We start from the raw sequence: 42015 nt of genomic DNA on the forward strand, positions 1-42015 counted from the left end.
TCATAGATGTATTGTTCTGTCGGCTAATGTATTATGGAATAAAAAGAACAAAAATAATCATGAGGATGGTTGGCATGCTAATCCAAAAAATTGATGATGAAGTGCAATTGAGAATGTTTTATGAAGATGATGCAGAAGAATTTTTCAACTTAATTATGGAATCCAAGTCTTATTTAAAAAAATGGCTTGGTTGGGTTGATCATACTAAAACTGTTGAAGATACTACCCAATTTATTAAATCTGGGCATACTGAACTAATAGAAAATGGAGGATATCCAACGTCATTTGCCATTATCTATAAAGGGAAGATCGCCGGTACGATTGGTTTTAATGAAATCGATAAGACAAACAAAAAAGGATTCATCGGCTATTGGTTGGGTGAAAAATTCCAAGGAAAAGGTATCATGTCTCGAGCATTTAAAAGTGTCGTTGATTATGGATTTAAAGAACTTAAGTTAAATAGGATTCAAGTGAATGTTGCCGTCGACAATCACAAGAGTCGCGCCATTCCTGAACGTTTTGGATTTAAGAAAGAAGGGATGATTAGACAAGCGGAATGGTTATACGACCATTATGTCGATCACATTATTTACGGTCTTTTAGCTAGGGAGTGGAAGTCATTTTAGTACTTCTTAATCAACAAACAGGGCTTTCAAGAAAGAGCTGAAACATGCAAGCAGTTCCAGAGGGTATCCTGAATATTTTTTGGTTACTGTAATTAAACATAATTGATACTCATGATCAGAAGTTAACAATTCTTCCAAACAGAGGCAGAAGGTTCAAACCATGATACCTTTTAAACATGAAGAAATGTGATTCATAAAATTGAGAGATTACTTGATCTTATTTGAATGAAAAGATACTATTGGCAATTTTTTCTTTAAGCAGGGCTAGTGCACGGACAGCCTCTTTTTTTAACCAGAAGGGTACTTATATTTCAGACTGTTAAATTCAAATTCTTCCCGGTCAACTATTTTCTAACTTTTGTTCCTTTTTATAAATTAAATTATTTATTCTAAATAAGCGAGTGAAAAGCACTTTGCCTGTAAAGTCAGCTCGAATACTTGTCTGTTAAAATATTTTCAGGAAAGTGTGCGTAATTAAAGGGGTTATAAATATGATCAAAATAATAAAAATCACAGGTATTTCAGATACGTATCCTGAAGAAATCGAAGGAACCTACGAATGGTACGCCGCAAAGGAACCAGGGCATGATTTTTGTGATTTATATGAAGCCGAATATATTTATGAAAAAACGGGATTCTTTAAAGGCTTGAATTATCACTTAATTCATTACCCGGATGGTGAAGTCCATTCCCCATTTCAGCTGCAAGAAAATGTTTATGTGGACAAGCCCGTCTGGAATGATGGAGTGTTAAATTTTCTAGTTGTTGATTTTCGTGCCCAACTCATTAAAATCACAGCATACACACCGATCATGAGAAAATTAGAAACGATTGCTGAGTTAGCTTTATCAGAAGTTGAAGATTGTTATAACCTTATGCTCGAGACGACCCCACTTACTCTCGGCAGAAGTGGTCATGACGGTTTTTACGAAATCGTTTGGCCGGAAAAAAAGAAAATTGCCATTGGCAAGAATGAGACCATATTATTTCGGGATGGCGATCGTCTCTATTTCTCCGAATGGTATGAAGATCCGGACTATCATGAAACTGTAGTCGTTCGAGATATTCATACAGGGAAAATTATAGAAAAAAGTAAAGGTTATTTACGGAGACTGCCTAATAATGTGTATTGGAAAACTTGATTAATAACGGATATACTATATTTAGAAAATTTACCGATTTTCAAAACATCATCTGGAGCGGATGAATAGAAAGGGAAAACAAGGGGGTATTCGTCTCGTGCGAACTGCAGTTAAAGTGGGATTATCAATCGCGCTCTGTTTATATCTGTTCGTTCTCTCAAAACTACTTTTATTCAAGTACTTTACCATTCAACAGATTATGAATCATTTAACATTTAATTTTGAAAGCTATCCCTGGCTAGGTAATCACAATTTTATCCCGTTTAAGACGATTGCATATTATTTGTTCCTGGCCAATGATATCAATTTCATTATTCGCCTTGAAAATTTGCTGGGAAATATAATCGCGTTCATCCCGTTTGGCTTTTTCCTTCCACTGTTGTCCAAAAAGTTTCATAGTTTCAAAATGGTTGCACTCGCAACATTTTGTTTAAGTTTGACGTTTGAACTGATACAACTCATTTTCCGATTTGGAAGTTTTGATGTGGATGATTTGATTTTAAATACCGTTGGCGGAATGATCGGTTACATACCCGTTAAAGTTGTAAGCAGATACGTTAGACGTAGACGTGAAGAGCAAAAGCGTACGCTGGGTTAATTTTGACAGTTTGTGTGAATTTTACTGCTATCGTTAGATGAATGACATAAGTTCCTTTAAAAGGATGAAAAGAAATGCTTATTTAAAATTTGTTTTCAAAAAATCCTTTGTAAAAGAGTGAAAGAAGTTTATCCTGAAGATTTGCTCGAAAAAGTAGTGAAAATGCTAAATGAAAAGTCAAAATCCAAATTATTAGACATCACACAAGACAGCCCATCTATCAACATTTAGTAGGTGGGCTGTTTCCTTTTATTTATATGTTCTTACTTGTGGTGGCGTAAAATTCGCAATGAATTCTTCGATCTCTGTAAAAGAATCGGTAAATAACATGGCCTTTTTATCGGCTTCAGCCATAAATCCGTTTTTTACCATTCCATCATAAAATTCTCTTAATTTATCGTAGTAACCGTCTATGTTAAATAATATACATGGATTTTGATGCTGTCCAATTCGTGCCCATGAAATCGCTTCTGAAATTTCCTCCAATGTCCCCGGACCACCTGGCAAGGCAATATAACAATCTCCTAATTCAATCATTTTATTTTTGCGTTCTGACATCGAATTCACGATTTCCAAACGCGTTAAATTGGGATGACTGAGCTCTCGATCTACTAAAAACGTCGGAATGATGCCGATGACTTTTCCGTTGTGTAGTAACACTTCATCCGCAAGAACGCCCATTAATCCGGCCTTTCCTCCACCGTAAACTAACGTATGCCCATTCCTGGCAATCCACCGGCCAAGGGATTTTGCGGCCACGATAAATCCGTCGTTATGTCCTAAACTTGCACCACAATATACTACAATGTTCATATTCTCCCACCCTTAATGAAATGCTATTATCATTATAGAGGATGAGGGGGTGGGTTGCAATGAATATTTTTGACTATCAAAAGTGGATTACCGATTTTTATAAACAGCGTGGCTGGTACGAATTCAGTCCGTTTATCCGTGTCAATTTTCTAATGGAGGAAGTTGGTGAAGTATCAAAAGCTATTCGTACCATTGAAATTGGCCGTGATCGTCCAGATGAAGTGCCATTAACAAGGGAACAACAAATTGAAAACTTAAAAGAAGAACTTGGTGATGTGTTAGATAATGTATTCATTTTAGCTGATAAGTACAATATTAATCTGACAGAAATTATGGAAAGCCATAAAGAAAAACTGACAAATCGCTATAAGTAATGCGGAAGCATGCATTCATTTGCACGGAGTTTGCTAAAAAGCTGGAAAGGAAAAATCCTCCATGGCAAAATTGCTACCCGGGAGGATTTTCAACATTGATTTATGTGATTATATCTTCATTGTTTGTCGAAAATTAATTTTTAACTGGTCTTAGCCCGCTTATATAGACTATATAAACCAATGTCAGAGGAATTACACTCATATTTTTTAAAAAGTATATGCAAGCATTATACAGAGCATTGGAATCGGTTGATTGTATGCCTATTAATCCAGCGTTCGAACTGAAAATCCAGCTGAGTAGCATGATGAATAAATTCCCTACTCCATATAATAAGACGAGGAAGACAATGATTTGCGCCAAAAAACCGTAGGGCCAATTTTTTTGAAATTGGATAGAGGCTGAATGTCCAAGTTTATCCCAAAAGTTTTTATCTCTAAGGTCATTTATTTTACTCTTGGTCATCATGATAATAATCAATACGAAGAGAAAACATCTTGTGATGAATACAATCCCCTCTAACCAAAATGGTGCAGAGGGATTCAACATTTGAATTGCGCGAATCACCGAAGGGATGAGAGAAACGCATAGTAGGGATATATGACTGTAAAAAAATTTAATACTCGTTAGGAGAGTTTCCATTCCAATTTTGCTATAGCGCAAGACTTCAGAACGCTTCATAAAATCTTGTCCTTTCTATTCAAATGTAGTAATTTCTAAAATACACGAATCGTTTTTCGGTTATATAAAATGTGATAAGGTATATTGTATTAAAAACCAAACTGGAAGGAGATTTCGTATACTGAGACGAACGATCGTTTTGATTCAACAAATGATGAAAAACTCCGAGAAGTCGTTGTAGGTGAGCTTAAGCCCCACAATGTCCAGATCACACTTCTAGATTATGATCCGAAATGGCCCGAGTTATTCGAGCGCGAGGCAAAAAGAATTTACTCCATCCTGGGTGATAAAGTACTCCAATTAGAACATGTTGGCTCAACTTCTGTACCAGGTCTATGTGCAAAGCCAATTATTGATATGCTGCTCGTCGTGAAAGACTCTACCGATGAAAGTGCCTATGTACCTGATTTGGAGAATTCCAGGTACGTTTTGCGTATTCGGGAGACGAATTGGTATGAACACCGGCTTTTTAAAGGTCCGGATACAGATATCAATTTACACGTATTTAGTAGAGGTTGTCCAGAAATTGAACGGATGCTGCGATTTCGCGATTGGTTAAAGAACAATCGTGATGATCGTGATAAATATGCCAGGGTGAAACGTGATCTGGCAAAACAGCAATGGAAATACGTTCAGGACTATGCGGATGCCAAAAGTGCAATTGTACAGGAAATCATGGAGAGAGCGAACACTTTTTATGAAAACAAAGAGTAAACGGTACTGATTTTTGTTTTAATAGTGCTGTGGGATGATTTCAACCAGGTGATCCTAAAATATTGATAAATCTAATAATACAATTTTCTCTTCGACGAATCTATGATTAACATGAGGTGACATGATGCTATTCCTAACATTCTTTTTACTTTTCATTGTTGTGGGTTATCCAATCTGGGATTATTTTTACATGAAAAAGATTAATAGCAATCAATTTGTTAGATGGAGATTATACAGTGAAATCATGTTTGTGCAATGGGGATTGGTCATTATATTATTGATCTTTTGGTCTTCGACTGATCGAAAAATTCATGATTTATTTATCTATACAGAACCCTTTTTAAAATTCGATACTGAAACGCTTGTTTCTGCCGCTATAGGAGTAATAGTTAGTATCCTGATTATCGCTTTAATCTTTCGCTTTTCAAAATCAGCGAAAGAAAAGGTATCCGAGGCACATCAAGATGAAAGTATTCAATTTTTAATACCTAAAACACCCGTGGAACGTTTTTTGTTTTTTTGGGTCTCCGTTACGGCAGGTGTCTGTGAGGAGATCATTTTTCGCGGATTAATGTTGTATTATTTTAGCCATCTTCCCTTTGATCTTTCCATTTTTGCTATTGGTTTAATTTCCAGTCTGTTATTTGGTATTGTCCATTTATATCAAGGCTGGAAAGGTGTTTTACAAACCGCCTACTTGGGAGCGATTTTATTTTTCCTATATGTGGGAACAGGAACGTTATGGGTACCTATTGTCCTTCACTTCTTAATTGATGTGAAGTTTGTTTTTTTACCGAATAAGGAGTCTGTATAAAATTAGAATGCTTGAAGCAAGATTATTTCACGTGTTTCACTAGAGATGGTGATTTTATTAACCAATCTTAACAAACAAATTGAATCACTTTCTGTATAAGTAAGTTTGTCCAGATTTTCTCCTTCGTTATGAATCTTTTTTGTTTTTTTGAAAAAACATACGTTGTAAAATGTTGTTGGAAAATTTCAAAAGTAACTTTAAAATAACCTTAACTAGTATTGTATGGAGGTGTTGTTTAACGTTTAAAAGTTTTTGTTTTGTGACCAGAATTTTTCTTTGTATGAACAGGACGTTTGTTTGCTTCTACTTTCAGCAATTCATCACAGATCCAACAGGACAATAATTGATAGAAAAAATAGCTGAAAAAGTATGGGTATTAAAAGGACGCGGATGGTATATTTGTTTCATGTTGTTGATGTAATAAGAGAATTATTGTCATTTTAAGGAGAGCTTTTATGAGAAAGATCGGGTTTATTATTCACTCCATAGGCTTGGTTGCCTTAGCAATTATGTGTGGTATAGCAATGTTAATTATGCATGTGGATTCACTAAATGGTGAATATAATACGAATTGGATCACGTATGTTGAGTATGAATTATTATTAATAGCTTTTGTAATGATACTGGGGATATTTTTGGGGTTTACAAATAAAAAAAGATAAACTATAAAGAATTTTCAACGCAGTTCCATAACGTTATCATGTCAACAAGTCAAGTGGGGTACCATTTGACTTTTTTAGATTTCATTGATGCTACCTTTCAACTATCAACGAAGCTCTCTGCAAAAGGTAAAAGTTCGCCAAAATTGTATATCGAGATTAAAAAGTCATGAATACAAATCGATACAAAAACAACGACATTTATCAATTTTAGAAAAGGGAAATCTTATCAACAGAGAATTTCCTGTCTAATCTTTAATGAAAAATGACTTCGACTCCCTATATCTTCTAATGAAAAAAAGATGGATAATTCCATCTTGCAAAAGAATAAAACTTCATTCTTCTAATTTATTTATTAATTGATCGGTTGTCAGGATGGTCGCAAATTCTTCGTGTAAAGTTGCTAGCGATACATGATGGATTGTTTCCGGATCATAATACTTGCCGTTTTGATCTTTTAAGCCGAAAGCTGCCGTCGCATCCGAAATAAGGTAAGTTTTAAAGCCGAGATTTCCACTCATTCTCGTTGTCGTCGAAACACAATGAGGTGTCGTTAATCCAGTTATGACAACAGTTCCGATTTCATGATCTCTTAAGTAATTTTCTAAATTGGTCCCAATAAAGCAGCTATTGACTTTCTTAGTGATGAACACTTCTCCTGACAGGGGCCTAACAATATCCTTAATTGCAAAGCCTTTATTCATTGGATGAAATAAAGAATTAGGATTGTCTGATTTATGTTGAATAAATATCACTGGCCACTTCATTTTCCTCCATTTTTTTAAAATCCGGCTAATATTTTCTTCTGCGTTTACATTATTACGCTTTCCCCATTTCTCATTATCAAAGGCCTTTTGCACATCAACAATGATTAAGGCACTGTTCTGAAATTCCACATTTTCACTCCTTTAATAAAACCGATTAAATCACCCCTATTGTACACTAAATTCATAATTTTTAGAATCGAGAAAACCTACGTATCCTATTGGAATAATTTCTTTGTTCAATTTGGTTTATTGTACAGCCGATTTTAATTCATTAGCCATGCACAAAACGATAATCACTTATTCATAAGCAAGAATCTTATTAGAATTATAAAATTCATCCCTTGACACGTTTTTTATCCTCCTTTCTCATTTATTGTTTTCTAACAACCCGGACGTATTGTTCGGGCGTTTTTCTTTAAATTTTTTTATGCAAAAAATTGAATGGTAATAAAAAAGTAATTTTTCCATACCGGATTTCGTGAAAGAATGAACTTTTGAATTCCGGTTTTTTATATAAGTTGTTCTGCTTGCAGGGAGGTAGATATACAATGAAAATTGGACTTTTTATTTGAAGCATTTAGATTTAAAATTTGAAAATAATGATGTTACATTGGTAATAGCTGTAATGATCAATGAGGTGAAGTTATGAAAAATAGTGAAAAGCAAGGTATTGTGATGATGCCGGTCATTGATGCCCATATTCACTTTGACCAATATAAAAAAGAAGAACAAAATCTCATACTGGATGAACTTGAAAAATATCAGGTAAAAGCATTACTATCGGTTTCTACTGACTTAAACTCTGCTCAAAAAAATCTGGCACTTGCCCGGATGGATTCAAGAGTTAAACCTGCTTTTGGTTTCTATCCCGAGCAACCTTTACCTGGTGAAGAGGAACTGCAAAAACTGCTAAACTTTATCGATACACATCATCAAGATATGATCGCCGTTGGGGAAATCGGACTTCCCTATTATTTAAAGTTAGAAGCTGTAACGATGCAAAGAGATGCGTATATCGAGTTACTGGAAGAGCTGATTAAAGTAGCTGTTAAGTATAATAAACCTGTAGCACTGCATGCGATTTACGAAGATGCCCCGATTGTGATTGATTTACTGGAAAAATACTCCGTTCAAAAAGCGCATTTTCATTGGTTTAAAGGCGATAAAACGACATTGCAGCATACGGAAAATAATGGGTACTTTATTTCTTTCACTCCAGATGTCGTTTATGAAGAAGAAATACAGATGATTGTTCAAAACTACCCGCTTTCACAACTCATGGTCGAAACGGATGGACCGTGGCCTTTTGAAGGTCCTTTTCAAGACCAAATGACACACCCAAAAATGATGCATGAGGCCGTCCGTGTATTAGCGAAATTAAAGAAAATCGACCTTAAAGAAGTCTATCAACAATTACATTGGAATACGGAAAGTTTTTATTCGATCGCGAAATCATAAAACTAGGTGAAAGCAATTTTTAAATGATCATTAAAGTTGTTTAAGAATAGATGAAATATAAATGAACGAAAAAAATCCATAAAATTAGCTATATAAGGGATTAATTTACAACAACGGAATAAAGAATCTTTAATTCGAAATAAAATGCTTGACTATTGATATAGATATCGTTAATATAGTTACATAAAGTAACTTGTGTCATCATTAGTCATTCATGAATTGCTATTTTAAAATTAAATAAGTTACATTTTGCGAGTATTTTTTACCCGTATATCTCGAAATAGTAATATTTGAATTGATTGCAATTCGCTTTTAAAAATACTTTAAGGGGTGATGTCCAAACAAATCAAGGATATAATTTCACGGTTCGATCGATTTTGGCATTCATTGCTTATTTAACACAGAAACTTTTTTAAAGGATGCAATACATCCAAATGGCTTGTTTAAAGTATTAAATGTAATAAATTTTACGAGAGAAATGTATACTTGAATACAAGTTGGTTCTATCAATCTATAAATCAATTGATTAAGGAAGGTTTTACAAGTGGGAATTTTAGATAAATTATTTAATGGCAGTAGCATTGCATTAAATTAATTTTTAAAAGGCAAGCCTTTTTATAAAAAATATTTCCTGATTTTGTAAAATCTTTGTCCATGGGCAATAAAAAAACTCCTTATAATTAGGTTAGGTAGTCCTTGTCCTAAGCCTAATTAAAAGGAGAATTTACTCATGGACAAGGATAACATAAAATTCACGATTAAGGAACTACTTGATGTAATTAATGAAGAAAAGTTCTATGATTTAATCAAAATCTCCGATATCGATAAGTACATCAAGAAATTTACGGCCTACAAATTCTTTCAATTAATGATTGTTGCCCAAATCAATCAAATGGAAAGTCTTACCCGTATTTCACAAAAATTAAAGAATACAGAGGAGATGCAGAAAAACTTTCTAATCAATGAAATTAGCACCTCGCAACTTTCACGAAAACAACGAATCCTAACTCCTGAGATGTTTGAAAGGATCTTTCATTATCTCGTAAGAGTAATACTTGCTCGTACGAAAAAACAATCGATTATACGCAATATAGGCAAGCTGTACGTCATTGACTCATCTACGATGAGTATGTGTCTTTCTCAATATCCCTGGGCGTCATTTCGCAAAACGAAGGCTGGTGTTCGACTTCATTTACGAGTAGTGGTCACGAAAAATGAGATCATACCGGATAAAGCGATTCTACTGCCTGCCAAACATGCCGATCGTACACAAATGGACGAATTGGTGGAAATCGAACCCGATGCCATCTATCTTTTTGACAGAGGGTATGTCGATTATAAGAAGTTTGACCACTACTGTTTGAAAAACCTTCGGTTTATCACCCGTTTAAAGAAAAACGCTGAAATCGAAGTGTTAAATCAACAAGCACCCGATCCAGAAAAGCTTATTTTTAAAGATGCCGAAGTTTACCTTGGTAACCATGTCAATGGAACAAAGATGCAACACTCCCTTCGTTTAATCGAAACAAAAGACCAGGATGGAAAAACCGTAACGATCGTGACGAATTGTTTCGATCTAACAGCGAAAGAGATTGCCGATTTATATCGGTATCGCTGGAAAATTGAAATCTTCTTCAAATGGATGAAGCAGCATTTAAAGATTAAAACCTTTTACGGTAAAAGTGAAAATGCTGTATATAACCAGATTTGGATTGCACTCATCACCTATTGCCTGCAATTGCTGATGAAACTGAAATACCATTATGAAGGCAGCCTTCTTAATGTCCAGCGATGTTTGGTTGACTGCCTCTTCAAAGGCTTGAATGCATTCATTAAATCTTTATTCCGAAAACCAAAAAGAACGTCAAAAGGCCGAAGGCCTAACGACTGGGATAGACAATTCAATTTCATTGTCCAGCAATTTGAAGAAGGCGAGGTGTCTCATTTAGACGACTTGACGTACGATCCGTTGTTCCTATAGATCATTTAAATAGTCTGAAAATTCGTGGATAAGGACTACCTTTAGTTCCTTATCAACCATTTTAATTTTGGACGGGTAGTCATATTCAGAATATTCGAGAAATAATTTGTCAGTCAAATTTTTGTTACTTGACAATTCGTTTAAACTTTTTATGCAATGCTACTGATCCATTATACAATCATACCATCTTCTTAATAAATGACTTCTTTCTTCTGCTGTTTTGCCGGACCATTTTTTAAAAGCAACATGTGCAGCATCAACGGCCAGCTTGGCATCTTCCCATCCACCGTTTGGTACGGTTGCAATCTGCCTGCCATTCGCCGGATTCAAGACCGGGAATGTCTCGCCCGAAATCGCCTTGACCCACTCGCCATTAATATACATACGATTTAACAAAACAGTGCGTGTCGACATAATCAAACCTCCTAAATGGGATAAGTAAATTATACTAAATATTAGAAAAATTTAACAGAAAAATGCTCAGAACAATAAAAGAGGGCTTCGGTTTACTTGCCTTGCTCGCATGATTGATATATTATGATTTATAGTTGAAAAATCACTTGTAAATGGATGATGATATATGAAAAGAGCGCGAATTATTTATAATCCAACATCAGGGAGAGAAGTTTTCAAGCGGCATTTACCCGAAGTTTTGGAAAAATTAGAAGTAGCCGGCTATGAAACATCATGTCATGCAACGACCGGAGCCGGAGATGCAACTAGAGCTGCCAAAATAGCAGTTGACAGAAAATATGACATCGTGATTGCGGCAGGTGGGGACGGAACATTAAATGAAGTTGTCAATGGACTTGCCGAACAAGATTATCGTCCAAAAGTCGGCTTAATTCCGGTCGGGACAACAAATGATTTTGCAAGAGCTCTTCATATTCCACGGGATATTTTGGCAGCTACAGATATAATTATTAAAGGTGACACGATACCAATTGATATCGGTCGGATGAATAAAAAATATTTTATTAATATTGCCGGTGGGGGTCGATTAACCGAGTTGACCTATGAAGTTCCGAGCAAGCTGAAAACAGTTCTTGGACAATTAGCATATTATTTAAAGGGTATTGAAATGTTACCTTCAATCAAAGCATCGGAAATTAAATTAGAATATGACGGAAAATTATTTGAAGGGGAAGTCATGCTTTTTTTGATTGCATTAACAAACTCAGTGGGGGGATTTGAAAAACTGGCACCGGATGCTTCTTTAAATGATGGCTTTTTTACTTTATTAGTATTGAAAAAGACAAATTTAGCTGAATTTATTCGTGTCGTAACTTTGGCTTTACGCGGCGAACATATTAATGATCCAAATGTCATTTATACAAAAGCAAGTTACATAAAAGTTACAGCACCGCAAGAAGTATTAATTAATCTGGATGGAGAATTAGGTGGAACGGCACCATGTGAATTTCAAAACTTATATCGTCATCTTGAGATCTTTGCTCCGGTTGAAAAACTCCGTCCGGAAGATAAAATGGGTATTTAATAATGAAGCGTAATATAAAAGTTTACATCTACAGGTTTCTTTTTCCAAGATAAAGTCTGGTTTCCACCGCCGGATTTGCTCTAATGAAGATAGGTGGTTGGAGGCGGGCTACTCGTAAAAGTCCGTTTGGTTCAACTAACTATTCAGTGGGGGATACCGATTCCCTCACTGAGTGAAGGAATCTCTTCTCTTATTCATCCACAAAGTCCCTTCCGTTTTTTTTTCACTATCATTTGTTCACGAAGATTCCTCATTTATATCCCATATTTTCTCTTTACTTTACCCACTGTATTTTGTTAGCAAAAAATTTCTTCCTATACAGCCCATATTTCTGCCTTTATTTTCCCCCTGTAATTTGTCAACAAAGATTTCCGCCCTTTATATCCCATGTTTTTTGCCAAATCTATTCCTTCCCTATTTTAAGAACTACATGACAGTACGCCTCAAGACCTAGTACAAAATATTTCTAAAGCTCATTATCTAAAAAGTTATTTCTCGGTAAGATGGAATCAAGAAGAAAGGAGGCAATGCACATGAAAAAATTTCTGCTCTTTGTTGGAGGGCTGGCCGCTCTTCTCATACTATTAGCAAACCTTGGCCCAATCGTACTATTAGCTCTTAGTGTTTGGCTTCTGTATATTATTTTTAAAAAATTCATCAGGAGCGATTCTACACTAGGAAAAATTGGCTGGGTGATACTTGGGTTAATTGTCTTTGGAATTGCATTTTCAAACATCTATGCAATCATCGGTGTTGCTGCAGCTTTTGCCCTTTACTATATATATAAAAGTTGGAAAAAAGATGATCACTACCCAGTTGTCGGTGTGATGAAGGATGATGACCCGTTTACAAATTTCGAACGTGAATGGGCAGAACTGAATAAGTAGGGAATATTGAAATAAAGGAAATGTACAAAAAAAGGAGCGATTGGAATGGCAAATATTTTTACACGGATTAAAGATTCGATTGAGGCGGATTTACATGATGTACTAGACAAAAAGGAACAAAAAAATCCTTTGAAAGCATTGAATCAATATTTGCGGCAAGCAGAGCAAGAAAAGGAAAGGGTTCATAAGTTAATTGAGCGCCAGTATAAACTAAAAGAAGAATTTACAAAAGAGTATCATATGGCACAGGATTTCGCGGATAAACGGTTGAAGCAGGCAAAAATTGCTGAAAAAGCCGGAGAAGAAGAAATGTATACCTTCGCAATGAAGGATTATGAAGAATATCAAGCACGTGCGGAACGGATGAAAGCATCACGTCAGGAAGCGATTGAACAATTAGAGAAACTGGAACAAAAGTATGAAGAGATGAAACATCGATTAAAGGATATGCATTTGCGCAGGATGGAATTAATGGGAAGAGAAAACATTGCCCGTGCGAACCATCAAATAAATCGGGTAATGGAAAATGTTTCTGAAAAACCATTCTCTAAGTTTGATGAAATGGAGCGGTATATTGAAGTTCTAGAAAACCAAGTGAATCGTTCCTACTACCGCAGTACATTCGATAGTAAAATTGCAGAGTTGGAAAAGGAATTAAATGAAAAAGAAAACACAAATTAGTTAACAAGGACAAAAACGAGAAATAAACATGATATACTGGTATAGGTGTCACATAGTTGACCCTATACCTTTTACTTAAAATGTTCCGCTGGTCAAATTACGATGAAAGGAGGATGACATGGATGTTCAGACGTTTCCGGACCGATGCATTTAACTGGATATTGATCATTGGTGTGCTCCTCCTTATTGCTGAAATTATTTTTTCTTTTGGCAGTACAATTATTCCCACTCTGCTCTTCATTGTTCTTCTGTTTATCGGCTGGAAAAATTTCCATAAATTATGGGGAAAAATTTTATTTTGGTTTTTTTTCCTTTGCACAGTTATTTCTGTCCTAAATATTTGGGCTGTACGTTTCTTTATTGTTGCCGTCCTTGTTCTATTTATGTTTGAATATGTAAAATCTAAAAAACAAACAGAAACGCTTACTCCTTCCTTACCGGGTAAGATAATAAATCAAGAAGATATGGTGAAAATAGAGCCATTATTTGACCATAAACTGTTCGGTAATCAAAAAACGGAAGATACGGCCTATCAATGGCGTGATATCAATATTTATGGTGCTTTTGGCAATCGGATTATTGATTTAAGTAATACCGTTCTGCCCCAGGACACGGCTGTGATCTCGATACGGCATATTATAAGGAATCGATCTAGTTTTACTTGGACCACAAGTACGCTAACTCCAATCATTAAAAACATTGTGTGATCCGAAAGGTGTTCCAATAGATGTAATTGATTCATTGAATTATGGAATGATGCATTGAGATAAAGTATTATTTGCTGCCTTAACGTTAATAGAAAACAAAGCATAGTAAGGTTCGGTTGGTGGGTCATTGATTTCACCAACCTAATTTTTTGAAGTCACACCTTATGAAAAGTTTTCCGCAAAATTTGAATAACCCATATTTAGTATGACATGAAATAGTTTTTTTGAGGATAAGACTCTCAAAAATAGGCTATTTGGGTATTTAGTAGGACATAAATTTTCGAGAAAAATGTTGAATTTTATCGAAATTTGTAATAAAGTTAGTTATTGTAAAAAGCAATATAAAAATATAGTAGATAAAGATTTTTGTGTGGCTAGAAGCGTTCCCAACAATAGATTTCCCTATCATGATGCAAACACTCCAAGAGTCCGCAACAATTTTAAAATTCAAAGTAATGATCAGTATTGAGCATAGCCATGCTAGGGCAACGTATTAACTAAAATATTTTCGTTATTCTATTGAAGAATGAAATGAGTGATCAAACGAAAAAATGTAAAGAAAATCGATGCTGTAAAAGTGAATTTTAGTACATTTTCAAAAGTGAGGGAAAAAAATTAAGAAAACGAATTCCTTTGACAGCGGAGTGTATGTTTTTCATACGTGAAAAGGGAGTAGCGCCATTTCACCGGAACCTGGAACATTTGTTGTAACTTTTGTGAAGAATGTCGCTTTTTACAGGATGAGTACGATAAAAAATCAAATATTTTAGGGCAAACTATTCGAAAGGATAGGACGCAAAGCCTAGGGTCTAAGGTTGGAAATTCAAAGATTTTCTACTATGATCGCCTGGTTGCCAACGGATGAATCAGTTTTATCTTTACAATGGCTATTCTAGGGTGACCGGGAGTAGTCATTTTTTTATACCTATAAGAAAGGATAAATTTTCCAAAAGGATATGAATTCGTTTGTTGCGGGAAATTTTAAGTATTAAGTGTAAGTGTAACAAGGAAAGTTACGCGAAAATACATCAAGCCGAAAAAATTAATTTTTCGGTGAACTATGCGTCACGAGTCACCTTAAGGCTCGGGCGCCCAAGTTTGTTTAAAATATGTGGTAAAGTCGGGGTGCGTAAATGAGTAAGTTAGAAAAGCAGATGTCGTTAAATAAAAATAACTACAATTTTTATCATGTTGTTCAGCCAATTTTTGAACTAAAGCAAAACAAAATTATTGGCTATGAGTTTTTATTGAGATCAGAACAAGTCCATAATCCTGAACGTTTATTTGAAATGGCCAAGTCAACAAAACAGTTAATAAAGCTGGACAAATATTCAATCGAGTCTGTTTTTAGATTTGTTTCTGAGAGAGAATCCGATTTAACGGGATTATTTTTATTCATTAATGTGTTTCCGTCAACCATACTGAGTTCTGGTATGAAAGAATTTTTACAAACAATATTATTAATGACTAATCTTTCTCCACAGCAGATTGTTTTTGAAATAAATGAATCTGAATGTGAAATAAATTTACCGGTATTTAAAAATGCGATCGGTCAATTAAGAAAAAATGGATTTCTGGTGGCACTTGATGATGTAGGAAAAGGATATTCAAATATGAAAACGATTCTTGAAATTAATCCGGATATTGTGAAATTAGATAAGTACTTTTCAGAAGGTTTATCAAGAACACCTAATAAACAGAAAGTATTAAAGTCAATGATTCAGCTGCTTGACTCCAGCCTGATTTTAGAGGGATTGGAAACTGAAGAGGACTTAATGAGTGCCAAAGAAAATGGGGTTACGTACGGACAAGGATATTTTTTAGGAAAACCAGCCTTATTGAATACTTATATAAAAAAGGAAGAAGTAGTTACAAGTGATTAACGAGATTAAATTGCCGAAATTGAAGGAAGAATATCGGTGGAATTTATTAAAGCAGCAGTTTGATCTTGATCCCTCAAATGTAATGTATAAAGAAATTAAGGAATCGTTAAACCGAATATTACACTATGTGTATTCCTATACAGATATTAAGTTTATTGATTTTATTGATGAAAAAGTTTTGTATGGCTATATTAAATACCATATTTCCATTAATTTTAGTATTGTCGATTTTATGCAGGTTCTAAAGGATATAAAAAACTTTATCTTTTTCCTAGAAAATATAAAAAACAGAAAAGCAATACCAAAAGTTGATTTCTCAACAAGTAATGTTCGTTTATGGCTCAGGCTTTAGGGCAAGGCTGAGGCTACCAGAAAATGATTTGAAAGCGTAAAAAAATAGGAGAACCCTTGTATGTTCTCCTATTCATACCTCAATGCGTCGATTGGGCTTAGTTTGGATGCTTTGTTGGCGGGAAGGATGCCAAAAATAATGCCAATGAACGCAGAAAATCCAACCCCGATGATTATGACAATCGGACTAACCGTTGCCGTAATAGGCGACCATTTTGAAACCATCATAGCTCCGATGATGGCAAGTCCAATACCAACAAGACCGCCAATTGAAGTTAATGTCATTGATTCAATAAGAAACTGTAATAATATTCTGCCGCGTGTCGCACCGATCGCTTTTCTCAGTCCAATTTCCCTCGTTCTTTCCGTTACCGAAACAAGCATAATATTCATAACGCCAATTCCGCCTACTAATAAGGAAATTCCGGCGATACTTCCGATGAAAAGTGTCATCAAGTTAATAACTGTATCAACCTCTTTTTCGTAATCTGAAAAGTCATTGATGTTGTACTGCCCGTCTTCAAGTTTTTTCGCTTTCGTTAATGTTTCGGCAGCAAGTCTTCCTGTTTCAGATATTTTTTCCGGGTCACTGGCGACAACGGCTAACTGCTCAATCTCTCTATTCCCGAACATCATCGAAATCACCGTACGGGGCATGAGCATTTCACCATCTTCACTACGATATTGTTCCGGTATCGGGGACTCATAAACGCCCACAACTTTATAAGGATTCCCGTTTACGTCAACAATTTCACCAATAATATCTGCTTTATTTTTGAAAAATTTTTCCCTGGCTTTCGTGTCAACCATAATCACACGATTCAAACCGTCTGTATCTCTTGAATTTATCGGGCGTCCTTCAACTACTTGAATATTTCTGGCAGTGAAAAACTCGGGTCCGACCCCGGTAATTTGCATTTCCCCTTGCTTGTCTTCGTAAACCATCGGCCCCCAGCCTTGATTGGTGGCAATAACGGCTTTAACACCCGGAACCTTGGATAATACTTCTACATCCTCAGAAGTTAACACAGGCTCCTCCCAACTCATCTCAGATTCATCTTGCCCTTCGACAGGAATCGGTTCGTACCAAAGATCAACAGCATTTTCTTCTGTAGCAAATAATTCTTCGGTCATTTTTGTTTTTGCACCCTGACCAATGGCAACAATGATAATCACCGCAGCGACCCCGATAATAACCCCGAGCATGGTTAAAATCGAACGTACCTTATGTTTCCAAATGGAGGATAATGCTAATTTAAAACTTTCAACTATACTCATGGCCTTCTCCTCTGGTCATCCGTTATTCTTCCGTCCTTTATGGTAATAACCCTGTTGGTATATGCGGCAACCTCTTCCTCATGGGTAACAATAATGACCGTTTTTCCTTCTTTGTTGAATTGGACGAATAGTTCCATGATTTGCTTACTTGTCTTTGAATCCAATGCTCCTGTCGGTTCGTCTGCTAATAGAATCGAGGGGTTATTGACAAGTGCCCGTGCAATGGCAACCCGTTGCTTTTGTCCGCCCGATAATTCATTTGGTAAATGTTTCATGCGGTCTCCTAATCCAACTTTTTCAAGCATTAGTTTTGCTTGCTCGATTCTTTTCCGCTTCGGAACACCGGCATAGATAAGTGGAGACTCGACATTTTTTAAAACATTCAACCTTGGAAGTAAAAAGAATTGTTGAAAAACAAATCCAATATGTTCATTTCTCAATTTTGCCAGTTTCTTTTCCTTTTCTTGTCCGATTTTTTCACCGTTCAACTCATAACTGCCGGAAGTAGGGTAATCTAAAAAGCCGATAATGTTCATTAAGGTTGATTTTCCTGAGCCGGATGGCCCCATGATGGCAACAAATTCACCATCTTCAATTTGTAAGCTAATGTCATGTAAGACGGGAACTTCAAGTGAACCCTTCCCGTAAACTTTGGTGATTTCACTCAATTTCATCAAAAGCGGTCACCTCCATGCCATCGTGCATACTTTCATCCGGAGACACAACGACAAGCTCATCTTTTGTTACGCCTTCAGTGATTTGGATTAATTCATCATTCATGGCCCCGGTTTTTACCTCACGTCTTTCTAATTTTCCTCCTGAAAGAACGTAACAGACGGATACCTCACCTTCATCCAAAATTGCAGTATGCGGAACAACAGGAAGTTTTTCTGCTCCAACAATTTTCACTTCAAGGGATACATGGAAACCTTGTCGAAGTTCTGATGTGTCATCGGTTATGGCAACCTTGAACGGATACATCGTTACATTTCCCCCGCCCGTATTGTCCATTGGTTCTCCACTCCCCTCGGCGTTTGGAAATTGCGAAACCGATTCAACAACACCTTTCCATTCACGATCTTTAAACACTTTTGGCCGGACAACTACTTCTTGTCCCGGTTGAATTTTTACTGCATCGAATTCACTCATCGTTCCAATTACTTTATATGGACTATTGGAAATAATATGTACGACAGGTTCAGTGGATCCTGTTTCGGTTTTCGCAATATTTTTATTTACCTTCACAACAATTCCGTCAATTTTACTGACTACGGTTAATTCCTTTTTACGCGTATTGAGCTCATTGATTAAATCTTGTGCGGCTGCGATTTCCGCTTTTGTATTTTCATATTGTAGTTCCAATTGTGTTTTTTCACTGGTCAATTGGTTTATGTCTTCTTGCGGCTCAACTGCATCAGGAGCTGACTCTTGATTGTTCGCAGGTTGTTTCTTTTTTGCCTCTTCAATCCGTTTATTTAATGCTGCAATTTGACTTTGTTCCGTATTGGCTCTCTTTTGAATTAACTCTTTTTCACGAACGGCTTTATTGTATTCAGCATCCAGATTAGTAGAGTTATATACAAATAAAGGGTCACCGGCTTTTACTGCTTGATTTTCTTCAACTTTATATTCGCTTATATCACCTTTATCCGGCTCCAAGAATACTTTTTGTTCACTCTCTGGAACAATTTCCCCGGTCACTAATATTGTTTCAACTAATTCTTGTTCTTTCGCTTTTTGAACCATGATACTCATATTTTCACTTTCACTACTTGCCACGTCTGCTTTTTTTCCTTGTGATAAAAAGATAATTATTCCTGCAACTGCTAATACGCCGACAATCGAGATAATCCATATCAAAATCTTTTTTCTTTTCACATGCCATCCTCCCAAACAAGTATTCATTCAATCTCTTAAATGTTTGTGTGTTGTAAAAATTCACTAATTACGCAGAATTTTCTACACACTACGGAGAAATTATAACAAATATTTTACAAAAATGCTACAAAATTTTTACGAGTTTTTCGGAGAGTAAGATAACCCGTTTCGATCTGTTGCATTTAATTTTACAACAAGTAACCCCTTTCCAAAATATATTAAATCATAAATATCTATGGAAAATAGTGGTATAATGAAATAAAAAGTAATGAACCATTGATTGTGAGGGATTGAAATGAAGCTTGGATTTATTAGCGATACGCATGGTGGTTATGAGGATGCACTTCAAGCTCTGGATTTGTTAAAAGGGGCTGAATTGGTTTGTCATGTGGGAGATGTTCTTTATCACGGTCCGCGAAATGATCTTCCGAAAAACTATGATCCTAAACAGTTAACGGAACTTCTTAAAAGTCGGACCGATATCGTTTATGTTCGCGGAAATTGTGATGCCGATGTGGATGAAATGGTTTTGGAGCAAGACCTTTCACAAAAATCGAGAGTCATCGAATTTGATAATTATCGGTTTTATGTTGTTCATGGATATGAGGAAACGGAAGAAGAGCGGCTGCAACGGGCAAAAGAGTTGGGTTGCCAAGTGGTCGTTTCAGGACATACACATGTAAAGGTGCTGGAAAAACGGGACGGAGTGATTGTCCTAAATCCCGGAAGTACAACGATTCCAAAAGATGAGTCGAGGTCTTTTGCGTTTTATGAAAATGGACAAATTGAATTATGGAGTCTTGATAGTCAAACGCCAATAAAGACTTTGAAATTATAATTATTTGGAGTTTCGCACGTTAGAAAACCAAAGCCCTTCTCGTCGATGGATGAGGAGGGAATTTTATTTTTGGTTGACGAGAGCATTTTTGTCGCAATTTTAAGGCGGGGAAGTCGGATTTTTGTCGGCGAGACCTGTTCTCGTCGTCGTTTTGAGTTGAGGAAGTCGGATTTTTGCCGGCGAGACCTGTTCTCGTCGCCACTTTGAGCCAGGAAACTCGATTTTTTGGCGACGAGATCCTTTCTCGACGTCATTTTAAGCCGAGAAACTTCATTTTTTGGCGACGAGACTCTTTCTCGTCGTCATTTTGAGCCGGGAAACTCCCTTTTTTGGCGACGAGCCCTTTTCTCGTCGCCATTTTGAGCCGAGAAACTCGATTTTTTGGCGACGAGACCTAATCTCGTCGTCATTTTGAGCCGAGAAACTCCCTTTTTTGGCGACGAGACCTAATCTCGTCGTCATTTTGAGCCGAGAAACTCCCTTTTTTGGCGACGAGACCTGTTCTCGTCGCCGTTTTGGGGTGGAAAACTCGATTTTTTGGCGACGAGACTCTTTCTCGTCGTCATTTTGAGCCGAGAAACCCCATTTTTTGGCGACGAGACCTAATCTCGTCGTCATTTTGAGCCGAGAAACTCCCTTTTTTGGCGACGAGACCTGTTCTCGTCGCCGTTTTGGGGTGGAAAACTCGATTTTTTGGCGACGAGACTCTTTCTCGTCGTCATTTTGAGCCGGGAAACTCCCTTTTTTGGCGACGAGCCCCGTTCTCGTCGTCATTTTGAGCCGGGAAACTCCTTTTTTTGGCGACCAAACCTTTTCTCGTCGCCAATTTGAAGCGAGAAACACCCCATTTTACCGACGAATCATTTCTCCCGAAATGAAAATAATAAGTAAGAAAAAATAAAAAATGGGAGATTGATTTATGCAAAAAACAAGTAAAGGACTTTCGGCATGGCAATTAGCTTTAATGTCATTAGGAAGTGTGATCGGGGGGTCTTTTTTCCTTGGTTTATCAGTAGCAATGAATGCAGCCTGCCCCTCGATTATTATTTCATTTATTTTATCGGGAATATTAGTTTATTTTATTCTATATGATTTATCTGAAATGACGGTCGCCAGCCCGGAAAAAGGATCTTTTAGTACTTTTGCGGCAAAAGAACTCGGGCAAGGAATGGGGTTTATCGTGGGCTGGATATATTGGACCGGAATCGTCCTATCAATGTCCAGTGAAGCGACAGCCATATCGATCTTATTACGGGAATGGTTCCCAAATGTATCAATTCCAATTATGGGAAGTTTGATTATCGTTGGCGTTACCCTACTCAATCTCCTTGGTGTCGAAAAACTGGGGAAAATTGAAAGCTTCTTATCAAGTGTAAAAATATTTATGATTATTTTCTTTATTTTGACTGCATTCGTTTTAATATTTGGAGTACTTCCGAGAGCAAATCCTATCGGTCTTGGTGAATTGGCAAATGAGCCTTTTATGGCAGGCGGAATTAGCGGAATAGCAGGCAGTATGTTATTGGTCATTTTTGCTTATGCTGGATTTGAGGTAATCGGTTTAGCTGCTTCTGAGGCAGAGAATCCAAGGGAAACCATTCCAAAAGCGATTCGCTACACGGTATTTAGTCTTGTAGGACTATATGTCATTTATGCTGCTGTAATACTGCCACTAATCCCGACTTCAGCTCTGAATGAAAATGTGAGTCCCATTGTTGCTTCATTGGACAGATGGGGAATTACTTGGGCAGGGTCGGTATTGAATCTTGTTTTAATATCAGCTATCCTTTCAGCGGTGATGGCGGCGATATTTGGTTTAGGTAGAATGATCAGGTCTTTGACTGATGAAGGGTATGCACCGAGATGGTTAAAAGATACAAAAGACGTTCCTTACCGGGGTATTTTATTCTCCGGAATGGCCATGCTTGTCGGACTCAGTTTTGGTCTTTTGTTTCCGCGGGTATACTTAGTTTTAATTTCAACAGGCGGCTTTTCCTTAATTTTTACATATGGGATTATAATGGCTACCCATATCCGTTTTCGACAAAGAAATGGGTGTCCACCGGATGGTATTTGCCAAATGCGGGGTTTTCCGTATACGTCGTGGATTACCTTGATCAGTATGATTCTAGTGCTTGTATGCATGCCTTTAATTCCGGGTCAGGGTGTTGGGTTATTTGCCGGATTAGCTATGGTTGCAATGTTTTCACTCATATATTTAGGACTTAGTTTTCAGTTAAGGGCTCGGGCACGCGGGCAAGCTATTGCAAAAATCCCACCATCTTTCAGTACGGAATTCGCAGCGGGGAGGAGAACAATACGGAAGAGAAAAGAGAAGACTAAAACGGTGTCTATCCCGGTAAGTGGTAGGCTATCACCAATACACCTTAAAGGAAGCCTAAACGGGGAGTTCATCATGATAGGCAAATGCCAAAATTAAAGAAGGAACCCCAGTCCATACCACTGAACTGGGGGGTGAAGTGATAAGCACTTAAGAAATAAACTTTCTAACATCGTCCAAACTAGTATAATTAAAAATATTACTTAGTATTAATTCCAAGCTTATGACATCCAGTTTCGAAATTTTTTCTGTCAGTTCTTTAGGCAATACACCAAATTTTTCTGTCATCTGTTGAAGAGCGATTTTAGATAATGCTTTTGCTTGCCCCAGTTCAATTCCTTTTTCTTCCCATCCCTTTTTCCATACCTTCTTCTCTTAAAATACTGGTCCCCTCTGGAAAAGTTGTTTTAGTTTCCCGTCTTATTTTATTCATATCATCTTTTGTTAAGTATCTTGCAGCACTGAAAACATATCGTATCATCGTTTCTAAAAATTCAATGCTTGTTTGTTTATCTTCCAGCTCTAGTAAGTAGTGGATACATTTACGAATAGAGTGTATGAGTTCGTCGGTGTCTTTTGTGAATATATCACGAAGTAGTGTCAGTAGAATCCGGGTTTGTACTTTGCTTTTAATATCCTATATTATACAATTTCTCTTGTTTTCCGCTATCATTTGTGTCGCCATGAAAAAGCATCAAGTGATGAGTACCGGATAAAAATAACTTAATGAACTCGAAATTGGAAATGTTTTGTCATTACTAAGGAAACAATAAAAAGAAGTTCAAAAACATTCATTATCGGAAAGTTTTTTATCCAATTGGCCAGTAGTCCACCAAGAAGCATGACAACAGTGCCAATGAATAGCCACGGAAATCTTAATTTTTTCATTAGTAAAACGCCAACTGCACCAAGGACCAGGGTAACGACCATGACCATGAGCGGGAATCCGGGTTGAGTCACATTTTCATAGGTTAAAACACCGTCCTCCCATTTGGGCTCAAGTTTCATTCCCATAATCGAAGTCAACAGTTCATATACAATGAATCCGATCGTTAACACATAGGCTAGTAATTTCCAAAGAGTTTGCCGGGTTGAAAGCAGACCGGTCTTGTGAAAAACATTCCAAGCAAAAAGAATAAGCGTAGGCGTGAACAGGGCATGGAACCAATACCGAATTTTGCTCAAAGCTTCCAGTGTATTGCCTTCTCCGATAAAACGGCCAAATGGAATGATGAGGTTATCATAAACCAGCCCGAAAATGACGAGAATAAGGAAATTGGCGTGATTCCTTATCCCGTATTTTTTTACTTGTAAGAGCTCCCATATGAATAGGCAAAGATAAGCAAATCCAAGGAAAAGGAAAAGAAAAGTCTCCATTCGTCCACACTCCCTTTTACCTAGTTTCACCTAAATCGATTGGGTAAAAACATAAGAAATTGATGTTTTAAAACTGTAATCGGTAAGGATTATGGACGAAAATTATTTGTTTAACGGGCAGTACGATTTCCTCTCAATATTTTAACGGAAATCAACTGCGCGTATCTGTTCAATTGGTTCAACTACCACCCGTAGGAACCCCCCCCCGCGGATGGAAGTTTCATTGAACATATGTGTATTATGTAAAAAATCGGCCAACGGATTATTGTGTACGAGGAAAAATCGACCCATACCATTTCGTTTGACTATCGTGTACGATGAAAAAATTGACCAATAGTGCACTTGCACGATTGGTCAATAAGTTTCACGGGCTTCTGGCTTCTAGTCACCTGATAAAAGTTGTTAATTATTCGCTTGAAGTCGCGCAGGTGGCTCTTTCTAAATATAGTTCATAAATAGAAGCGACCCATCTGCATTGTGTGTTTGTGCGAATATTTTTCAAAAGACCTTGAATAATCGCTTCGTTTAAATGTGGATTTACTAAGTCTTCTTTTAACAATAATAAAGAATCACGGACAATCGGATCATCGCTCGTTTCCTGTATTACTTCCTCCAGCTTATTTAGCACTTCTTCCTTTGAAATATCAAAGTGAAAATTAATTTTTCCTAAATATTCAGGAGTGAAAACCAAAACAGCCGAATGGTCGGCAATGATGGTGATCTTTTCAACTATCGAATGACACAATCGATCTAAATCAACCGGAAATTCGTCAATTAAAAATAACTCTGTATAACCTTTTAATAATCCGTTAACTGCATAGAGAAGTTCAAAATGCATATCCGGATTCTTTTTTGGAAACTGTCTTTGAATAATGGAAAGTAAAATATGATTGAGCGTTGACAGGTACATCTGCAGTCTGTTAAACAAATCATTATTATAGGAAAAAACTTGTTCTTTTAAAAAAAGCTTTGCAAACTTTGCATGTCTTTTAAATTCGCTTAATGAAACATAGATATAATTATAAAGCAATTGGTCTGTATGTTTTTCATTACTGACCGATTGTTCAATATCGGAAATGATATTACTCAAAAAATAATCAATTAGACCAATTATTAATTCATCTTTTGATTTAAAATAAAGGTAAAAAGCACCTTTTGATATGCCGCAACGTTCGGTTATTTGTTGAACAGATGTTGACTCGAAACCGTTTTCAGCAAATAATTCAACTGCTTTCTCTATAATTAATTGTTTTTTTGACATAAAAAAGACTCCTTATTTGACAAATGACCGATTAGTCATTATTATAAGTAAATGTATAAAAAATGTCAATTTAAGGTAGGTGGAATTGTGAAAGGATTAGTAAATTTTGTTCTGAAAAATAAATTGGCGGTATGGTTACTAACCATAATCATAATCGCTTCAGGTATTTATTCAGGTACACGAATGAAAATGGAGTCAATTCCTGACATATCTATCCCGTATTTAATTGTTATGGGGGTTTATCCGGGTGCAACTCCAGAACAAGTGATGAATGAAGTATCTATGCCAATTGAAAAAGCGGTAGAAGGAATGGAAGATGTCAAAGCCGTCTATTCAAATTCATCATCCAATGTCTCGCAGATTCAGATCGAGTACGATTATGGTGTAGATATGGATGAAAAGAAACGTCAGCTGGAATCAGCCATCGATAATGTCACATTACCGGAAGAAGTCGAGCAGCCTACGATTATGGCGATCAATATGAATATGATGCCGGTTCTTGCTCTTTCGGTTAGCAGTACAGAAGAAGATATTGTCGAATTAACATCAACAGTTGAGGATATTCTTTTACCTAAGATTGAAAAAATTGATGGTGTAGCTTCCGCTGAAATTACCGGGCAGCATATTAAAGAAGTGGAGTTCAATTTTGATGAAGAAAAAATGGCTGCGCTGGGGCTCTCGGAAGATACTGTAAAGGATATGGTAAAGGCGAGCGACATGGCGCTATCTTTAGGCCTTTATGAGTTTAAAGAGGGAGAAGAAGCTGTTGCCATTGACGGTGATATAAAAACGGTTGACCAACTGAAAGAAATGCTCATCCCTGTCACACCGACTGCTGAAAACCCGGTTCCATTTGTAAAACTTGGTGATATTGCAAAAATTGAGACAGTCGGTAAAGTTCAATCAATTTCCCGGACGAATGGGAAAGACGCGATTGCCATTCAAATTGTAAAAGGTCAAGAAGCCAATACTGTCACTGTAGTTAACGCTGTAAAAGATTTAATTAAGGATGAAGAAGCGAAAATTGACGGTTTAAAAGTGGATGTAACACTTGACCAAGGAGAACCGGTTGAACAATCCGTATACACAATGATTGAAAAAGCCTTATTTGGCGGATTAATTGCCGTCCTTATCATCCTGCTGTTTTTACGCGATGTGAAATCGACTATTATTTCAATCATATCCATTCCGGTTTCCATTTTAATGGCTTTATTGCTGTTACACTGGCTGGATATTACTTTAAATATTATGACATTAGGTGCAATAACGGTTGCGATCGGACGGGTAATTGATGACTCAATTGTCGTTGTGGAAAACATTTACCGACGTCTGCATTTAAAAGATGAAAAACTACGCGGCCGTGCCTTAATTCGAGAAGCAACAATTGAAATGTTTAGGCCAATTTTGTCTTCTACATTAGTTACAGTCGCTGTTTTTGCACCGCTCATATTTGTTGGCGGAATGGTTGGCGAATTGTTCATGCCATTTGCTTTAACAATAACTTTTGCTCTAGGTGCATCATTGCTTGTTGCGATTATCATCGTGCCAACTCTGTCACACACTTTATTCCGTAAAAAACTGTATGGTGAAAAAACAGAGAAAATACATAAAGGACTTGGAACCCTTGCAAAATGGTATAAAGGCGTTTTAGAAAAAGTTTTAAATCATAAAGTGATTACATCGGTGATCGCTATGGTTTTATTAGCCGGGTCACTGGCAATAACACCTCTCATTGGATTCAGTTTCTTGGGCTCTTCTGAAGAGAAGATGATGTTTATAACGTATACGCCTAAAGCGGGTGAGTTAAAAGAAGAAACCGAAGCCAATGTCGCAGAAGTTGAAAAGAAATTATTAAAGCGTGATGATATCAAATCTTTACAGTTGTCCATTAATGACTCTAAAAATGTCGATGCCGCTTCCATGATGATGGGTGGCAGAAATGGGGCATTAATGTACATAATCTTTGATGAAGATATGGAAAATTTCCCTGAAGTAAGAAAAGAAATTGAAGATTATGTAACAAACTTAAATCAGTCAGGTGAATGGACATCACAAAACTTTAGTACAGGTGGTATAAACTCCAATGAGTTAAGCTATACGATTTATAGTGAAGATTTGGATGATTTAATGACAGCCGTCAAACAAGTTGAAGGAGAATTATCTGATATAAAAGACTTGGAGGATGTCACATCAGATATTGAAGATCCATATGTGGAAAATGTCTTTAAAGTATCCCAAGATCATGTGCTTCAGTACGGCTTAACCACAGCCCAGATTGCCATGGCATTATCTAACGCCGGAAATAAGGAAGTATTAACAACGGTTGAAAATGATGGTGATGAAATTGAGGTTGTGATACAAAGAGATGCAAAAGTAACTCCGGATACGGTAGAAGATTTATTAAAAACGCCAATAAATACACCGCTTGGTACGAAGATTCCTTTGTCCGAACTCGTGGATGTAGAAGAAGGAACGACATTAAATACGTTAACCCGTTCAGAAGGTGAATACTACGCAACCGTTTCAGGGACAGTTATCGGTAAGGATATTTCAAAAGTAAATGCTGAAGCTGATAAAAAAATTGAAAATCTTGACTTACCAAAAGGTGTTACAACAGGAGTATCCGGTGTTGCGGCAGATATGGCTGAAACCTTTACACAATTAGGTGTCGCCATGCTTGCAGCTATTGCCATCGTCTACTTCATCTTAGTGGTAACGTTTGGTGAAGGCATGGCACCGTTCGCCATTCTCTTCTCACTGCCTTTTACCGTTATTGGTTCATTCATCGGTCTATATATTACCGGACATACCATTTCGGTACAGGTAATGATGGGATTGTTAATGTTAATCGGAATCGTTGTTACAAACGCCATTGTTCTTGTGGATCGAATTATTCATAAGGAACGGGAAGGTTTAGCAATGCGTGAAGCCATCTTGGAAGCCGGTGCAACCCGCCTGCGCCCAATTTTAATGACGGCGATTGCGACAATTGGTGCTATGTTACCGCTGGCACTTGGAATTGGAGGCGATGGGGGTCTCATGTCAAGAGACTTGGCCATTACCGTAATTGGTGGTCTGTTTAGTTCAACGTTATTGACGTTGGTCATCGTACCAATCGTTTATGAAGTGCTTTCAAAACTATTGAAGAAAAATCGGAAAGAAATCGTAGAAGATTAATTAAAAAGGAGCCTGTCCCCCGGTAATTGAGAATGTAATACGGTGGGGCCAGGCTCCTCTTTTATCGATTGAGAAACGGTGCGAAACTGAAAATGAGTGATGAGAAAAAAGTCAGTGCCATGGATAACGTAATACGTCATACGGCGCAAAATGAGAAAAAATGTTAGGCTCCGCTTTTGATTATTGCCCAAACGATAATGAAATATTTTCCAATTTTTCCTATTTTTTCGTCTCCACCTTCTGTTATAATGATATTAAGCAACAATTAATGAATCTATAACTTGTCACGGCTTTATTTTAAGGTTGGGAAAATTCCCCTTTAACGGCAAATCTTGTACTTTCACCGGATGATTCATTCAAAGAGGAAGACAAGTGGGGGAGGGGTACCTACAGCACACATCTGATTTGGGTAACGAACAATCAGTGAGGATACCGTTTTCTGCTGTTTCCCTTTATTATGTGAGAACTTGGTCCGAACGGTAGCGGAAAACGACACTGATAAAATAGAAGTTTCCCTTTATTATGTTAAACACCTTAAAATAAAGGTGTGACAAGCTTTTTATTTTGCTTAAAGGAGGAAGGACATGGCTTTAGAAATCGAACATGTTTCAAAGCGATTTGGAAAGTATACAGCTGTTGATGATTTGTCGCTTTCGATTCCTGAAAAGACGATTTTTGGTTTTTTAGGTGCGAATGGAGCGGGAAAGACAACAACTTTTCGAATCATACTAGGCTTAATGGATGCCAGTTCCGGAAATGTTTCATGGAATGGAAAGCCGGTTGATTATTCAACAAGTGACAATATTGGCTATCTTCCGGAAGAACGTGGTCTTTATCCGAAACAAAAGGTTAAAGAGCAATTGATTTTTTTAGCTAGATTAAAAGGAATGAGTAAGCAAGAGGCAGAAAAGGAGTTGGGGAGATGGTTGGAACGGTTCAAAGTTCCTGACTATGCCGATAAAAAAGTGGAGGAACTGTCGAAGGGGAACCAACAAAAAATTCAATTTATCGCTTCCGTTCTACATAAGCCATCTTTACTTATTTTGGATGAGCCATTTAGCGGGCTCGATCCGATCAATGTCGAGCTATTAAAGCAAGCTGTTTTAGATTTAAAGGAAAGCGGTACAACAATTGTTTTTTCCAGCCACCGAATGGAGCATGTCGAACAATTATGTGAGAATTTATGTATCTTGAATAAAGGAAAAACTGTACTTCAAGGCTCTTTAAAGGAAATTAAACAGTCCTTTGGCAAGAAAAATTTAATCATTCATGCGGACTTTGATGTAAGTTTTTTGAAAGAATACCCGGGTGTTCGTAAATCTGCTGTCACTCCAGAAGGTATTCAACTGCAAATTGAAGGTGAAGAGGTTGCCGGCAGCATTTTACAGGAGATTGTAGGAAGAGGGTTTATTCGGAAATTTGCCTTGGAGGAACCTTCTTTGAATGATATTTTCATTGAGAAAGTAGGTGCTTCCTATGAATAAGTTTTGGATCATTTTCTTTCATACTTTTTTAACTAAATTAAAAACCAAGTCTTTTATCGTGACAACGGTTATTACTCTTCTGATTATTGTTCTGCTGGCGAATATTACTAATATTATTGATTTCTTTAATAAAGGAGAAGAAGGGGAAAAAATTGCGGTTATTGATGAAACCGGGGTACTGTTTGACCCATTTCAAAATCAGTTAAAAGCAATCGATAAAGATATTCAATTGAAAAAATTTACCGGGGATAAAACAAAGGCTGATAAACAGGTTCAAAACGGCGACTTTGATGGTGTACTCGTTCTTTCCAATAATCAAGAGAATTTGCCGGCAGCGGTTTATCGATCATTAACCATTTCTAATACCTCATTGTTATCATCGCTGGAAAATGGACTGCAGCAGATGAAGACCCAAATGGCTGCAACCCAAATGAACTTATCTCAAGAACAGCTTACGAAATTGTACGAGCCTGTCTCCCTGAAAAAAGTTGCATTGGAAAAAGATGCAAAGACCGAAGAAGAGCTAAGCCAGGCGAGAGGATTAGTGTATGTACTTTTATTTGTTATTTATTTTGCCGTTATTATGTATGCGAATATGATTGCGATGGAAGTGGCTACCGAAAAATCATCACGGGTCATGGAAATCTTAATCTCCAGTGTGCCGCCGATCAAGCAGATGTTTGCGAAAATTTTAGGTGTCGGCTTGCTTGGGTTATTGCAACTTGCTCTCATGTTAGGAGTCGCCTATTTTTCATTAAAACAAAATATGGATTCAATGGAGGGCGGTTTTTTTGATGTATATGGGTTCGGTGATGTTCCGGTTGCGACCCTTGTGTATGCTTTTGTTTTCTTCCTGCTGGGTTATTTCTTGTATGCAACATTAGCGGCGTTTTTAGGGTCGTTAGTTAGTCGGATTGAAGATGTGAATCAGTTAATCACACCGATGACGTATTTGCTGATTATCGGTTTTATGATTGCCATGTTCGGTCTAGTTAAGCCGGATGCGACGTTTATTACAGTAACTTCTTATATTCCGTTCTTTACGCCCATGCTGATGTTTATGAGGGTGGGAATGCTGAATTTACCGTTTTGGGAGCCGATCCTTGGAATTGTTATTTTGCTGGTCACCATTATTTTATTCGCTATTTTCGGGGCAAAAGTTTATAAAGGCGGCGTCCTCTTGTACGGGAAATCCAGTTCATTTAAAGATATTAAAAAAGCCATGCAGTTAACGAAAAATGAATGAGAAAAGGGAATAACTGTAAATGGACATGTGGAATGTTCGGAAGCGAGTCGATCGATGAGACAACTGCCATTGGGTTGTCTTATAGAGTTTGTTCAATGGGGCACATTACTTCAAATGATTGAATAATGTTCCATCGCGTTCAGAAGTGAGCCGATTTTTATGAGAAAACCGCCATCGAATTGTCTTTTAGAGCAGTTCAATGGGGTATATCACTTCAAATAATTAAAAAAAGCCCCATCGCGTTCATATAAGAGTCCACCTATGAGGCAAAACTGCCGAAGTTTGAGAGGTCACTGAAAAACTATTTGATTACATTCACTAACACAATATATAGTATGATAAAACCCAAAAATACATCAAAATACGGTGCTTAGCAAGATTATTTCGCACCTTTTTCAGTGGCCTCGAAGTTTGAAACGGTTTTGTCTCATAGTTAAAAAATAAGAGTGAAGCCGGCTTAAAAATGAATGCTGCGTGAAATTGACTTCAAGAAGGTTTACCTAATTTAATAAGAATGACTCCGATTAAGCCGCCAACCAGGTAACCGCCAAGCCCTAAATATATAGGTCCGGGAAAGTATTTGGAACCAAAAAATTACCCCCACCGTCGCAAACATTCCGGATAAAATGAAAGGCAATTTGTGTGAAACAGGAGGCGCACATTTTCGTTGAATTTCATAACTAACTTCATATGCATCCCAATGTGATATGTCAAAAATAGCTGGATAAAATAAAATCCATTGGTAGTTTAATATCGTTTGCGACTTTTCAATATCACCTAAAAATGCGTACAACAGGGCTTCATTTAAATGCCCATAAAAATTAATAGTCGTATTGGGGATTCCGAATAAAAGCCCCTTTAATAATTGACCGTTATATATTTGCCCGAATCCTGTCATTAACCAACCACAAAGAATAGCGATAAAAGGTCAAAAATCTCCGTTTAACATTTTTTAGCATTCACCCTTAAGTTTCATCATTCCCTATAATGAACTGACTTATGTGACACCAACAACTAAGCCTTAATTAGATAGGTTATTTGGTTTTGTTTAGCTATTTCCTTTGCCCCTCTATTTTTGATATAGTTTTACTTGATAACAGGCAGATGGATGAAAAACAGAGGAGTAAAGGTGGATAAAATGAGTCAAACAATACCAGTAAAGAAAAATGATTACATAGATGTAGAATTTGTTGATTTAACCCATGAAGGACAAGGGGTAGCAAAAATTGACGGCTTCCCGGTATTTGTTCCGGGTGGGCTGCCGGGTGAATCTGCGCAAATTAAAATTTTAAATGTGAAAAAGAACTACGGTTATGGGAAATTGATCGAAATTAAGGAAAAAAGTCCGTACCGCGTAGAGATTCCAAAAGAGGACATGCACAAATACGGCGGTTGTCAACTTCATCATATGTCTTATGAAGGTCAGCTTCAATTTAAACAAAACTTGGTGGAACAGACACTAACGAGAATCGGAAAGTTGCAAGATGTGAATATTCATCCGATTATTGGTATGGAGCAACCTTTTCATTATCGGAATAAGGCGCAAGTTCCGGTTGGTGAGAGGAATGGACGGTTGATTACCGGATTTTATAAACCACGCACCCATGAAATTATTGATACGGATGAAAGTGTTATTCACATGGAGGCCATTAATGATGCGATTAAGATTGTAAAAGAAATTTGTAGTGAACTTGGAGTTACGGCATACAACGAAGAAGCGCATACTGGTGTGTTACGGCACATTATGGCGCGCTTCGGACGGAAAACGGACGAGTTAATGATTGTCCTTATCACGAGGACGGAAAAATTGCCCCATCGGGAGGAAATTGTTGGAAAAATTGTGGCTGCATTACCGAATGTTAAATCGATTGTCCATAATGTAAATCCGAAGCGGACGAATGTGATTTTAGGAGAAAAAACGCAGGTGCTCTGGGGGCAAGATGTGATATATGATTATATCGGAAATGTCAAATTTGCTATCTCACCACGATCCTTTTACCAAGTGAACCCGGTACAGACGCAGGTTTTATATGATAAGGCGTTGGCATATACAGGTCTTACCGGTGAAGAAATTGTCATTGACGCATACTGCGGAATAGGAACGATCTCATTATTCTTGGCACAACAGGCAAAAAAGGTGTACGGGGTGGAAGTAGTCTCGGATGCAATTAATGATGCGAAAAAGAATGCTGATTTGAACGGGATAACGAATGTGGAATTTACGGTGGGAGAGGCTGAGACCGTGATTCCAAATTGGGCAAAGGAAGGAATTCATGCGGATGTTATCGTCGTGGACCCGCCAAGAAAAGGTTGCGATGCGGCGTTGCTTAAGACAATTATTGAAATGAAACCGAAGCGGGTTGTTTATGTAAGCTGCAATCCGGCAACATTGGCTCGGGATTTAGGTATATTGGAAGCAGACGACTATCAAACCGTGGAAGTCCAACCGGTAGACATGTTCCCGATGACGATGCACGTTGAGTGCGTTTCGCAGATAGTTTTAAAATGAAAAAATGAGGCAAGATAAGGTTTCTCTCTTGCCTCTATTCAATTTTTGGTGTGGTAAACCGGTAATGAATTATTGGTGTACCGTCCTCTTTTACCTCGATTCGATTAATCAGTCGATGGAGAATATCCTCGGTTAATTCATCGAAATTTAGGAATTGAAGTAATTCCTTTTTGAGCTTTTCAATCGTTTCGATTACATCCTCGCTTTCCATCAATGAAAGAAGTTCATTTTTCTGTTCCATTAATTCAGTTAAATCCTTGTTCGTTGCTTCAATACTCTCTTGATATTCTTCATTGGTAATGATTCCGTCAGCTAACAGGTTGATGAATCTTCTTTTTCGATTTTGTAAAACATCAATCTGTTTGTTAATCTTATTGATTTTCTTTTGAGAATCCGATTTTGTACTTTTCGATTTTCTCTCCATCTTCTTTATATATTGCTCTTTGTCAATTTGATGAATTAAGGATTTTATGTCATTTAGAATTGTTTCTTTTAAAAAATCCTCTTTTATTGTGTGGGCGGTACAAGCTTTTTTTCCATGACGTGCATAAGCCCCACAAATGTATCCGTCTCGATTGCTTCGGAACCACATACCTGTACCACAATCGGCACAAAAGAGGACATTAGTAAAAAGATGTATCTTGGGTGCTGTAATATATTTTCTTCTCTGCTCTAATTGATTTTGGACAGCATCAAACGTTTCCCTAGATATAATTGGCTCATGTGCATTTTTGATAATAAACTGTTTTTCTTTAGGAACGTTTTTTCTTCTTTTACTTGTTACACTTACTGTCGTTGTTCTTCCTTGAACAAGATCCCCAACGTAATGGGGATTTGTCAAGATGCATCTAATTGTAGAATCATGCCACTTATCTCCTGCGTTTGCTTTTCCAGCTATTTGAGCAGGGGTTGGAACTCCCTCGTTATATAGCCGTCTTGCAATACTTTGTCGTCCGTTTCCTTCCAAATATTCTTTAAAAATTCGTCTAACAATATTTGGTGTCTCATCATTACGGATATACAATTTTCCATCTCTTACTTCATACCCATATGGAGGGTTTGATCCTTTAAAAAGTCCATTTTTTGCTCGAGTTTTTAATGTCTCTTTCACACGATTACTCGTGTTTTGAGATTCTTGTTCGTACATCCATGCATAAAGGCCAAACATATGAGTGTTCCCTGTTAATGTATTGATCGCATTATCTAATGTAATAATGTGAATCCCTTGGTTTTCACATAAGTTTTTGATTTTATAGGATAATTCTCCATTTCGGGCAAGGCGTGATAACTCTTTGGCAAGAATGATATCGAACTTCTTATCCTGAGCATCTTCAATAAGTTTTTGAAGTTCTTCTCGTTTTGCCGTCGTCCCGCTCTCAACGTCAATATAAAATTTGTAAATATCCCAACCTTTTTCCGCTATATAATTATAAAACAGTTCTTGCTGATATTTTAAGGAATCTTTTTGTTCTTCTTTATCGGTAGAAACACGAACATATACTGCACATCTCATTTTGAATCATACTCCTTCTCGTCTTTTTGAGATGTAGCAGTGTTTACCTTACTAGCATTATTGACGAGTTCTTCAATTTTATGATCAATAATGGAATTTATAACATCCATGAAGGTGAGCGAAGTATCTGCAAAAATTCGCTCAACGGTGTTTTCTGATCTATTCATGATTTATCGCTCTCCCTTTTATAATTTTTCAATATAAAAAAATCCGCAGAATTACATAACCAATAATGTGAATGGTTACGTAACCTCTGCGGTTCTCGCTTTTTATTGGGTTACACTATTTATTTGACTTTGTACAAATATTCTTCAATGCGATGTTTATAGGTATTTCCCTTTCTATTGTAACGATTTCTTCTATACTCAAATAAGAAATTAGTTAGCTGTGAATGTTCTTCTGTTGAAAGTTTTGATGGATGATTCACTCTTATATAGAGAAATCCCTTTAGATTTCCTTGGTTGTTAATCATTTTTCTTCTCCTTTTCTTTATCCATAGAAATTTTTAACTAATCATTAGCATATGGTCATATAGCCTCTGCGGATTTCACCTTTTATAGTGTGATCGAATATTTTATTAACTGCGTGCTTGTTTTGAATGTTTATAACGAATTTAATTCTCCGACTTCACATCTATGTTTGCTTTCTTATATTTCTATCTATATGACTTTAACTTGTTGTTCGAATATATGCTGCACTTTGGATAGCAAATTCATCTCCTTAGTTATTTGTATTTTCCGTTTTGCATAAAGCATTGTATCTTCGTTTTTTCATATTTGAAGAGAAATAAGGAATTTTTTTAAAAATTTTTAGTTGATTTTTTGATTAACCGATTTGTTCTGAAACATTATACTTATCGATTCAATGTATTTTAATAGGATTTTAAAATTTTTTTAAGATATTTTGGATTAATCAATTGGGTAAATAGTTATAGGTCTCCATGATTATCCTTTTAATAAAATGAGATAAATAGGTATAATGAAGATATATTAGATGCAGCAGGAGGAAGTTATATGATTACAGGGGAAATTAAAAATAAAGTAGATAAAATATGGGAAACGTTTTGGACAGGTGGAATTACAAATCCACTAACTGTTATCGAACAATTTACTTATCTTTTATTTATAAAAAGTTTGGATGAAGCGGAAACGATTAAAGAGAAGGAAGGGGAAATTTTAGGCATTCCTTTTGAAGGAATCTTTCCAGAAGATAAACAACACTTGCGCTGGCACCGTTTTAAACAGCTCGGATCCCCAGAAGAAATGTATCGTGTTGTTTCCGATGAAGTTTTTCCTTTCATTAAAAATTTACATGGTAAAGATAATTCAGCATACTCCAAGTACATGGGAGATGCGATGTTTTTAATCCCTACAGCGAATATGCTAGCAAAAATTGTTGAGGGAATTGACAATCTACCACCAGCAACTGATCGTGATGCTCAAGGGGACTTATATGAGTATTTACTTTCGAAATTATCAACTTCCGGTACAAACGGACAGTTCCGTACGCCGAGACATATTATCCAAATGATAGTTGAACTTATGAAACCAACACCAGAGGATATTATTATTGACCCTGCAATGGGGACTGCTGGATTTTTAGTTGCAGCAAGCGAATACTTACGTAAACATCACAATGACATGTTCCTTGTTCAAGGCTTAAAAGAACATTACCATAATACCATGTTCTACGGAAATGATATGGACCGGACAATGCTACGTATTGGTGCCATGAACATGATGCTACATGGTGTCGATAATCCAAATATTGACTATCGGGATTCGCTTTCTGAAATTAATAAAGATAAAGAAAAATATACATTGGTACTCGCTAATCCGCCATTTAAAGGCTCATTAGATTATGAAGCAGTTTCAAATGATTTATTGAAAATTGCCAAAACTAAGAAAACCGAATTATTATTCTTATCCTTATTTATTCGAATTTTAAAACCGGGTGGTCGGGCTGCGGTCATTGTTCCAGATGGTGTGTTATTTGGAAGTTCAAAAGCACACAAAACGATACGAAAGGAAATCATTGATAACCATAAATTGGAAGCTATAATCTCCATGCCGAGCGGAGTGTTTAAACCGTATGCAGGAGTTTCAACGGCGATTATGATTTTCACAAAAACCGGTGCAGGTGGTACAGATAATGTCTGGTTCTATGATATGAAAGCAGACGGATTTTCATTGGACGACAAACGTACACCGATTGAAGAAAATGATATACCAGATATTATAGAACGGTTTAATAATTTAGAAGCAGAAAAAGAACGGAAACGGACAGAACAATCCTTCTTCGTACCGGTTGAAGAACTACGGGAAAACGACTATGATTTGTCGATTAATAAGTATAAAGAAATTGAATATGAAGAAGTCGAATACGAGAAACCAGAAGTAATACTCAAAAAAATTGAAGTTTATGAAAAAGAAATAATAAATGGTATCAAAGAGCTTAAAGATCTAGTAAAGGATGTAGTTAGATGATTTCTAAATATAAAATTTACCCCTTGAAAAAATTTATCAAGCAAATTAGGGGAGTCTCTTATAAAAAAGACCAGATATCAGAAAAACCAATAAAAGATTTTATACCACTATTAAGAGCTACGAATATTCAAAATGGAGAATTAACATTCGAAGATTTATTGTATGTAGAACCCTCTCTAGTAAAAGATGAACAAAAGTTTAAAAAAGGAGATATTCTTATTGCTGCGTCTAGTGGAAGTAAAGAAGTTGTTGGAAAACCAGGACAAGTAAAAGAAGATGGTAATTATACCTTTGGTGCGTTTTGTAAATTAATTAGACCAAATAATAATATTATTCCAGATTATTTAAGACACTTTTTTAATACTGATTATTATTCTCAAACAATCTCACATACGATTAATGGCGCTAATATTAATAATCTTAGAAATGAACATATAGATAATTTATTAATTCCATTACCATCATTAGAAATACAAAGAAAAATAGCAGTATTATTAAATAAAGCTCAAAACTTAATGGATTGTCGTAAAGCACAAATTGAAGCATTAGACCAATTAACGCAAAGTGTGTTTTTGGAGATGTTTGGGGATCCAGTTAAAAATCCTTTGAAATGGGATATAGTAAGGCTTGAACAAATAGGAGAATGGAAAAGTGGTGGAACTCCATCCAGATCTAACAAGGAATATTTCAAGGGTAGAATTCCATGGTTATCAGCTGGCGAGCTTAATAGCATATTTACTTATTCTAGCAATGAACATATTAATGAGGAGGCATTGGAGAATTCAGCAGCAAAATTAATTGAAAAAGATAGTTTATTACTTGGAATGTATGATACTGCGGCGCTTAAATCAACAATTAATAAAGTAGAATGTGCATGCAATCAAGCTGTTGCTTTTGCAAAATTGGATAGATCAATAGTTAATACGATTTTTGTATATTATTGTATACAAATTGGTAAGAGCTATTACAAACGGCTACAAAGAGGAGTCCGTCAAAAAAACATGAACCTCACAATGATAAAAAATATACAAATTATTTGCCCTAAGATTGAATTACAAAGAGAGTTTGCAAATGTTGTAGAGAATGTACTTGAACAAAAAGAAAAACTTGAAAAAGGACTAATAGAACTGGAAAATAACTTTAATTCACTAATGCAACGTGCCTTCAATGGTGAACTATTTACGGATGAAAAAGTTTCTAACCGTTAATTAAAGGGAGGTGTCAACGTGTCCAACTTTAGCTTTTTAAAAGACAAAAAACAGTATCGAAGTTTTACAAATGCTTGTTTTGAAGCGGAGAAAGGTTTAGTTGTTAGCCCAGCTGTCAGCGCAATTCAGTCTCGCCGTGCGCTGGAGCTTGCTGTTAAATGGGTTTATAGTTATGACAGTGCGCTTAAAGTTCCTTATCAGGATAATCTTTCAAGTCTGATACATGATAGGAATTTTTTGGGTATTATTGATGAACATTTATTAAAGCTTATGGAATATGTGGTCAAATTAGGGAATCATGCTGTCCATACAAATGCACAAATTACTCGTGACAAAGCGGTATTGTCCCTCCATCATCTTTTCCAATTTATTGCATGGATTGATTATTGTTATTCTGATGAATTTACTGCTGGGGAATTTGATGAATCCTTACTTCCGGTTGGAGAAGAGAAACCGGTGCGCCCGAAAGAATTACAAGATTTATATGAACAATTAAGCGCGAAAGATAGAAAACTAGAAGAAATTATTAAAGAAAATCAACATCTTCGTAAAAGGGTAACGGAAAAACGGGAACACAATACAAAAGAAAATCACTTCCAAGTTGATGAATTAAATGAATTTGAAACAAGACTAAAATATATCGATTTAGACTTGGAACTCGCTGGTTGGGAGTTTAATAAAGATATCGTTCGAGAATACCCAGTTGTTGGTATGCCAAACAAAGAAGGCAAAGGATTTGCTGATTACGTTTTATTTGGTGATAATGGGAAACCTCTTGCTGTAGTGGAGGCAAAAAGAACATCAAAAGACCCGAAAATTGGTCGCCAACAAGCAAAACTGTATGCTGACTGTATTGAAAAAATGTCTAGCACTCGTCCAGTAATTTTCTATACAAACGGTTTGGAAACATTTATTTGGCATGATCCATATCCGCCAAGAAAAGTTTCTGGATTTTACAATAAAGAAGAACTAAGTTTGTTAATCGAACGTCGCCAAATGAAGCGTCCATTATCAAATGTACAAATTAATGATGATATTAGTAATCGTTACTATCAAAAAGAAGCCATTTTAGCAGTTTGTGATGCTTTAAGTCGTGGTCAAAGAAAGGCTCTTCTTGTTATGGCAACAGGCAGTGGGAAAACAAGAACGGCTATTTCGATTGTTGATGTTTTGACACGTCATAATTGGGTGAAAAATGTTCTCTTCTTAGCAGACCGAACTGCATTAATTAATCAAGCATACAGAAACTTTAATAACTTACTACCAAGTTTACCTTTATGCAATCTGCTAGATAACAAGGATAACCCAGAGGAAAGCCGAATCGTCTTTTCTACATATCCAACGATGATGAATGCCATCGATGAGGCGAAAAGAAAAAATGGCAAAAAACTATTTACCGTTGGACACTTTGATCTCATCATCATTGATGAATCGCATCGAAGTATCTATAAAAAATACCGCAGCATTTTCGATTATTTTGATGGAATTTTACTCGGCTTAACGGCAACCCCAAAAGATGAGATTGATAAAAATACGTATGAAGTGTTTGAAATGGAAAATGGTGTTCCGACTTATGCTTATGAGCTGGATCAAGCTGTAAAAGATGGGTTTTTAGTTGATTACCGAACAATTGAAACAAAGACAAAGTTTCTAGAAGAAGGTATTCATTACGATGATTTATCGGAAGAAGATAAAGAAAAATATGAAGAAACCTTTGATGAAGAAGATTTTAGGGAAGATATTGACAGCTCTGCCTTAAACGAATGGCTCTTTAATGACAACACCATCGATATGGTTCTGAAAGATTTAATGAACAAAGGCATTCATGTAGAAGGCGGAGACAAGCTAGGCAAAACGATTATTTTTGCGAAAAATCATCGCCATGCCGAAAGAATCGTAGAACGGTTTGACGCATTGTTCCCAGAGTATGGTGGAGATTTTGCTAGAGTCATTGATTATAGCATAAAATATGTTCAAACATTAATAGATGACTTTTCAGATAAAAGTAAAATGCCACAAATTGCTGTATCTGTGGACATGCTTGATACAGGGGTAGATATTCCCGAAGTAGTCAATCTTGTATTCTTTAAAAAGGTTCGTTCGAAAACAAAGTTTTGGCAAATGATTGGTCGTGGAACACGGCTTTGTCCAGATTTATTTGGAATTGGACAAGATAAAACGCATTTCCTAATCTTTGACTATTGCGGAAACTTTGAGTTTTTCCGTGAAAATCCAAAGGGAATGGAAACTCAAGTTGGTAAAAGCCTCACAGAAAAACTATTCAATGCCAAAGTGGATATTATCCGTGAATTACAAGGAACTGAGTATCAAACAGAAGAATATATCAAACATCGCAGTGAATTAGTCCATGAAGTAACAAGGGACGTTCTTGCGCTTGATAATGACAATTTCCGTGTTAGACAACATCTGCAATATGTGGAGAAATATAAAAATAAGGACAATTGGGTGTCATTATCAGTTCTTGATACGAATGAAATTAAAGAACATATCTCACCGATCATTGTCCCAGTTCAAGATGATGAATTTGCTAAACGTTTTGATTTATTAATGTATACGATTGAACTGGCCAAATTACAAGCGAACAATGCCACAAAACCAATTCGCAGCGTCATTCAAACGGCGGAAGCACTTTCTAAACTTGGTACGATTCCACAAGTGATGGAGCAAAAGCATGTCATTGAAAAAGTATTGACGGAAGAGTTTTGGGATAGTGCTGATATATTTGAACTAGACGAAGTGCGTGAAGCATTAAGGGATTTAATCAAG

Annotated in this window: 38 protein-coding genes, 2 pseudogenes and 1 riboswitch; of the genes and pseudogenes, 27 read left to right on the plus strand and 13 right to left on the minus strand. The window is 36.5% G+C overall.

What is annotated here, in order from left to right; translation table 11 throughout:
• Positions 1-74 precede the first annotated feature (74 nt).
• The 3 genes from BT1A1_RS03130 to BT1A1_RS03140 all read left to right on the plus strand — a co-directional run bounded on the left by BT1A1_RS03130 (position 75) and on the right by BT1A1_RS03140 (position 2366).
• Positions 75-626, plus strand: coding sequence for a GNAT family N-acetyltransferase (locus tag BT1A1_RS03130; RefSeq protein ID WP_034768011.1), 552 nt, complete (start codon positions 75-77; stop codon positions 624-626).
• Positions 627-1117: 491 nt separating this feature from the next.
• On the plus strand, positions 1118-1768 hold the full coding sequence (locus BT1A1_RS03135) for a hypothetical protein (RefSeq protein ID WP_081912254.1): 651 nt from the start codon (positions 1118-1120) through the stop codon (positions 1766-1768).
• A gap of 97 nt (positions 1769-1865) precedes the next feature.
• On the plus strand, positions 1866-2366 hold the full coding sequence (locus BT1A1_RS03140) for a VanZ family protein (protein ID WP_034768013.1): 501 nt from the start codon (positions 1866-1868) through the stop codon (positions 2364-2366).
• A gap of 249 nt (positions 2367-2615) precedes the next feature.
• On the opposite strand, the gene BT1A1_RS03145 is transcribed toward BT1A1_RS03140, so the two are convergent.
• Positions 2616-3179, minus strand: a complete 564-nt coding sequence (locus tag BT1A1_RS03145) for an LOG family protein (RefSeq protein WP_034768015.1) — start codon at positions 3177-3179, stop codon at positions 2616-2618.
• Positions 3180-3238: 59 nt separating this feature from the next.
• Here BT1A1_RS03145 and BT1A1_RS03150 point away from each other — a divergent pair, with 59 nt between their 5' ends.
• The 4 genes from BT1A1_RS03150 (at position 3239) to BT1A1_RS03170 (ending at position 6422) form a co-directional block, all read left to right on the plus strand.
• Positions 3239-3553 (plus strand): MazG nucleotide pyrophosphohydrolase domain-containing protein, encoded by a 315-nt coding sequence (locus BT1A1_RS03150; protein ID WP_034768017.1) that lies wholly within the window; start codon positions 3239-3241, stop codon positions 3551-3553.
• Between the two features lie 790 nt (positions 3554-4343).
• On the plus strand, positions 4344-4946 hold the full coding sequence (locus BT1A1_RS03160) for a GrpB family protein (RefSeq protein ID WP_034768022.1): 603 nt from the start codon (positions 4344-4346) through the stop codon (positions 4944-4946).
• Positions 4947-5136: 190 nt separating this feature from the next.
• A complete protein-coding gene (locus BT1A1_RS17335) occupies positions 5137-5760 on the plus strand; it encodes a CPBP family intramembrane glutamic endopeptidase (RefSeq protein WP_176458985.1) in 624 nt (207 codons plus the stop codon).
• A 455-nt stretch (positions 5761-6215) separates the two neighbouring features.
• Positions 6216-6422 (plus strand): hypothetical protein, encoded by a 207-nt coding sequence (locus BT1A1_RS03170; RefSeq protein WP_034768024.1) that lies wholly within the window; start codon positions 6216-6218, stop codon positions 6420-6422.
• 332 nt (positions 6423-6754) lie between these two features.
• Here BT1A1_RS03170 and BT1A1_RS03175 read toward each other — a convergent pair whose 3' ends face one another.
• Positions 6755-7315 (minus strand): cysteine hydrolase family protein, encoded by a 561-nt coding sequence (locus tag BT1A1_RS03175; protein ID WP_034768027.1) that lies wholly within the window; start codon positions 7313-7315, stop codon positions 6755-6757.
• Between the two features lie 516 nt (positions 7316-7831).
• Here BT1A1_RS03175 and BT1A1_RS03180 point away from each other — a divergent pair.
• Both BT1A1_RS03180 and BT1A1_RS03185 read left to right on the plus strand, forming a co-directional pair.
• Entirely contained in the window at positions 7832-8644 is an 813-nt protein-coding gene (locus tag BT1A1_RS03180) for a TatD family hydrolase (protein ID WP_231553276.1), read from the plus strand.
• Positions 8645-9374: 730 nt separating this feature from the next.
• Positions 9375-10625, plus strand: coding sequence for an IS4 family transposase (locus BT1A1_RS03185; protein ID WP_034768029.1), 1251 nt, complete (start codon positions 9375-9377; stop codon positions 10623-10625).
• 159 nt (positions 10626-10784) lie between these two features.
• Here BT1A1_RS03185 and BT1A1_RS03190 read toward each other — a convergent pair whose 3' ends face one another.
• Positions 10785-11039, minus strand: a complete 255-nt coding sequence (locus BT1A1_RS03190) for an aldehyde dehydrogenase family protein (protein ID WP_034768031.1) — start codon at positions 11037-11039, stop codon at positions 10785-10787.
• Between the two features lie 166 nt (positions 11040-11205).
• Here BT1A1_RS03190 and BT1A1_RS03195 point away from each other — a divergent pair, with 166 nt between their 5' ends.
• The 7 genes and pseudogenes from BT1A1_RS03195 to BT1A1_RS03220 all read left to right on the plus strand — a co-directional run bounded on the left by BT1A1_RS03195 (position 11206) and on the right by BT1A1_RS03220 (position 16633).
• Positions 11206-12123, plus strand: a complete 918-nt coding sequence (locus BT1A1_RS03195; protein ID WP_034768033.1) for a diacylglycerol kinase — start codon at positions 11206-11208, stop codon at positions 12121-12123.
• Between the two features lie 533 nt (positions 12124-12656).
• Positions 12657-13010 carry a lmo0954 family membrane protein gene (locus BT1A1_RS03200; protein WP_034768035.1) on the plus strand — a complete coding sequence of 118 codons (354 nt, stop codon included), beginning with the start codon at positions 12657-12659 and terminating at the stop codon, positions 13008-13010.
• Positions 13011-13055: 45 nt separating this feature from the next.
• Entirely contained in the window at positions 13056-13691 is a 636-nt protein-coding gene (locus BT1A1_RS03205) for a PspA/IM30 family protein (RefSeq protein WP_034768038.1), read from the plus strand.
• Positions 13692-14155: 464 nt separating this feature from the next.
• Positions 14156-14320: pseudogene (locus BT1A1_RS19615) on the plus strand (LiaF domain-containing protein); the annotation flags it as partial.
• A gap of 19 nt (positions 14321-14339) precedes the next feature.
• Positions 14340-14456 (plus strand): annotated as a pseudogene (locus BT1A1_RS19620) (PTS sugar transporter subunit IIB); the annotation flags it as partial.
• A 702-nt stretch (positions 14457-15158) separates the two neighbouring features.
• Positions 15159-15257: riboswitch (cyclic di-GMP riboswitch) on the plus strand.
• Between the two features lie 274 nt (positions 15258-15531).
• Positions 15532-16281: an EAL domain-containing protein gene (locus tag BT1A1_RS03215; protein WP_051988982.1), complete on the plus strand. Its 750-nt coding sequence runs from the start codon at positions 15532-15534 to the stop codon at positions 16279-16281.
• The gene (locus tag BT1A1_RS03220; protein ID WP_034768040.1) at positions 16274-16633 is read left to right on the plus strand and encodes a hypothetical protein; all 360 of its coding nucleotides are present in this window, start codon (positions 16274-16276) and stop codon (positions 16631-16633) included. The genes BT1A1_RS03215 and BT1A1_RS03220 overlap by 8 nt, the downstream gene beginning before the upstream one ends.
• Before the next feature lie 68 nt (positions 16634-16701).
• Here BT1A1_RS03220 and BT1A1_RS03225 read toward each other — a convergent pair whose 3' ends face one another.
• From BT1A1_RS03225 to BT1A1_RS03235, 3 genes are read right to left on the minus strand one after another with little or no spacing between them, the layout of a single operon-like run.
• Positions 16702-17910 (minus strand): ABC transporter permease, encoded by a 1209-nt coding sequence (locus BT1A1_RS03225; protein ID WP_034768041.1) that lies wholly within the window; start codon positions 17908-17910, stop codon positions 16702-16704.
• The gene (locus BT1A1_RS03230) at positions 17907-18587 is read right to left on the minus strand and encodes an ABC transporter ATP-binding protein (RefSeq protein WP_095142264.1); all 681 of its coding nucleotides are present in this window, start codon (positions 18585-18587) and stop codon (positions 17907-17909) included. The genes BT1A1_RS03225 and BT1A1_RS03230 overlap by 4 nt, the downstream gene beginning before the upstream one ends.
• On the minus strand, positions 18571-19788 hold the full coding sequence (locus BT1A1_RS03235) for an efflux RND transporter periplasmic adaptor subunit (protein WP_081912257.1): 1218 nt from the start codon (positions 19786-19788) through the stop codon (positions 18571-18573). The genes BT1A1_RS03230 and BT1A1_RS03235 overlap by 17 nt, the downstream gene beginning before the upstream one ends.
• A 295-nt stretch (positions 19789-20083) precedes the next feature.
• Between BT1A1_RS03235 and yfcE the strand changes: the two genes are divergently transcribed.
• Both yfcE and BT1A1_RS18455 read left to right on the plus strand, forming a co-directional pair.
• A complete protein-coding gene (yfcE, locus tag BT1A1_RS03240) occupies positions 20084-20626 on the plus strand; it encodes a phosphodiesterase (RefSeq protein ID WP_034768046.1) in 543 nt (180 codons plus the stop codon).
• A 69-nt stretch (positions 20627-20695) separates the two neighbouring features.
• Positions 20696-20833 (plus strand): hypothetical protein, encoded by a 138-nt coding sequence (locus BT1A1_RS18455; protein WP_156103159.1) that lies wholly within the window; start codon positions 20696-20698, stop codon positions 20831-20833.
• A 63-nt stretch (positions 20834-20896) separates the two neighbouring features.
• On the opposite strand, the gene BT1A1_RS03245 is transcribed toward BT1A1_RS18455, so the two are convergent.
• Entirely contained in the window at positions 20897-21400 is a 504-nt protein-coding gene (locus BT1A1_RS03245) for a hypothetical protein (RefSeq protein WP_034768048.1), read from the minus strand.
• Here BT1A1_RS03245 and BT1A1_RS18460 point away from each other — a divergent pair.
• Complete coding sequence (locus BT1A1_RS18460) at positions 21372-21527, plus strand: hypothetical protein (protein WP_156103160.1); 156 nt, start codon at positions 21372-21374, stop codon at positions 21525-21527. The two genes, BT1A1_RS03245 and BT1A1_RS18460, sit on opposite strands and share 29 nt — an antisense overlap.
• An 18-nt stretch (positions 21528-21545) precedes the next feature.
• Positions 21546-23066 carry an amino acid permease gene (locus tag BT1A1_RS03250; RefSeq protein ID WP_072012634.1) on the plus strand — a complete coding sequence of 507 codons (1521 nt, stop codon included), beginning with the start codon at positions 21546-21548 and terminating at the stop codon, positions 23064-23066.
• Positions 23067-23117: 51 nt separating this feature from the next.
• On the opposite strand, the gene BT1A1_RS19625 is transcribed toward BT1A1_RS03250, so the two are convergent.
• The 3 genes from BT1A1_RS19625 to BT1A1_RS03265 form a co-directional block, all read right to left on the minus strand.
• Positions 23118-23303, minus strand: a complete 186-nt coding sequence (locus tag BT1A1_RS19625; protein ID WP_368976681.1) for a DUF4351 domain-containing protein — start codon at positions 23301-23303, stop codon at positions 23118-23120.
• A gap of 387 nt (positions 23304-23690) precedes the next feature.
• Positions 23691-24344, minus strand: coding sequence for a hypothetical protein (locus BT1A1_RS03260; RefSeq protein ID WP_034768049.1), 654 nt, complete (start codon positions 24342-24344; stop codon positions 23691-23693).
• Positions 24345-24750: 406 nt separating this feature from the next.
• Positions 24751-25605, minus strand: a complete 855-nt coding sequence (locus tag BT1A1_RS03265; protein WP_034768051.1) for a TetR/AcrR family transcriptional regulator — start codon at positions 25603-25605, stop codon at positions 24751-24753.
• Positions 25606-25692: 87 nt separating this feature from the next.
• On the opposite strand from BT1A1_RS03265, the gene BT1A1_RS03270 reads away from it, so the two are divergent.
• From BT1A1_RS03270 to BT1A1_RS03280, 3 genes are all read left to right on the plus strand, one after another.
• Complete coding sequence (locus tag BT1A1_RS03270; RefSeq protein ID WP_034768054.1) at positions 25693-28782, plus strand: efflux RND transporter permease subunit; 3090 nt, start codon at positions 25693-25695, stop codon at positions 28780-28782.
• Between the two features lie 584 nt (positions 28783-29366).
• Entirely contained in the window at positions 29367-30266 is a 900-nt protein-coding gene (locus tag BT1A1_RS03275; RefSeq protein WP_034768056.1) for an ABC transporter ATP-binding protein, read from the plus strand.
• Entirely contained in the window at positions 30259-31512 is a 1254-nt protein-coding gene (locus BT1A1_RS03280; protein WP_034768058.1) for an ABC transporter permease, read from the plus strand. The genes BT1A1_RS03275 and BT1A1_RS03280 overlap by 8 nt, the downstream gene beginning before the upstream one ends.
• A 505-nt stretch (positions 31513-32017) precedes the next feature.
• Here the strand turns inward: BT1A1_RS03280 and BT1A1_RS03285 are convergent.
• Positions 32018-32410 carry a hypothetical protein gene (locus BT1A1_RS03285; protein WP_034768061.1) on the minus strand — a complete coding sequence of 131 codons (393 nt, stop codon included), beginning with the start codon at positions 32408-32410 and terminating at the stop codon, positions 32018-32020.
• A 240-nt stretch (positions 32411-32650) separates the two neighbouring features.
• Here BT1A1_RS03285 and rlmD point away from each other — a divergent pair, with 240 nt between their 5' ends.
• Complete coding sequence (gene rlmD, locus BT1A1_RS03290; RefSeq protein WP_034768063.1) at positions 32651-34021, plus strand: 23S rRNA (uracil(1939)-C(5))-methyltransferase RlmD; 1371 nt, start codon at positions 32651-32653, stop codon at positions 34019-34021.
• Positions 34022-34055: 34 nt separating this feature from the next.
• Here the strand turns inward: rlmD and BT1A1_RS03295 are convergent, their stop codons facing one another.
• Together BT1A1_RS03295 and BT1A1_RS19015 are read right to left on the minus strand one after the other, a co-directional pair.
• Positions 34056-35534, minus strand: a complete 1479-nt coding sequence (locus tag BT1A1_RS03295) for a recombinase family protein (RefSeq protein WP_034768065.1) — start codon at positions 35532-35534, stop codon at positions 34056-34058.
• Entirely contained in the window at positions 35531-35701 is a 171-nt protein-coding gene (locus tag BT1A1_RS19015; protein WP_162835916.1) for a hypothetical protein, read from the minus strand. Before BT1A1_RS19015 ends, BT1A1_RS03295 begins: the two co-directional genes overlap by 4 nt.
• An 846-nt stretch (positions 35702-36547) precedes the next feature.
• Here BT1A1_RS19015 and BT1A1_RS03305 point away from each other — a divergent pair.
• The 3 genes from BT1A1_RS03305 to BT1A1_RS03320 all read left to right on the plus strand — a co-directional run.
• A complete protein-coding gene (locus BT1A1_RS03305) occupies positions 36548-38020 on the plus strand; it encodes a type I restriction-modification system subunit M (protein ID WP_034768068.1) in 1473 nt (490 codons plus the stop codon).
• Positions 38017-39228, plus strand: coding sequence for a restriction endonuclease subunit S (locus tag BT1A1_RS17720; protein WP_072012635.1), 1212 nt, complete (start codon positions 38017-38019; stop codon positions 39226-39228). Before BT1A1_RS03305 ends, BT1A1_RS17720 begins: the two co-directional genes overlap by 4 nt.
• Positions 39229-39246: 18 nt before the next feature.
• On the plus strand, positions 39247-42015 hold a 2769-nt coding region (locus tag BT1A1_RS03320), incomplete at its 3' end, for a DEAD/DEAH box helicase family protein (protein WP_034768070.1).

This window comes from Caldibacillus thermoamylovorans, assembly GCF_000751775.1.
GTDB lineage: Bacteria > Bacillota > Bacilli > Bacillales > Caldibacillaceae > Caldifermentibacillus > Caldifermentibacillus hisashii.

Excerpts from the sequence above, each read along its gene's own strand:
- BT1A1_RS03130 (WP_034768011.1), top strand. The coding sequence starts at position 75 with ATGCTAATCCAAAAAATTGATGATGAAGTGCAATTGAGAATGTTTTAT.
- BT1A1_RS17720 (WP_072012635.1), top strand. The coding sequence starts at position 38,017 with ATGATTTCTAAATATAAAATTTACCCCTTGAAAAAATTTATCAAGCAA.
- BT1A1_RS03295 (WP_034768065.1), bottom strand. The coding sequence starts at position 35,534 with ATGAGATGTGCAGTATATGTTCGTGTTTCTACCGATAAAGAAGAACAA.
- BT1A1_RS03215 (WP_051988982.1), top strand. The coding sequence starts at position 15,532 with ATGAGTAAGTTAGAAAAGCAGATGTCGTTAAATAAAAATAACTACAAT.
- BT1A1_RS03265 (WP_034768051.1), bottom strand. The coding sequence starts at position 25,605 with ATGTCAAAAAAACAATTAATTATAGAGAAAGCAGTTGAATTATTTGCT.
- BT1A1_RS03260 (WP_034768049.1), bottom strand. The coding sequence starts at position 24,344 with ATGGAGACTTTTCTTTTCCTTTTCCTTGGATTTGCTTATCTTTGCCTA.
- BT1A1_RS03205 (WP_034768038.1), top strand. The coding sequence starts at position 13,056 with ATGGCAAATATTTTTACACGGATTAAAGATTCGATTGAGGCGGATTTA.
- BT1A1_RS03225 (WP_034768041.1), bottom strand. The coding sequence starts at position 17,910 with ATGAGTATAGTTGAAAGTTTTAAATTAGCATTATCCTCCATTTGGAAA.
- BT1A1_RS03195 (WP_034768033.1), top strand. The coding sequence starts at position 11,206 with ATGAAAAGAGCGCGAATTATTTATAATCCAACATCAGGGAGAGAAGTT.
- rlmD (WP_034768063.1), top strand. The coding sequence starts at position 32,651 with ATGAGTCAAACAATACCAGTAAAGAAAAATGATTACATAGATGTAGAA.
- BT1A1_RS03285 (WP_034768061.1), bottom strand. The coding sequence starts at position 32,410 with ATGACAGGATTCGGGCAAATATATAACGGTCAATTATTAAAGGGGCTT.
- BT1A1_RS03180 (WP_231553276.1), top strand. The coding sequence starts at position 7,832 with ATGAAAAATAGTGAAAAGCAAGGTATTGTGATGATGCCGGTCATTGAT.
- BT1A1_RS03305 (WP_034768068.1), top strand. The coding sequence starts at position 36,548 with ATGATTACAGGGGAAATTAAAAATAAAGTAGATAAAATATGGGAAACG.
- BT1A1_RS03170 (WP_034768024.1), top strand. The coding sequence starts at position 6,216 with ATGAGAAAGATCGGGTTTATTATTCACTCCATAGGCTTGGTTGCCTTA.
- BT1A1_RS17335 (WP_176458985.1), top strand. The coding sequence starts at position 5,137 with ATGAAAAAGATTAATAGCAATCAATTTGTTAGATGGAGATTATACAGT.
- BT1A1_RS03185 (WP_034768029.1), top strand. The coding sequence starts at position 9,375 with ATGGACAAGGATAACATAAAATTCACGATTAAGGAACTACTTGATGTA.
- BT1A1_RS03200 (WP_034768035.1), top strand. The coding sequence starts at position 12,657 with ATGAAAAAATTTCTGCTCTTTGTTGGAGGGCTGGCCGCTCTTCTCATA.
- BT1A1_RS03145 (WP_034768015.1), bottom strand. The coding sequence starts at position 3,179 with ATGAACATTGTAGTATATTGTGGTGCAAGTTTAGGACATAACGACGGA.
- BT1A1_RS19015 (WP_162835916.1), bottom strand. The coding sequence starts at position 35,701 with ATGAATAGATCAGAAAACACCGTTGAGCGAATTTTTGCAGATACTTCG.
- BT1A1_RS03275 (WP_034768056.1), top strand. The coding sequence starts at position 29,367 with ATGGCTTTAGAAATCGAACATGTTTCAAAGCGATTTGGAAAGTATACA.
- BT1A1_RS03135 (WP_081912254.1), top strand. The coding sequence starts at position 1,118 with ATGATCAAAATAATAAAAATCACAGGTATTTCAGATACGTATCCTGAA.
- BT1A1_RS03150 (WP_034768017.1), top strand. The coding sequence starts at position 3,239 with ATGAATATTTTTGACTATCAAAAGTGGATTACCGATTTTTATAAACAG.
- BT1A1_RS03280 (WP_034768058.1), top strand. The coding sequence starts at position 30,259 with ATGAATAAGTTTTGGATCATTTTCTTTCATACTTTTTTAACTAAATTA.
- BT1A1_RS03245 (WP_034768048.1), bottom strand. The coding sequence starts at position 21,400 with ATGACGACGAGAACGGGGCTCGTCGCCAAAAAAGGGAGTTTCCCGGCT.
- BT1A1_RS03190 (WP_034768031.1), bottom strand. The coding sequence starts at position 11,039 with ATGTCGACACGCACTGTTTTGTTAAATCGTATGTATATTAATGGCGAG.
- yfcE (WP_034768046.1), top strand. The coding sequence starts at position 20,084 with ATGAAGCTTGGATTTATTAGCGATACGCATGGTGGTTATGAGGATGCA.
- BT1A1_RS03250 (WP_072012634.1), top strand. The coding sequence starts at position 21,546 with ATGCAAAAAACAAGTAAAGGACTTTCGGCATGGCAATTAGCTTTAATG.